General features: G+C 70.2%; 42 protein-coding genes. 24 read left to right on the top strand and 18 right to left on the bottom strand.

Annotated features, from left to right (window positions below; translation table 11 throughout):
- The first annotated feature begins 143 nt into the window (after window positions 1-143).
- Complete coding sequence (locus ACWIGI_RS20045; protein ID WP_454203919.1) at window positions 144-497, top strand: VOC family protein; 354 nt, start codon at window positions 144-146, stop codon at window positions 495-497.
- Between the two features lie 107 nt (window positions 498-604).
- Here the strand turns inward: ACWIGI_RS20045 and ACWIGI_RS20050 are convergent, their stop codons facing one another.
- A complete protein-coding gene (locus ACWIGI_RS20050; protein ID WP_454204152.1) occupies window positions 605-1,705 on the bottom strand; it encodes a hypothetical protein in 1,101 nt (366 codons plus the stop codon).
- Between the two features lie 14 nt (window positions 1,706-1,719).
- Window positions 1,720-2,856, bottom strand: a complete 1,137-nt coding sequence (locus ACWIGI_RS20055; protein ID WP_454203920.1) for a phosphotransferase family protein — start codon at window positions 2,854-2,856, stop codon at window positions 1,720-1,722.
- 320 nt (window positions 2,857-3,176) lie between these two features.
- Here ACWIGI_RS20055 and ACWIGI_RS20060 point away from each other — a divergent pair, with 320 nt between their 5' ends.
- Complete coding sequence (locus ACWIGI_RS20060) at window positions 3,177-4,538, top strand: DoxX family protein (RefSeq protein WP_454203921.1); 1,362 nt, start codon at window positions 3,177-3,179, stop codon at window positions 4,536-4,538.
- Between the two features lie 10 nt (window positions 4,539-4,548).
- Here the strand turns inward: ACWIGI_RS20060 and ACWIGI_RS20065 are convergent, their stop codons facing one another.
- The gene (locus ACWIGI_RS20065) at window positions 4,549-5,544 is read right to left on the bottom strand and encodes a poly(ethylene terephthalate) hydrolase family protein (protein ID WP_454203922.1); all 996 of its coding nucleotides are present in this window, start codon (window positions 5,542-5,544) and stop codon (window positions 4,549-4,551) included.
- 146 nt (window positions 5,545-5,690) lie between these two features.
- Here ACWIGI_RS20065 and cobA point away from each other — a divergent pair, with 146 nt between their 5' ends.
- The 4 genes from cobA to ACWIGI_RS20085 all read left to right on the top strand — a co-directional run bounded on the left by cobA (window position 5,691) and on the right by ACWIGI_RS20085 (window position 10,933).
- Complete coding sequence (cobA, locus tag ACWIGI_RS20070) at window positions 5,691-6,959, top strand: uroporphyrinogen-III C-methyltransferase (RefSeq protein ID WP_454203923.1); 1,269 nt, start codon at window positions 5,691-5,693, stop codon at window positions 6,957-6,959.
- A gap of 192 nt (window positions 6,960-7,151) precedes the next feature.
- Window positions 7,152-8,612, top strand: coding sequence for an MFS transporter (locus tag ACWIGI_RS20075; RefSeq protein WP_454204153.1), 1,461 nt, complete (start codon window positions 7,152-7,154; stop codon window positions 8,610-8,612).
- 117 nt (window positions 8,613-8,729) lie between these two features.
- Complete coding sequence (locus ACWIGI_RS20080) at window positions 8,730-9,362, top strand: HD domain-containing protein (RefSeq protein ID WP_454203924.1); 633 nt, start codon at window positions 8,730-8,732, stop codon at window positions 9,360-9,362.
- A 467-nt stretch (window positions 9,363-9,829) separates the two neighbouring features.
- Window positions 9,830-10,933: a metallophosphoesterase gene (locus ACWIGI_RS20085; protein WP_454204154.1), complete on the top strand. Its 1,104-nt coding sequence runs from the start codon at window positions 9,830-9,832 to the stop codon at window positions 10,931-10,933.
- Window positions 10,934-11,113: 180 nt separating this feature from the next.
- Here the strand turns inward: ACWIGI_RS20085 and ACWIGI_RS20090 are convergent, their stop codons facing one another.
- A complete protein-coding gene (locus ACWIGI_RS20090; RefSeq protein ID WP_454203925.1) occupies window positions 11,114-12,487 on the bottom strand; it encodes an aminotransferase class III-fold pyridoxal phosphate-dependent enzyme in 1,374 nt (457 codons plus the stop codon).
- Window positions 12,488-12,498: 11 nt separating this feature from the next.
- Complete coding sequence (locus tag ACWIGI_RS20095) at window positions 12,499-13,989, bottom strand: CoA-acylating methylmalonate-semialdehyde dehydrogenase (protein ID WP_454203926.1); 1,491 nt, start codon at window positions 13,987-13,989, stop codon at window positions 12,499-12,501.
- 122 nt (window positions 13,990-14,111) lie between these two features.
- Between ACWIGI_RS20095 and ACWIGI_RS20100 the strand changes: the two genes are divergently transcribed.
- Complete coding sequence (locus ACWIGI_RS20100; RefSeq protein ID WP_454203927.1) at window positions 14,112-15,737, top strand: PucR family transcriptional regulator; 1,626 nt, start codon at window positions 14,112-14,114, stop codon at window positions 15,735-15,737.
- 366 nt (window positions 15,738-16,103) lie between these two features.
- Here the strand turns inward: ACWIGI_RS20100 and ACWIGI_RS20105 are convergent, their stop codons facing one another.
- Together ACWIGI_RS20105 and ACWIGI_RS20110 are read right to left on the bottom strand one after the other, a co-directional pair.
- Window positions 16,104-16,718, bottom strand: a complete 615-nt coding sequence (locus ACWIGI_RS20105) for a DUF4126 domain-containing protein (RefSeq protein WP_454203928.1) — start codon at window positions 16,716-16,718, stop codon at window positions 16,104-16,106.
- Window positions 16,719-16,845: 127 nt separating this feature from the next.
- Window positions 16,846-17,688, bottom strand: coding sequence for an SCO6745 family protein (locus ACWIGI_RS20110; RefSeq protein ID WP_454203929.1), 843 nt, complete (start codon window positions 17,686-17,688; stop codon window positions 16,846-16,848).
- Between the two features lie 114 nt (window positions 17,689-17,802).
- Between ACWIGI_RS20110 and ACWIGI_RS20115 the strand changes: the two genes are divergently transcribed.
- On the top strand, window positions 17,803-18,252 hold the full coding sequence (locus tag ACWIGI_RS20115; RefSeq protein ID WP_454203930.1) for a nucleoside deaminase: 450 nt from the start codon (window positions 17,803-17,805) through the stop codon (window positions 18,250-18,252).
- A 107-nt stretch (window positions 18,253-18,359) separates the two neighbouring features.
- Here ACWIGI_RS20115 and ACWIGI_RS20120 read toward each other — a convergent pair whose 3' ends face one another.
- Together ACWIGI_RS20120 and ACWIGI_RS20125 are read right to left on the bottom strand one after the other, a co-directional pair.
- Entirely contained in the window at window positions 18,360-18,719 is a 360-nt protein-coding gene (locus tag ACWIGI_RS20120) for a DUF4189 domain-containing protein (RefSeq protein WP_454203931.1), read from the bottom strand.
- Window positions 18,720-18,929: 210 nt separating this feature from the next.
- Window positions 18,930-19,409 (bottom strand): nuclear transport factor 2 family protein, encoded by a 480-nt coding sequence (locus ACWIGI_RS20125; RefSeq protein WP_454203932.1) that lies wholly within the window; start codon window positions 19,407-19,409, stop codon window positions 18,930-18,932.
- A 94-nt stretch (window positions 19,410-19,503) separates the two neighbouring features.
- On the opposite strand from ACWIGI_RS20125, the gene ACWIGI_RS20130 reads away from it, so the two are divergent.
- From ACWIGI_RS20130 to ACWIGI_RS20140, 3 genes are read left to right on the top strand one after another with little or no spacing between them, the layout of a single operon-like run.
- A complete protein-coding gene (locus ACWIGI_RS20130; protein WP_454203933.1) occupies window positions 19,504-20,262 on the top strand; it encodes a sporulation protein in 759 nt (252 codons plus the stop codon).
- A 60-nt stretch (window positions 20,263-20,322) separates the two neighbouring features.
- Window positions 20,323-21,396, top strand: a complete 1,074-nt coding sequence (locus tag ACWIGI_RS20135; RefSeq protein ID WP_454203934.1) for an NAD(P)H-dependent amine dehydrogenase family protein — start codon at window positions 20,323-20,325, stop codon at window positions 21,394-21,396.
- Entirely contained in the window at window positions 21,393-21,902 is a 510-nt protein-coding gene (locus ACWIGI_RS20140) for a carboxymuconolactone decarboxylase family protein (RefSeq protein WP_354988953.1), read from the top strand. Before ACWIGI_RS20135 ends, ACWIGI_RS20140 begins: the two co-directional genes overlap by 4 nt.
- A gap of 53 nt (window positions 21,903-21,955) precedes the next feature.
- Here the strand turns inward: ACWIGI_RS20140 and ACWIGI_RS20145 are convergent, their stop codons facing one another.
- Both ACWIGI_RS20145 and yaaA read right to left on the bottom strand, forming a co-directional pair.
- Complete coding sequence (locus ACWIGI_RS20145) at window positions 21,956-22,738, bottom strand: alpha/beta fold hydrolase (RefSeq protein ID WP_454203935.1); 783 nt, start codon at window positions 22,736-22,738, stop codon at window positions 21,956-21,958.
- Window positions 22,739-22,927: 189 nt separating this feature from the next.
- Complete coding sequence (gene yaaA, locus ACWIGI_RS20150; protein WP_454203936.1) at window positions 22,928-23,671, bottom strand: peroxide stress protein YaaA; 744 nt, start codon at window positions 23,669-23,671, stop codon at window positions 22,928-22,930.
- Window positions 23,672-23,729: 58 nt separating this feature from the next.
- Between yaaA and ACWIGI_RS20155 the strand changes: the two genes are divergently transcribed.
- A complete protein-coding gene (locus tag ACWIGI_RS20155) occupies window positions 23,730-25,487 on the top strand; it encodes a proline--tRNA ligase (protein WP_454203937.1) in 1,758 nt (585 codons plus the stop codon).
- Window positions 25,488-25,645: 158 nt separating this feature from the next.
- On the opposite strand, the gene ACWIGI_RS20160 is transcribed toward ACWIGI_RS20155, so the two are convergent.
- From ACWIGI_RS20160 to ACWIGI_RS20180, 5 genes are all read right to left on the bottom strand, one after another.
- Window positions 25,646-25,942, bottom strand: coding sequence for a ribbon-helix-helix protein, CopG family (locus tag ACWIGI_RS20160; RefSeq protein WP_454203938.1), 297 nt, complete (start codon window positions 25,940-25,942; stop codon window positions 25,646-25,648).
- Entirely contained in the window at window positions 25,939-26,178 is a 240-nt protein-coding gene (locus ACWIGI_RS20165) for a toxin (RefSeq protein WP_454203939.1), read from the bottom strand. The genes ACWIGI_RS20160 and ACWIGI_RS20165 overlap by 4 nt, the downstream gene beginning before the upstream one ends.
- A 114-nt stretch (window positions 26,179-26,292) precedes the next feature.
- The gene (locus tag ACWIGI_RS20170; RefSeq protein WP_454203940.1) at window positions 26,293-27,699 is read right to left on the bottom strand and encodes a three-helix bundle dimerization domain-containing protein; all 1,407 of its coding nucleotides are present in this window, start codon (window positions 27,697-27,699) and stop codon (window positions 26,293-26,295) included.
- 177 nt (window positions 27,700-27,876) lie between these two features.
- The gene (locus tag ACWIGI_RS20175) at window positions 27,877-28,311 is read right to left on the bottom strand and encodes a ferritin-like domain-containing protein (protein ID WP_454203941.1); all 435 of its coding nucleotides are present in this window, start codon (window positions 28,309-28,311) and stop codon (window positions 27,877-27,879) included.
- A 115-nt stretch (window positions 28,312-28,426) separates the two neighbouring features.
- Window positions 28,427-28,972, bottom strand: a complete 546-nt coding sequence (locus ACWIGI_RS20180) for a hypothetical protein (RefSeq protein ID WP_454203942.1) — start codon at window positions 28,970-28,972, stop codon at window positions 28,427-28,429.
- Between the two features lie 314 nt (window positions 28,973-29,286).
- Here ACWIGI_RS20180 and rimP point away from each other — a divergent pair, with 314 nt between their 5' ends.
- From rimP to ACWIGI_RS20235, 11 genes are all read left to right on the top strand, one after another.
- Window positions 29,287-29,976, top strand: coding sequence for a ribosome maturation factor RimP (gene rimP / locus ACWIGI_RS20185; RefSeq protein ID WP_454203943.1), 690 nt, complete (start codon window positions 29,287-29,289; stop codon window positions 29,974-29,976).
- Window positions 29,973-31,001 (top strand): transcription termination factor NusA, encoded by a 1,029-nt coding sequence (nusA, locus tag ACWIGI_RS20190; RefSeq protein ID WP_454203944.1) that lies wholly within the window; start codon window positions 29,973-29,975, stop codon window positions 30,999-31,001. The genes rimP and nusA overlap by 4 nt, the downstream gene beginning before the upstream one ends.
- Before the next feature lie 123 nt (window positions 31,002-31,124).
- Window positions 31,125-31,439: a YlxR family protein gene (locus tag ACWIGI_RS20195; protein WP_454203945.1), complete on the top strand. Its 315-nt coding sequence runs from the start codon at window positions 31,125-31,127 to the stop codon at window positions 31,437-31,439.
- A gap of 110 nt (window positions 31,440-31,549) precedes the next feature.
- Window positions 31,550-34,618, top strand: coding sequence for a translation initiation factor IF-2 (infB, locus tag ACWIGI_RS20200; RefSeq protein WP_454203946.1), 3,069 nt, complete (start codon window positions 31,550-31,552; stop codon window positions 34,616-34,618).
- A gap of 148 nt (window positions 34,619-34,766) precedes the next feature.
- A complete protein-coding gene (locus ACWIGI_RS20205; RefSeq protein WP_454204155.1) occupies window positions 34,767-35,057 on the top strand; it encodes a DUF503 domain-containing protein in 291 nt (96 codons plus the stop codon).
- A 27-nt stretch (window positions 35,058-35,084) separates the two neighbouring features.
- Window positions 35,085-35,534, top strand: a complete 450-nt coding sequence (gene rbfA, locus ACWIGI_RS20210) for a 30S ribosome-binding factor RbfA (protein WP_454204156.1) — start codon at window positions 35,085-35,087, stop codon at window positions 35,532-35,534.
- Between the two features lie 36 nt (window positions 35,535-35,570).
- Entirely contained in the window at window positions 35,571-36,563 is a 993-nt protein-coding gene (locus tag ACWIGI_RS20215; protein ID WP_454203947.1) for a DHH family phosphoesterase, read from the top strand.
- 736 nt (window positions 36,564-37,299) lie between these two features.
- The gene (car, locus tag ACWIGI_RS20220) at window positions 37,300-40,776 is read left to right on the top strand and encodes a carboxylic acid reductase (protein WP_454203948.1); all 3,477 of its coding nucleotides are present in this window, start codon (window positions 37,300-37,302) and stop codon (window positions 40,774-40,776) included.
- A 180-nt stretch (window positions 40,777-40,956) separates the two neighbouring features.
- Window positions 40,957-41,196, top strand: coding sequence for a hypothetical protein (locus ACWIGI_RS20225; RefSeq protein ID WP_454203949.1), 240 nt, complete (start codon window positions 40,957-40,959; stop codon window positions 41,194-41,196).
- Window positions 41,197-41,271: 75 nt separating this feature from the next.
- Window positions 41,272-41,733 (top strand): hypothetical protein, encoded by a 462-nt coding sequence (locus ACWIGI_RS20230; RefSeq protein WP_454203950.1) that lies wholly within the window; start codon window positions 41,272-41,274, stop codon window positions 41,731-41,733.
- A gap of 627 nt (window positions 41,734-42,360) precedes the next feature.
- The gene (locus tag ACWIGI_RS20235) at window positions 42,361-43,734 is read left to right on the top strand and encodes an MATE family efflux transporter (protein WP_454203951.1); all 1,374 of its coding nucleotides are present in this window, start codon (window positions 42,361-42,363) and stop codon (window positions 43,732-43,734) included.
- A 10-nt stretch (window positions 43,735-43,744) separates the two neighbouring features.
- On the opposite strand, the gene ACWIGI_RS20240 is transcribed toward ACWIGI_RS20235, so the two are convergent.
- A complete protein-coding gene (locus tag ACWIGI_RS20240) occupies window positions 43,745-44,401 on the bottom strand; it encodes a response regulator (protein ID WP_454203952.1) in 657 nt (218 codons plus the stop codon).
- Window positions 44,398-45,747, bottom strand: a complete 1,350-nt coding sequence (locus tag ACWIGI_RS20245) for a sensor histidine kinase (RefSeq protein WP_454203953.1) — start codon at window positions 45,745-45,747, stop codon at window positions 44,398-44,400. The genes ACWIGI_RS20240 and ACWIGI_RS20245 overlap by 4 nt, the downstream gene beginning before the upstream one ends.
- Window positions 45,748-45,880: 133 nt before the next feature.
- On the opposite strand from ACWIGI_RS20245, the gene ACWIGI_RS20250 reads away from it, so the two are divergent.
- Window positions 45,881-47,938 carry an MMPL family transporter gene (locus ACWIGI_RS20250; protein WP_454203954.1) on the top strand — a complete coding sequence of 686 codons (2,058 nt, stop codon included), beginning with the start codon at window positions 45,881-45,883 and terminating at the stop codon, window positions 47,936-47,938.
- Window positions 47,939-48,027 lie beyond the last annotated feature (89 nt).

Below are 48,027 nucleotides of genomic sequence, written 5' to 3' on the forward strand. Positions count from 1 at the left end.
CGCAACCGCAACGGAAAAGGCGGGGCCAACCCCGGGGCCGGGGCGGTATTGCCCCGGCCCTGACCGCGGCGGGACCCCCCCGGGTTGGTTTGCCGCCGTGCCGATCCGGCGCGGGTCCCGCCGCACCGGGCGATACTGACGGGGTGGTGAACCGGTGGGTGGGCGTGACGGTCGACTGTGTGGACGTCGGGCGGGTGGCGGGCTTCTGGAGCGCGCTGCTCGAGCGGGCGCCGGGGCCTTCGGAGGCGGGGTGGGTCTACCTGGGGGAGGCGGGAGACGCGCAGCCGCGGTTGGTCTTTCAGCCGGTGGGGGAACCTGCGCGGGGCAAGGTGCGGTTGCACCTCGACATCGCGGTCGACGACATCGCCGCGGGGATGGCCCAGGTGATCGCGCTGGGCGGCAGCTCGACCGGGGAGCGGCACGAGCATCCGGGCGGGGTCGTCGTGGTGATGGCCGACCCCGAGGGGCACGAGTTCTGCCTGGTCGAACACCGGTGACCACCCGGTGACATGGAGCGGCCGCCGCACCCCGGCAGGTTGGGTATGGGGGTGCGGCGGCCGGGCGAATCACCCTGTGTGGGAGAGCGATTCGCGGTCGGGGTGGATCAGGGGGCCACCGAGCCCCAATCGGCGAAGCCGGTGGGATCGTGGCGGCCCAGGGAGCCGTGCTCGAACAGGCCCCAGCCCTGGTCGCCGTTGCAGCGGGCCCGGCCGACGTGATCGATCACGCCGAAGGGCACGCGGCCGGCGATCGCCGGGTCGGTCAGGTCGTAGCTCTGGCTCTCGGCGAAGCCGCGGCCCTTCCACTGACCGTGCACCCAGTCCGGGTCGCCGCCGTAGCCGCAGCCCACGTGCAGCGCGATATGGGTGCCCGCCTCGACCTCCACCTCGAGCGGCTTGCCGTCCGGGGTGGTGAGTTCCAGGCGCAGGGCGGTCGGGATCCGGGTGCCGGACCTGTACGTCAGATGCACTCGGGGCCAGCCCAATTGCTCGATGCGGCCGTCGTGCCAGATACGAGTCGCGTCGTTGAGCGTGCGGAAGCCGTTGGGCTCCTCCTGCACGATCACGATGATCGAGTAGTCGTCGAAGCGCAGCGGCACGTACAGCCACCAGAAGCCCTCGGACGGCTCGGACGCCACGCGCCCCGCCGGATCGGCGTCACCGACCGGCCGGATACCCCAGGAGCGGTCGCGGGTGCCGACCCAGGCGCCGGGATCGACGGTGAAGTCGGTGCCGTCCACGTGCAGTGTGCCGGACCAGGTTCCGACCTGCGCGAAGCGCTGCGCGTCGATCATCGCCTTGTTCATGCCGGTGATGATGGTGTGCGCTTCCTCCTGCACGACCGGATGCGAACCCTCCCAGGTCATGTCGAAGGACAGGTCCTCGTGCTCGGCCACGACCCGCAGCTTGTGCAGGGGTTCGAGGACCTCGATGCGGTAGCCGCCCACGGCCAGGTCCAGCCCGCGCTGGTCCAGGGCGTCGGAGAAGCGCACCGTGTGCTGGGTGTTCCCGCGCCGCACGGTGGCGAACGCGTCCTTGACCCCCAGGTTCGGGTACACGCCGAACCCGGTGATGAGCATGAGGTCGCCGGTGGTGTCGATGGCGTTGTAGTAGCTGCGGTCGTAGAAGTTCTTGTCGCTGCTCGATACCCGCGCCATCGGCTGTGGCGTCTGGTGGATGGGGTATTCGTCCAGCGGGCCGATCATGGGTCGCATATCTCTCAATCCCAGGCGTAGGTGCCGTCGAGGAGGGCCTCGAGCAGCGGACGGTGCATGACGTAGTCGTCGCGATCGGCGGTGTCGGTGTCCTCGCCGAAATGGATCATGCGCCGCTTGATGCGGCCCATGACGATGCCGTGGCGCAGTGCCGCGTACATGAGGTACCAGTCCAGGTCGCGCACGGCGTGCCCGGTGGCCTCCTCGTACAGCTTCTCGATGTCGCTGCGGCGCAGGAAGTCCGGCAGCCCGGGCTGATCGAACCTGGTCGCGATGTCCTGGAAGAAACGGTGAATCAGGATGGGCCAGGCCACATCCAGTTCGCGCGGGCCGATGGCGGCCATCTCCCAGTCGAGCACGGCCACGGTGTCCGCGCCCTCGTCCTCGGCGAACATGATGTTGCCGGGCCGCGCGTCACCCCAGGTGAGCACGTCGGGCCCGGAATCCTGCGGCCAGTTCTGTTCGAGCCACTCGAAGGTGCGCTCGAGCAGCGGGATGCGGTAGCCGTCGTTCGCCAGCGCCCAGTCGTACCAGCGCTTCTGGGCGTCGAAGTGCCTGCGCAGCGCCGAGCCCTCGCCGTCGAGCATGGGGAAACGCTCTTCGGGCCGGTCGATGCCGTGCACCGTGGCGATGACCTCGACGGTCTTGCGGGTGATCTCGAACCGCTGCTCGGGCGTGGCGTCGAAGACCCAGCCGAAGAACACGTACGGCGGATTGTCCTCGCACACCCGCCCGTTCACCCGTCGCATGACGAAGAAGGTGGACCCCAGCACCGCAGGATCGGTCTCGAGCCAGCACAGCGGCGGCAGCGGCGCGTCGGTGGCCGCGGCGACCCCGGCCATGATGGCGTACTGGGTTTCCAGGTCGTATTTCTCGAAGACCGGGAACGAGCTCTCCTCCGGTGCGAGCCGGGCCACGAACGAGCCGCCCTCGGGCTGTCCGGCCACGGTCCATTCGGCGTCGAACAGCAGGGTGGTGCTGGACATGCCGCCCGCCTGCGGTTTGGTGAGCGAGGTGACGCGCGGCGCTTCGTCGGCGTCGACCTTGGTGGCGAGCCACTGCGCCAGTTGATTCGCGAGTTCGTCGTTGTCGCGATCGGAGACGGTGAGTTCCCATCTCTGATTCGGGTCGTCGGCCGACATGTTCGGTTTCCTCCTGGCGCGCTGAAGCGGGCGTGTCGATGCGGCGCACAGAGGTCGGACAGGACCGGTGTGATCCGGATAACACGGTGCCAAGAAAATGTAACGTGTTCCAGTCTGTTGGGACAGGGATTCGCATGGTAAGTACCGGTGAATGGGATGGTGCTCGATTCGGTCCCGGTGGCGCCGGTAGTGCGAGCACGTACGCCCCCGGGGGTATCGGAGCGACGCCGGGAACCGGGGATCGCTCAGGGTCATCCCGGAGGTGTCCGGCCGCGGTGATTCCTATCGTCGGAACGAGCAGTTCCGAGCGGGAGGACCGGATGAGTACCAGCACGATCGACCCCGAGACCGATCTCGGCCCCGCGCCGGTGGAATCGGCGCGGGCTTGGAATCCGTTGGCCAGGATCGGATTCCGCTTCGTTTTCGCCTACGTCACGCTGTTCTGCCTCGGCTATCCACAGCTGCTGTTCGCCTTCACCGGCCCGCTGGCGCGCTGGCTGCCCGACGACGCCGTGCTCTCGTTCGCGCAGCTGCCGAGTCCGGTCGTGGAGTGGCTGGGCCGCACGGTCTTCGGCGTGGAGGCGAGCCTTAACACCGATTCGGGCAGCGGTGATCAGACCTACCTGTGGGTTCTGGTCTTCGGCCTGTTGCTGCTGGCGGTGCTCGCCACGCTGGTGTGGACGCTGCTGGATCGCCGGCGCACCGACTATCGCCGACTGGCCGGCTGGTTCCTGCTCGCCGTGCGCGTGTTCCTGGCCGGGCAGATGCTGCTGTACGGCTTCGCCAAGATGATCCCGACCCAGATGCCGGAGCCGGCGTTGTCCGCGCTGGTCACCCCACTGGGCGAGCTCTCGCACATGTCGCTGCTGTGGACGCAGGTGGGCGCCTCGCCGGTGTACGAAATCCTGCTCGGCGTGGCCGAGGTGCTCGGTGGCGTCCTGCTGCTGATACCGCGCACCGCGCTGGCCGGGGTGCTGCTGAGCCTGGTGAGCATGGCGCAGGTGTGGGTGCTGAACATGACCTACGACGTGCCCGTCAAGCTGCTGTCGTTCCACCTGCTGCTGCTGTGCCTGGTGCTGCTGGCGCCCGAGGCCCGGCGCCTGACGCTGCTGCTGACCGGGCGGGCCGCGGGCCCGGCGCGGACTCCGCCGGCGGTGCGCGGGCCGCGCGCGACGCGGGCCGTAGTGGTGGCCCAGCTGGTGCTGGCGGTGTGGTTCCTGGTGGGGAACTCGTTCGCGCAGTGGGACGGCTGGCACGAATGGGGCGGGGGGCGTGAGCGTTCCCCGCTCGCCGGGATCTGGGACGTTACCGAGTTCACCCGGGACGGGCAGCCGGTGCCGCCGCTGCTGACCGACGAAACCCGCTGGCGGCGACTGATTCTGGAGGAGGTGCCGTTCGCCCACTATCAGCGGATGGATGACACGCTGGCGATGGTCGCCGTCGACCTCGACCCCGAGGCCCGCCGGCTCACCCTGACCGATCCCGAGGCCGCGGCCGATCCGGCCGCGACCCCGAAACCCCTGGGGGAGTTCACCGTCGAGCGTCCCGCGCCGGACCGGCTCGTGCTCGCCGGTGAATTGTCCGGCAGTCCGGTGACGATGACGCTGACCCTCCTGGATCCCGAGCGATTCCCGCTGCGGGACAGGGGTATTCACTTCGTGCAGGACTTCCCCGCCAACTGACGACCGGACCTCAGTCGGTGATATTGCCGATCTGGTTGGCCCAGTTCGGATTCCGTGTGAAGAACTCCCCGGTCCCGGATACGAAGGCTCGCTGGGCGGCGGTGTCGCCCAGCAGTCTGGCCGCGAGCCACGCGGTCGGATAGCCGAGGTAGCCGTGCACGCCCAGCGCGCACAGCGCAATGGTCCGCGAGCACTGCGGCTTACCTTGCACGTCATTGTGATTCACCTCGGCGAGCGTGCCCCAGACCTTGGGAACGCTCGCCGGAATCGCCTCGTAGTACGCCTGGATCGATTGCAGGCCGATGACCTGCGGCGGCAGCAGTTGCCGGGACGGGGAGATCACCCCGTCCGCCGATCCGTTCACCAGGAAGATCGACCCGTGCCCGGAGCCCGCGATGTCCGGGCACCACGAGCCGGTCGAACACCAGAGTTGAATCGGCAGCTCCAGCGGAACCGCCGTCTTGATTCTGCCGCCGGACAGCGCCATCGCGTTGAGCACTCCCGTCGCGCCCTGGGAATGGCCGACGGCCCCGACCGCGTCCGGATCGACTCTGTTGTACAGCGGGCTCGCCGGATCCTCGGCCTGGCGCAGCAGGTACTCCACCGCGCCCGCGATGTCCTTGCCCGAGCCGGTCTGCTGATTGCGCGCGGCGACGACCACGAAACCCCACGACGCCAGGTGCTCGAGCAGGTGGGCGTACTGATCGGGCGTGGCGTTCGTGCCGTTGCCCCAGGTGACGATCGGGTGCCGGACGCCGCCGGCGCCCAGGTCGGCGGGCCGCCACAGGTCGTAGGACGCGCCGCTGGAGTCGCAGCAGCCGAAGCCGGGTACGGCGGTCACCGCCCACGGCCCGCGCTCGGCGTACCCGGCCTCCACGGTGGCGGCCGCCGGGGCGTCGGCGGTGCCTATCGCCGAACTCGTCGCGGGCAGGAGTAGGACGGTCAGCACCGCGCAAATCCGTAGTGCGGGAACGAGCATCGCGTGCGCTGCGCTGGCGAGTGTCATAGCGGCACAGCATAGGAACGTGCCCGGGCGATCCCGCGCAGGTGGGCGGGACCAGCGCCCGCGCCACGGACCTTTCGGGCGAACCCGGCGCGACAGCCGCGAGGCGATTGTTACCTTCGCGAATACACGCCGTAGGCTCAATCCTTGTGCCGAACACGTCAGCCGCATCGCAGGACCAGCCCGTAGGTGACCCGAACTACCTGGTCGGGCTCGATCTGAACGGTCGCCGCGTCGTAGTCGTCGGTGGTGGCACCGTCGCCCAGCGCCGTCTCGGCCTGCTCATCGCCTCCGGCGCGCAGGTACACGTGATCGCCCGCGAGGCCACCCCGGCCGTGGAGGGCATGGCGACCTCCGAGCAGATCACCCTGGAACTGCGCGACTACGCCGACGGCGATCTCGACGGCGCCTGGTACGTCATGGCCTGCACCGATGAGCCCGAGACCAACGCGGCCGTGGTCGCCGAGGCCACCAGCCGCCGCGTGTTCTGCGTCCGCGCGGACACCGCCCGGCTCGGCACCGCCGTCACCCCCGCCACCGCGCGCTACGACGGCATGAGCCTGGGCGTGCTCGCGGGCGGGCAGCACCGCCGCTCGGCCGCGATCCGCAACGCGCTGCTCGAAGCGCTGCAATCCGGTGTGGTGAGCGATGATTCGGAGCCCGTCGCGCCCGGCGTCGCCCTCATCGGCGGCGGCCCCGGCGATCCGGATCTGATCACCGTGCGCGGCCGCCGCCTGCTCGCGCACGCCAATCTCGTTGTCGCCGACCGGCTCGCCCCGCCCGAGCTGCTCGCCGAACTCGGCCCCGACGTCGAGGTCGTGGACGCGGCCAAGATCCCGTACGGCCGCGCCATGGCGCAGGAGGCCATCAACGCCGCGCTCATCGAGGGCGCCAAGGCCGGCAAGTTCGTGGTCCGGCTCAAGGGCGGCGACCCGTACGTCTTCGGCCGCGGCTACGAGGAACTCGAGGCCTGCGTCGAGGCCGGTGTCCCGGTGACCGTCGTCCCGGGCGTCACCAGCGCGATCTCGGTGCCGGCGCTGGCCGGTATCCCGGTCACCCATCGCGGCGTCACCCACGAGTTCGTCGTGGTCAGCGGCCACGTCGCGCCGGATCACCCGGACTCGCTGGTGGATTGGCCCGCCCTGGCCCGGTTGCGCGGCACCATCGTGCTGCTCATGGCGGTCGAGCGGATCGAGCAGTTCGCCGCCGCCCTGCTCGCCGGCGGGCGCGCGGGCGACACCCCGGTCACCATCATCCAGGAGGGCAGCCTGCGCACCCAGCGCATCGTGCGCGCGGACCTGGCCACGGCCGCGGACACCGTGCGCGCCGAGGCGATCCGCCCGCCGGCGATCATCGTCATCGGGCCGACCGCCGGTTTCATCGCGGGCGCGCCGGACGCGGAGACCGGCGCGGTCTGAGCGGCCGCGTACGCCCGCCATTTCCGGAACCATCGTGCCTATCGCGAGTTCGAGACCCTGCTCTGACCTGGCGATCCGATGCGGCGACGGGCTGTTTCGTCGCCGTCATAACCCATTGTGGAAGAAGTTCGATCCGGTTCGCGGCAGGCCATCCACTACAGTGGGCGCGTGCTCGATAACCCCGCTGCGACGATGCAGTATCCGGTGACCAAGCGGGCGTTCGGGCTCGCGATTCTCGTCTTGAGCGGGTTGCAGCTGATGGTGGTGCTCGACGGCACCGTCATGATTCTCGCGCTGCCCAGGCTTCAGGAGCAGATGGGCCTGTCCAGCGCGGGCAGCGCGTGGACCGTCACCGCGTACGGTCTGCCGTTCGCGGGCCTGATGCTGCTGGGCGGCCGGCTCGGCGATTCCTTCGGCCGCAAGCGCATGCTGATCTACGGCGTCGCGCTGTTCACCCTCGCCTCGGCCCTATGCGGCACCGCGCAGAACGAAGCCTGGCTGATCGCCGCGCGCGCCCTGCAGGGCACCGGCGCGGCCATCGCCGCCCCGACCGCCTTCGCGCTGGTGGCCAGCACCTTCGCGCCCGGCCCGGCGCGCAACCAGGCGGTGGCCATCTTCGGTTCCATGGTCGGCGTCGGCTCGGTCGGCGGCCTGGTGGTCGGCGGCGCGCTCACCGAACTGGATTGGCGCTGGATCTTCTGGATCAACGTGCCGATCGGCATCCTCATCGTGCTCGGCGCGATCAAGGTGCTGCAGGACACCGAACACCACCGGGTCTCGCTCGACGTGCGCGGCGCGGTGCTGGGCACCGTCGCGTGCGCGGCGATCGTCTTCGGCGCGACCGAGGGACCGCAGATGGGCTGGGACAGCCCGATCATTCTCGGCTCGCTGATCGGCGGATTGGCGCTGCTGCTGCTGTTCGTCTTCGCCGAGCGCAACGTGAAGAACCCGCTGCTGCCGTGGTCGCTGTTCGACAGCCGCGATCGCGTGATCTCGTTCATCGCCATCTTCCTGGCCTCGGGCGTGCTGGGCGCGACCACCTTCTTCGTGGCGCAGTTCCTGCAGAACGTGCTCGACTACACCCCGCTCAACGCGGGTCTGGCCAGCATCCCGTTCACCCTCGGCGCGGGCGTCGGCACGGCCGTCGCGTCCAAGGCCGTGCAGTACGTGCAGCCGCGCTGGCTGCTGTTCGGCGCCGCGATGCTGCTGTCGGCCGCCCTGTACTTCGGTTCGACCCTCGACGGTTCGGTGCAGTACTTCCCGACGCTGCTGTTGCTGCTGTCGGTGGTCGGCGCGACCGTCGGCGTGGTCATCGTGATCCTGCCGCTGTGCGTGCTGGTCGGGGTGGACATGGCCAACATCGGCCCACTGTCCGCGGTCGGGCAGATGTTCATGAACATGGGCACGCCGTTCGCGGTCGGCCTGCTGAGCCCGGTCGCGCTCTCGCGCACGCTGTCGCTGGACGGGACCAACGGCAAGGTGACCGACATGAACGAGATGCAGATCGCCGCACTCGGCAGCGGGTACATGCTGGTGCTGCTGGTGTGCGCGCTCGGCACCGCGGTCATGGGCCTGCTCGCGCTGACCCTGCGCTACACCCCCGAGCAGCTCTCGCAGGCGCAGCACGCGCAGGACGAAGCCCAGAAGAACTGAGCCCGGAAGCGCTGGGCCCGAGTGCAAATCGGGCTATTGCCGTGAAGCGGGCGGCGTGGTGAAAAGCACCGCCCGCGAGGGGTGTTGCCGGAGGCGCTGATTCGGCACACTGCCAGGATGGGGAACCTCGACGCAGTATTGCTGGACCGCTGGATCGAGCTGGCCGGGCCGTCGGCGCGCGGGGTGGGGGAGGATCTGGTGCGGCGCTATCGCGAGCCGCACCGCCGGTACCACACCGTGGAGCACCTGGCCGCCATGCTCACCGTCATCGACGACCTGCAGGCCGACGCCGACGATATCGCCGCCGTGCGCTACGCGGCCTTCTTCCACGACGCGATCTACGCCGTGGACCGCCCCGACAACGAGGAGGCCAGCGCGCAGCTGGCCGAGAAGACCCTGCCCGCACTGGGTCTGAACGCGGACACCGTCGCCGAGGTGGCCCGCCTGGTCCGCCTGACCGCGGGCCACACCCCCGACCCGGGCGATCGCAACGGCGCGGTCCTGTGCGACGCCGACCTGGCCATCCTGGCCGCCGAAGCGCCGTCCTACGCCGCCTACACGCGTGCGGTCCGCGCCGAGTACGCCCACGTCCCCGACGATCTGTTCCGCCCCGGCCGCGCCGCGGTCCTGACCGCACTCGTCCAGCAGGACAACCTCTTTCGCACCCCCACCGCCCGCGCCCGCTACGACGCCCCGGCCCGCGCGAACCTGACCGCCGAGATAGCGAGCCTGACCGCCGAGATCGCCTGAGGCTACGGCGCACCCGATGCGCTTGGATCACGCGGATTCGGCACCCGGCCGCCGGGATTCGGTAACCCACCTGTGCCTGTGCGGCCACCGGGTTCGGCACTCGCGCGCGGCAGCATCGTGAGGCGATACCGATCCGCCGGTTGCTGGGCGGCTGTGGCGGCGCGCAAGAACCGATCGCGGTGCGCCGCACCTGATGCTCGCGCACGGTGAGCGAGCGGGCCCGTTGCGCTCAGCGCGAACGCCCGACCGGTCGCGCGGGACGAGGGGTTCCTACGAAACGCGTCGTCGGGGCGGGCATGGCCTGCGGGCGGGGTGTTCCGGGCGCTCCGAACGTGGTTAGCGGGCTCGGCAGGCCCGGGCTACCCGCGGGTATCGTCGAGGGAGTTTGCGGTGGCCGGAGGTCTTTCCGGGCACGGTCCCCTCTCGAGGATGAGCTCCTGGTGATAAAGATTCCGCGCGCGGTATTCATGCTGGTCGTTCCGGCACTGCTGTTCCTGCTCCCGTGGTGGCTGCTGGTGTACACGACGCTGTCGGGGGCGGCGTTCTGGGCGGGGACCGCGGTGTTCCTGCTGGGGTACGTGGCGTTGCCGCTCGCGATGGTGGCCGGGCACGGGCCGCGCGAGTCCGACGCGGCGGCGCTGGTGGGGGACACCATGCTCGGCATCCTGTGGGTGCTGTTCAGCTGGTCGGCCATCGGGGCGGTGGCCCGGGCGGTGCTGATCGTCGCGGGCGTGGACGATCCGGTGCGATCGCGTGTGGTGGCGCTCGGCGTCCTGGCGATCTCGGCGGTGCTGACGGCCTGGGGTATCTACGAGGCCCGGCGGCTGCCGCGGGTGAAGACCGTCGAGGTGACCATCCCCAAGCTCGCGCCCGCGCTGGACGGGCTGCGGGTCGTGGTCGTCACCGACACGCACTACGCCGCCACCGACCGGCTGCGCTGGTCCGAGCGGGTGGTCGAGACGGTCAACGCGCAGCGGCCCGACATCGCCTGCCACGCGGGCGATCTGGCCGACGGTTCGGTCGCCAAGCGGCGCGCGCAGGTGGATCCGCTCGGCAAGGTGGAGGCCGCGCTCGGCCGCTTCTACATCACCGGCAACCACGAGTACTTCGGTGACGCGCCCGGCTGGATCGAGCACATGGCGGGCCTGGGCTGGCAGCCGCTGCGCAACCAGCACGAGACCCTGACCCACAACGGCGCGCGCCTGATCATCGCCGGCATCGACGATCCCACCGGCGTGGCCGTGCCCGGGCACGGCCCCGATCTACCCGCCGCCCTGACCGGCGCGGACCCCGAGCTCCCGGTGATCCTGCTGGCCCATCAGCCCAAGCAGATCACCGACGCGGTGAAAGCCGAAGTCGCGCTCCAGATCTCCGGCCACACCCACGGCGGCCAGATCTGGCCGTTCCGCTACCTGGTCCGCCTGGATCAGCCCGTGGTGGCCGGGCTGAGCCGGCACAGCGAGCACACCCAGCTCTACACCAGCCGCGGCACCGGTTTCTGGGGTCCGCAGCTGCGGGTCTTCGCCCCGAGCGAGATCACCGTCCTGGTCCTGCGGTCGCCCGCGGCCTGACGAGTAGTCCGGGGCGGCAGCCGATTTCGGTCCGTCCCGGCCGGTGTGCTTCCACGTCCGCCGTCGGGTGAACTCGGTCGCGGCCGCCGGGTCGGCACGCGTGGTGGCCGGGACGGGCCCGGCTATGGGTGCCGACCGGAGCCGAATCCTGTTGGACGGACCGATATTCGGCGGCCCCGGCTACCCGGCCGAGTCCGCGTACTCGTCCGCCACCTTCAGCGCCTGATCCAGAATCGCGAGCCCCTCGCGGGTCTCGGCCTCGGAGACCGTGCACGGCGGCACGGCGTGAATCCGGTTGAAGTTGTTGAACAGCAGCAGCCCGGCGGCCTTGGCGGCGGCGACGGTCTCGGTCAGGGCCGGACTGGTCCCGCCGTACGGGGCCAGGGGTTCGCGGGTCTCGCGATCGCGCACCAGTTCCACCGCCCAGAAGACCCCGCGCCCGCGCACCTCGCCGACGCTCGGATGCCGTTCGGCCAGCTCCCGCAGCCCCGGCCCGAGCACGTGTTCGCCTATGTGCGCGGCGTTCTCGACGATCCGCTCCTCGGTCATGGCGTTGATGGTCGCCACCGCCGCGGCCGTGGCGAGGGGATGCCCGGAGTAGGTGAGCCCGCCCGGGTACGGGCGGTCGGCGAAGGTCGCCGCGATGTGCGGCGCGATCGCCACCCCGCCGAGCGGCACGTACCCCGAGTTCACGCCCTTGGCGAAGGTGAGCAGATCGGGCGTCACGTCGAAATGCTGGATGGAGAACCACTTTCCGGTCCGCCCGAACCCCGCCATCACCTCGTCGGCGATGAGCACGATGCCGTGCCGGTCGCACAGCTCGCGCACGCCCGCCAGGTAGCCCGGCGGCGGCACCATGATCCCCGCGGTGCCGGGCACCGGCTCGAGGATGATGGCGGCGATCGTGCCCGGCCCCTCGAACGCGATCGTCTGCTCGAGATGCTCGAGCGCCCGCTGCGACTCCTGTTCCTCGGTGCCGGAATGGAATTGCGTCCGATACAGGAACGGCCCGAAGAAGTGCACGACCCCGGCGTTGCCGTGATCATTCGGCCAGCGGCGCGGGTCCCCGGTCAGATTGACCGCGGTCTCGGTGCCGCCGTGGTACGAGCGATACCGCGCGAGCACCTTGTAGCGCCCGGTGTGCAGGCGCGCCATGCGCACGGCGTGCTCCACCGCGTCCGCCCCGCCGTTGGTGAAGAACACCCGGTCGAGTTCGCCGGGTGTGCGCTCGGCGATGAGCCGCGCGGCCTCCGAGCGCGCGTCGTTGGCGTGCTGCGGCGCGACGGTGCAGAGCTTGGCGGCCTGGGCCTGGATGGCCGCCACCACTTTCGGATGCTGGTGCCCGATGTTGGTGTTCACCAGCTGCGAGGAGAAATCCAGGTACCGGGTGCCCGCGCCGTCCCACACGTACGAGCCCTGGGTGGCGGCCACGACCATGGGCGAGAGCGTGGCCTGGGCCGACCACGAATGGAAGACGTGCGCGCGGTCGAGTTCGTACGCGCGCTCGGCCTCGGCGCGCGCGGTCTCGAGGGTCAATCCGTTGGGCAGGGTCATGACGGGTCCTCTCAACTGTTCTGCGGGAAGCCGAGATTCAGCCCGCCGTGACTGGGATCGAGCCAGCGGGTGGTGACGGCCTTGGTGCGGGTGAAGAAGTGCACGCCGTCCACGCCGTGCGCGTGCGAATCACCGAAGAGCGAGTTCTTCCACCCGCCGAAGCTGTAGTACGCCATGGGAACCGGGATGGGGACGTTGATCCCGACCATGCCGACCTCGACCTCGTTGTGGAAGCGCCGGGCCGCGCCGCCGTCGTTGGTGAACAGGGCGGTGCCGTTGCCGTAGCGGTTGGCGTTGATCAGGGCCAGCGCCTCGTCGTAGGTCTCGACCCGCACGACCGAGAGCACCGGGCCGAAGATCTCGTCGGTGTACACGCTCATCTCGGGGGTGACGTGGTCGAGAATCGTCGGGCCGAGCCAGAATCCGTTCTCGTCACCGTCGGCGCGCACGCCCCGCCCGTCGAGCACGACCGCGGCCCCGTCCGCTTCCCCGGCCGCGATGTAGTCCGCGACCCGGTCGCGGTGCGCCCGCGTGACCAGCGGCCCCATATCCGATTCGGCGGTGCCGTCGCCGGTGCGAATCGTGCGGGCGCGCTCGCTGATTCGCGCCACCAGCGCGTCGGCGATCGGCCCGACCGCGACCAGCGCGCTGATGGCCATGCAGCGCTCGCCCGCCGAGCCGAAGCCGGCGTTCACCGCCGCGTCCGCGGCCAGGTCCAGATCCGCGTCGGGCAGCACCACCATGTGGTTCTTGGCCCCGCCCAGCGCCTGGACGCGTTTTCCGGCGGCGGTGCCGTGGGTGTACACGTATTCGGCGATCGGCGTGGAACCGACGAACGACACCGCCCGGATGGCCGGATGCGCCAGGAGTTCGTCGACCGCGACCTTGTCGCCCTGCACGACGTTGAACACCCCGGGCGGCAGCCCGGCCTCCTCCCACAGCGCCGCCAGCCACAGCGACGCGGAGGGATCCTTCTCACTCGGCTTGAGCACCACGGTGTTTCCGGCGCCGATGGCCAGCGGGAAGAACCACATGGGCACCATGGCCGGGAAATTGAACGGCGAGATGATCGCGACCGGGCCCAGCGGCTGGCGGATCGAGAAGATGTCGACCCGGCTCGACGCGTTCTCGGTGTAGCCGCCCTTGAGCAGGTGCGGTATGCCGCAGGCGAATTCGACGATCTCCAGCCCGCGCGTGACCTCGCCGAGGGCGTCGCCCAGCACCTTGCCGTGCTCGGCGGTGATCAGCGCGGCCAGTTCCTGTTTGCGCGCGTTGAGCAGTTCGCGGAAGCGGAACAGCACCTGGGTGCGCCGGGCGAGGGAGGAATCGCGCCACGCGGGGAAGGCGGCCACGGCGGCGTCCACCACGGTGCGCACGTCGGCGGCGGTGGCGAGCGCGACCTGTCCGGTCACCACGCCGGTCGCGGGATTGGTCACCGGCGCGGTCGCGGTGCCCGAGCCGGGGAAGGGTTTGCCGTCGAGCCAGTGTCCGATGGTCTGCATAGCTCCTCGATTCCGGAGGCGGTCGGGACGGGCCGCGGCCCGGTTTCCACTGTGCGCCCCGGGCGCGGGCGCCGGTCCCGACGATCTGTACGAAATTCCGTTGGCGGTATTACGATTCGTCGGTGCTCCTCACCGTTGCTGACATTCTGGCGATGCCGGTGGTGCGCGCCGGGCAACCCGAGGTCGCGGGCGGCGGGTCGCTGACGCGCCCGGTGCGCTGGGTGCACGTGAGCGAGTTGCCCGACGTGGCGGCTCTGCTGGCGGGCGGGGAGCTGATCCTGACCACGGGCCAGGCGCTGGCGGGCGATGCGGCGGCCACCGTCGGCTATCTGGAGGCGCTCGCGGCCGCCGGGGTCGCGGGCCTGTTCGTCGAATTGGGCACCTCGGTACCGGAATTGCCGCCGTGCGTGGGGGAGACCGCAGATCGGCTGGGCCTGCCGGTGGTGGCGTTGCGCGTGGTGGTGCGGTTCGTGGAGATCACCGAGGCGGTGCACCGCATCATCGTGGCCGAGCAGTACGCTGAACTCGAGTTCGCGCGCACCGTGCACGAGACCTTCACCGCGCTGAGCGTGCGCCGCGCCGCCCTGGCCGAGATCGTCAAGACCGCCGCCGGGATGCTGGACGCCTCGGTGGTGCTCGAGGATCTGACCCACCGGGTACTGGCGTCGACCGCCCGGCACACCGCCACCTCGGCGCTGCTCGAGCGGTGGGAGACGACGTCCCGGCTGCTGCCCGACGGCGACGCGAACGTGGTGCCGGTCGGCCCGCACACGCAGCCCTGGGGCCGGCTCATCGTGCGCGCGCCGGCGGCATCGGACGCGCGGAACGCGATTCCGGCCGCCCGCGCCCGGGTGGTGCTCGAGCGCGCCGCCCAGACCCTGACCTTGCACCGGATGATCGAGCGCGATCGTTTCGGCCTGCACCGCCAGGCTCAGACCGGGCTCATCGACGACATGGTCACCGGCCGCCTCACCGACGAGCGCGACGCGGTCGCCATGGCCGCGACCCTGGGCCTGGCCCGCCGGGCCCGCTACCTACCCCTGGCCCTGGATGTGGCCGGGACCGTCGAGGCCGATCCCGTTGCGCACCAGCGTCGTACGGCCGCGATCATCGATGCCGCGCTGCACGGGGTGGCGCTGTCCAAGGCGACCGCGCTGGCCACCCCCGAACACGGCAATCGCGTGAATCTCGTACTGGCGCTGTCCCGTACGGGCGAGCTGGACGCGCTGCTGACCGCCGTGTGCACCGCCGTGCTCGGCGAGGTCCGGCGGGTGCCCGGGGTGGATCGCGCGGTCATCGGGGTGAGCTCGGCCTCGGAGTCGTTGCTGGACACCGCCCGTGAGCTCGCCCGCGCCGCGCACGTGGCCGAGGTCGCCCTGGCCCTGACCCCCGCCGCGCCCCGCCCGTTCTACCGCAGCGGCGATGTCCGCCTGCGCGGCCTGCTCGCGCTGATCCGCGACGAACCGGGCGTGCAGGGTTTCGCCGAGACCGAACTGGGCGCCCTGCTGCGCCACGACATCCGCCACGCCACCGACCTGACCCGTACCCTGCGGCAATTCCTGGATTTGGCGGGCAACAAGACCGAACTCGCCAAACGCCTGACCATCAGCCGCCCCACCCTCTACGACCGCCTGGCCCGCATCGAACGTCTTCTCGAAGTGGATCTCGACGACGGCGAGACCCGCACGTCCCTCCACACCGCCCTGCTCATCCGCGACCTCACGCTCCCGGACCACCTGCCCCGCTAGGGTTTTCGGCGTTGGCCAGGTGCCTCGGTGCGCCTGCTCGAGTCTTACCTCCGGCGCGCTCGCGAAGACCGCCCGCCCGCGGCCGGCCACGGCCTCGTGCGCGGCCGGTCGCACACAACCGGCCCGGCCGGAACGGATCCCTCGGGTGGAGCGATCCCTGCCGGTGCCGGCCGTGTCGCGTTCAGATCCGGTACGCGCGGTCTCGCGTCGGCACCGAAGCCACGCCGCGTCCGGGCCGATGCCCCGACCTGCTCGACGGCTGTGCGCCGTTCAACTGCGCATGTGCGGGATGATGCGGCGAATCGTCCGGTGGCGTCGAGACAACCGGGTGAATCGCCCGGACGGCCGTGTTGTCCGGGCCGCCGCTCAGGCGATCGGGTCCGCGCCGGCGGCGGTCTCGCGTCGTTGCTTGCGGGTGCGGAGCCAGCGGCGGGCACGCAGGGCCAGCCAGGTCAGGCCGACCAGCAGGATCAGGACGGCGACGAAGGCCAGGACCGGGACCGCCAGGGCCAGCACGGTCAGCACCAGGGAGGTGCCGTCCTCGGCGGTCGAGACCACCGGATTGCCCACGCCGCCGGTGGTTCCGGTGACGAACGGGCGGGCCACCGTGCGCCCGGCGTGGATACTGCCCGCGGTGACGGCGCCGAGGATCGCGGCGACGGCGGGCGGCAGCTGCGCGGACACGCTGGTCTCGGCCGCGAACAGGATCGCCCCCGAGGCCGGCGCCACCAGCGCGCCGAACCCGTGCAGCACCGAGTCCAGGGCAGGGATCTTGTCCCCGATCAGGTCCAGTACGAACACCACGGCGACGCCGATCAGCGCCGGCGTCGAGGACAGCCAGCTGTACGAGTCGCCCAGGTCGATCCAGCCGAATCGGTCGGCGAACCCCACCAGCAGAAGTGGCAGCCAGGCGTTGAGCCCCGCCGCGCCCGAGAGCCCGAACGCGCCGAGCACCGCCCCGACGGCCGCTGTGATCTCCATGCCACGAGTCTGCCGGTTATATCCGACATCGGCCCGTATTCGCCGCGCGGATGTTCGCACGAACACCCCGCGCCCGGTGCTCCCGCGCACGTGACGGCCGGCACGGCACCGCCGCCCGGCCCGTGCCTCAGGCCGGGTCGGCGCCCATCGGGTTGGGGTAGGGGACCGTGCCGCTGTGGGCGATCGCCGTCGCGGCGGGGGTCAGCAGGTCGAGGATCTCGGTGTGCGCGGCGGTGTCGCGGTAGGCGGTCATCGCCAGGGCGTCGGTGCGGGCCTCGATGTGGGTGTGCAGCGCCCGGCCGCCGTCGGTGATCTCGTCGCCGGTGAGCAGGCCGCGGGTCTCCAGCCGCAGCCGGGCCGCCTCCCAATCGGATTCGCTCCAGCCGCGCACATCGCGCCACACGGTCGCGGGCACGCCGGTCGCCGCCGAGAACAGCACGTGCGCCTCGCAGCCGTCGATGCCCTCCGCGAGCAGGCAGGCGACATGGCCGTCGCCGCGATGCTCGCGCAGGGTCGTGACCGCCTGCCACAGCGCGGCGACCGGATCGGGCGGAATCGGCAGATCGCGGTTGGCGCCGAAGAGCGTGCGGCCATCGGCGGGCGCGTCGGCGATCGCGGTGTGCAGGATCGGCAGGGCGCTCCCGGCGACGGTCTCGATATCGGGAACCAGTGTGCGCAGGACACCGGCGGCCGCGACGACCCGGCCGTCCAGGACCGCGTCCCTGGTCGCGAAACTCCAGGCGTCGGGCAGGGCGCGGCGCACCATCGCGGGCGCGAAGTTGAAGAAGGTGGCCTCGACGACCCCCGGCCCGACCGCTCCGATCGGCGCCGAGCGGGTGGCGAAGTACCCCATCCAGTACCCGCGCAGTCCGAGCGCCTTGTTCGCCGCACGGCAGTCCGGCGCGAAGTACGTGATGGCGTGCAGCGGTTCGATTACCCGCCACATCGATCGGGCGAAGTCGTTGTCCATGCCCGCCAGCCTACTGGCTGGATTTAGTAAACTGAAGTCAGACTGGGGGATTCGCCCGCTCGCGCCGACCGCGTGTACCGAGCGCGCCGCCGCTCCGGTGGCACCATGATCGGCATGATCAATCCGAACGATCTGCTGCGCACCGCCTACGAAGAGGCCCAGCTCGGACTGGACGAGGGCGGTATCCCGATCGGCGCCGCGCTGTTCGACAGCACCGGAAAACTGCTGGGGCGCGGGCACAATCGCCGCGTGCAGTCGGACGATCCCAGCCTGCACGCCGAAACCGACGCCTTCCGCAGGGCCGGGCGCCGCCGCGACTACCGCGACACCATCATGGTCACTACGCTCTCGCCCTGCTGGTACTGCAGCGGCCTGGTCCGGCAGTTCGGCATCGGCGCGGTCGTCGTCGGCGAGGCCCGCACCTTCTCCGGCGGCCACGAATGGCTTGCCGCGCACGGGGTTTCCGTCACCGTCCTGGACGACCCGGCCTGCGTGGAGATGATGACCCGCTTCATCGCCGAGCGGCCCGAACTCTGGCACGAGGACATCGGCGTCACGGACTGAGCGGCGCGGCCGGGTCCGGCGCGGAGAACATTCCCGCGCCGCCGGCGCCATCCGGAAACGGTCGACGCCGGCACCGAGCCCGGGTCATCTCATTCGCCGCAGTGGGCTCACTCGTTGCAGACGGCGTCGTGCACCAGCACCGAATCGCTGTACCAGCGCGCGCCGTTCTCCGCCTCTACCCGGGTGGCGCCGTAGCCGCCGGTGTACTTGTTCATGATCTCGGAGTACGCCACCGCGCCGCAGCCGGTGAACGTGGTGACCGTCGAGCAATCGCTGTATCCGCACTTGTCCTCGGCGGCGCGGCTCGCTCCGGCCTCGGTGTCGTAGTTCCACGACCAGCCGAGGTCGCCGTTGCTGGACACCGCGATCGCGCCCCAGTAGGTGTACGCCTGCGCCGGTGCGGCGGGCAGGAGGGTGGCGAGGGCGGCGAAGGAGATGCCGGCGGTGCCCAACAGGATCTTGCGCATGAGATGTCCTAGCTTCGAGGCGAACTGAAGTACTACCGATCAAGACCGTCTGACCGGTACGAACAACTAATCGCGGCCGACGCCGAGAGCGTTTACACGCGACCGAACGTGCGGCCCGGGCCCGCACACGCGAAAGCCCGCGCCTCGACGGTGAATCGAGGCGCGGGCTCGCGGGTGCGGGCGCGCGGCGGCCGGAAGCCGGGCGGGCGGCTAGGACACTTCGGTGGGCGCCCAGCGGTTGGCGGTGATGAGGTAGCCGGGCTGATCCGCGGTCGAGGTGCGGGTCTCGTAGATGCGCTGATACCCGGTGCTGGCGATCACCCAGCGACCGTCCTCGCGCACGTAGGTGTCGTGGTAGTAGGCCGCGCCGCGAATGGTGATCTGGAAGTCGGGCACGATCACCGTGTCCTCCAGACACCAACTGCCCCTTGCGGTTTCGCCGTCCACCTCGAGCTCCGGATGATTGGCGACGTGCACGGTGATGATGTTGCCGCCCAGCGCCGTGCGCATGTAGTCGACCAGCGCGGTGCGGCCGGTGAATTCGAGCGGCTGCCCGCCCGAGGGCGAGCCGTAGGAGCCGATCACGTCGGTGCTCAGCGTCGCGCCGAACTCGTCCCACTCCTTCAAATCCAGCGTGCGCAGATACCGGTACTTGAGCTGGCGGATCTCTTCCAGCGCGGTGTGGTCCATAGCGATTACCTCCCGAGAACTAGTCGGGATGAATTGGAACACAGGGTTGCCGATCCGGGAATCACTCCGGCCGATCACCGGACAGACTGTTCCCATGTTCAAGAAGTTGTTGGCGGCCGCCGGAGTAGGCGGCGCCGAGGTCGAGACCGAACTGCACACCCCCGGCGTTCAGCCCGGCGGCACCGTGCACGGCGTGGTCCGGCTGCGCGGGGGCAGCGTGGCGCAGGACATCTCCCGGGTGGCGCTGGAGTTCGTGACCCGGGTGGAATTCGAGCACACCGAGGAGGAGACCAGCGGCCTGCGCGGCTTCCATCTCACCCCCGTGCACGGCCCGTTCCGCCTGGAACCCCAGGCGCTCTACGACATTCCGTTCGGGCTGTACACCCCGCTGGAAACCCCGATCACCTTCTACAACGGGCGGCATCTGCCCGGCGCGCAGGTCGCGGTGCGCACGATGGTCGAGATCGCGGGCGCGGTCGACGCCGGGGACAGCGATCCGCTCGGCGTGGGCGCGCTGCCCGCCCAGCACCACATCCTGGCCGCCATCGAACAGCTCGGTTTCGGACTGCACTCCGCGGACTGCGAGTGGGGCCGCCTCAGCGGCATCGAGCAGGAGCTGCCGTTCTTTCAGGAGATCGAGTTCTTCGGGTCCCCGCGCTACCCGCATCTGAGGCAGATCGAGGTCACCTTCGTGGCCCGCGCGCACAACCTCGACGTGATCATCGAGGCCGACAAGAAGGGCGGCTGGCTCAGCGAGGGCCGCGACGTCTACAACGTGATGCGCGTCGACTATCACGCGTTGGACCAGGTCAACTGGGCGCAGGTGCTCGATCAGCGTTTCGGTTCGATGTAGTCCGAAACTGAACATCTCGTTCTACCTACTTAGCAACCAAGCGCTTGCTACATTGCGGCCATGATTCCCACCGTGGTCTGGGGCACCGGCAATGTGGGCCGGGCCGCCATTCGTGCAGTCGCGGCCCATCCCGGACTGAAGCTCACCGACGTCCTGGTCAACAACCCCGACAAGGTCGGCCGGGACGCCGGCACCCTGGCCGGTCTCGACACCGAACTGGGTGTCGCCGCGACGAACGACATCGACGCGGTCCTGGCCGCGGGCCCGCGGGCGCTGGTCTACGCCGGCTCCGGCGAGATCCGCCCCGACGACGCCCTCGCCGACATCGCGCGCGCGATCCGCGCCGGTGCGGTCGTGGTGACCCCCTCGCTCTACGCCCTGTACGACCAGCGCAACGCGCCCCCCGAACTGCGCGAGCAGGTGCTGGCCGCGGTCGCCGAGGGCGGCGGCTCGCTGTTCGTCAGCGGCATCGACCCGGGCTGGGGCAACGACGTACTGCCGCTGCTGATCAGCGGACTCGGCCACACCGTCGACGTCATCCGCTGCCAGGAGATCTTCGACTACACCACCTACGACCAGCCCGACTCGGTGCGCTGGCTCGTCGGCATGGGCCAGCCCCTGGAGTACGAGCCGCCCATGCTCGCGCCCGGCATCCCGACCATGGTGTGGGGCGGGCAGATTCGGCTCATCGCGCGCGGCCTCGGCGTCGAGATCGAGGAGGTCCGCGAGGTCGTCGAACGCCGGCCGCTCGAGCAGACCGTCACCACCGAGCTCATGGGCGACTTCGAAGCCGGCGGGCAGGGCGCGGTGCGCTTCGAGGTGCAGGGCATCGTCGACGGCCGCCCGCGGATCGTCATCGAACACGTCACCCGCATCCACGCCACCTGCGCGCCCGACTGGCCCATCCCGCACAGCGGCGCCGGCGCACACCGCGTGATCATCGAAGGCAGCCCGCGCATCGAGGTCACCATCCAGGCCACCGACGAGGGCGGCAACCACTCCGCGGGCGGAAACGCCACGGCCGTAGGCAGATTGGTGGGCGCCATCGAATGGCTCGCCGCCGCCGAACCCGGCCTCTACGACGCGCTGGACATCCCCCTGCGCAACGGCACACTCGGAAGGAATCAGCCGTGATCATCGACATTCCCGAAGGCAAGGATCCCATCGGCTACGTCTGGGGCGAAATGGTCCCCGGCATCGGCGTCGCCGCGGCCGCGTTCTCGCTCGCGGTCTACGAGCACACCACCCTCGGCCTGCCCGAGTTCGAAGCCGCCCGGCTGCGCATCGCGCAGATCAACGGCTGCCTGTTCTGCCTGGACTGGCGCACCGACCGCAACGGCGAGAAGGTCGACGAGTCCTTCGCCGACGAGGTCACCAACTGGCGCACCGCCGAATCCTTCGACGAGCGCACCCGTTTGGCCGCCGAGTACGCCGAGCGCTACGCCCTCGATCACCACGGCCTCGACGACGCCTGGTGGGAGCGCATGTTCGCGCACTACACCCAGGCCGAGGTCACCGAACTGTCCATGTGCCTGGGCTCGTGGCTGGCCTTCGGCCGCCTGAACCACGTGCTCGGCCTGGACGCGGTGTGCGTGCTGCCCAGCCACGCGCAGGCGTCCGCCACCCTGGCCGCGGAGTAGGTTTCGCTCGCGAGGTGTTGTCCGGGACTGCCGGGCAACACCTTTCGCGGCTATCAGGCCGGCAGCGCGTCCAGGAACTCGCGCAGCAGCGAATTCACCTGCGCCGCATGGGTGATGTTCACCCCGTGCGTCGCCCCCGCCACGGTGTGCAGGCGGGCGGGACCGCCGAGCTGGGCCGCCAGCGCGGTCATGTCCGCGTCGCTCTCGGCCTGATCGTGCTCACCGCGCACCAGCAGCGCCGGGCAGCTCAGCCCACCGATCGCCTCGGCCACCGAATCCCGCTCGATCAGGCAGTCCGCCGCCAGGCGCAGCCGCCTGCGATCGCTGTTGCACCACTTGGTGATCCACAGCTGCTGTTCGGCCGGGGTCCCGCCGATCATGGTCTTGGCGATCATGGCGGCCAGCGGATGGAACGGCTCGGATTCCATCCACGCCGTCATGATTCCGCGATAGCGCTCGCGCGCCGCGACATCGTACGGCTCGGCCGAGGTGCCCATCAGCACCAGCGCGCGTACCCGGCTCGGCTGCTGCAGCGCCATCCGCAGGGCGGTGTACCCGCCCTGCGACATGCCACCCGCGACGACCTCGTCGACGCCGAGTTCGTCGAGCACCGCCCAGACGTCCTCGGCCAGATCCCAATAGGTGAACGGATCCCGGTAGTCCTCGGTCAGTCCGTGCCCGCGCGCGTCGACGGCGATCACCCGGTAATCCGGTGCGAGCCCGGCCCCCTGACGCGCGAACATCTCCTCATCGAGAAAGAATCCGTGGCTGAGCACCACGACCGGGCCGTCGGCCTCGGTGTCGGTGTAATGAACTTTCGCTCCGGCAGTACTCACGAACGGCACAGCAATCTCCCATCGCCCACTGTGCGCCACCATAACCGGAAGCGGATTCGGCTGTGGTGCTGTCCGATCGCTTCCGGCCGGTAACAGTGCGCCCGAGCGCGTGGGTCCGGCACGGACGCCGCCGTGCGCGCCCGGTCGGCGGGGCGCCGGAATTCCGGCGCCTACGTACCCCGATCGAGGTTAAGTGAGTACCAGAAGTTCAGTGGGAGAAGCGATTTCGATACGCAGCCCGAACTTCTCCGCCACCCGGGCCAGACCGTTGATGTCGGCCGGTTCCGAGCGGGTCAGCACCAGTGCCCGAGCGAGCAGCCCTTTGTGGTGTTTGTTGAAGTGGCTCACCACCGTTCGGCTCCCGTCGGGCCGTTCGGTGAGCACGGTGGCGGTGACCGCGCCGGGGATGCGGCCCAGATTCTGATAGGTGCCCGAGCGCAGATCCACGGTGAGCTCGCCGTCGGTCTCCGCGCGCAGCGCCTCGGGCAGCACCTGCTTCCACACCGACTGCAGGGTGGGCAGGCCCGGCAGCTTCGATCCGCCCGAAAGCCGGTACGCCGGAATGGGATCGCCCGCGCGCACCACGCCGAACAGCGCCGACCCGATGGCCAGGCGCGCGTCGGCCTTGGCCCGCTGGGTCCGGGTCAGCGACGCCGCGTCGAGGGCGTCGTAGAGCACGCCGGTGTAGCGGTCCAGCGCCGGGCGGGTGGGCGAGGAGCGCAGCGCGGCGTTGCGCGCGATCTCCGCGTCAGCCCCCTTGCCCAGACCCAGTGCCGAGCGCGAGGCGTCGGGATCGGCGGCCAGCCGGCTCAGTTGGGTGACCAGCTTGTCGCGGACCGCCGTGAGCTGCGGCATCGCGAGGGAGTCCAGATTCAGTGGATCGCCCGAGCCACCGTCGGACTTGGTTTCGGAGGGAGGCAGCAGCACCAGCACGAGCCAACACGGTAATGCCTTGTGAGCATCGCGTGTGCAGCGGCTACTCTGTGGATCCGTGATCACCCGTCTCTCGCATCTGTTCCTGCGCACGCTGCGCGATGACCCCGCCGACGCCGAGGTGCCCAGCCACAAGCTGCTGGTCCGCGCCGGATATGTGCGCCGCATCGCGCCGGGCATCTACTCGTGGCTGCCGCTCGGTCTGCGTACGCTGCGCAAGATCGAGAACGTGGTCCGGGAGGAAATGGACGCCATCGGCGCCCAGGAGATCTCGCTGCCGGCGCTGCTGCCGCGCGAACCGTACGAGGCGACCAATCGCTGGACCGAGTACGGCGACGCGCTGTTCCGCCTCAAGGACCGCAAGGGCGCGGACTACCTGCTCGGGCCCACCCACGAGGAACTCTTCGCGCTGACGGTGAAGGGCGAGTACAACTCCTACAAGGATCTGCCCGTCACGCTGTACCAGATCCAGACCAAGTACCGCGACGAGGCGCGTCCCCGCGCGGGCATCCTGCGCGGGCGCGAGTTCGTCATGAAGGACTCGTACTCCTTCGATCTCGACGACGAGGGCCTCAGCGCCAGCTACCAGGCGCATCGCGGCGCGTACCAGAAGATCTTCGATCGCCTGAACGTCTCGTACGTGATCGTGGCCGCCACCTCCGGCGCGATGGGCGGTTCGGCGTCCGAGGAGTTCCTGGCCAACAGCCCCGTCGGCGAGGACACCTACGTCATCAGCCGCGAATCCGGTTACGCCGCCAACGTCGAGGCCGTCGTCACCGCGGTTCCGGCCGAGATCCCCCTCGAGGGTCTGGCCGCGGCCGAGGAGCACGACACCCCGGACACCGCGACCATCGCGAAGCTGGTGGAGTGGGCCAACGCCAACGGCATCGCCGACCAGCTGGGCCGTCCGGTCACCGCCGCGGACACCCTGAAGAACGTCATCGTCAAGCTGCGCTACCCGGACGGCAAGACCGAGATCCTGGGCATCGGCCTGCCCGGCGACCGCGAGGTGGACGAGAAGCGCCTCGAGGCGTCGGTCGAGCCCGCCGAGGTGGAACTGCTCGCCGAGGAGGACTTCAAGGCCAACCCCTTCCTGGTCAAGGGCTACATCGGCCCGAAGGCGCTGCTGGCCAACGGCGTTCGCTACCTGCTCGATCCCCGCGTGGTCTCGGGCACCTCCTGGATCACCGGCGCCGACGAGGCCGGTAAGCACTACGTGAACCTGGTCGCGGGCCGCGACTTCACCGCCGACGGCACCATCGAGGCCGCCGAGGTCCGCGACGGCGATCCCTCGCCGGACGGGAAGGGCGTGCTGGAGTCCGCGCGCGGCATCGAGATCGGCCACATCTTCCAGCTGGGCCGCAAGTACACCGACGCGTTCGACGTCGACGTGCTCGGCGAGAACGGCAAGCCGGTCCGCCTGACCATGGGCTCCTACGGCGTCGGCATCTCCCGGATGATGGCCGTGGTCGCCGAGCAGCAGCACGACGACAAGGGCCTGCGCTGGCCGAAGGAGATCGCCCCCTACGACGTGCACGTGGTCATCGCGAACAAGGACGACGCCGCCCGCGAAGGCGCGGAAAAGGTTGTCACCGAACTGAACGCCGCCGGCCTGGACGTCCTGTTCGACGACCGCAAGGCCTCCCCGGGCGTGAAGTTCAAGGACGCCGAGCTCCTGGGCATGCCCCTGGTGGTGGTGGTCGGCCGCGGCTGGTCCGAAGGCAAGCTCGAGCTCCGCGACCGCTTCACCGGCGAGAGCGAGGAGTTCCCCGCCGAGACCGCCGTGGCCTCGATCATCGCGAAGGTTCGCGGCTGACACCGCTTCCCCGGCAACCCGGCGAGCCGCGCGCCTTACCCGCGCCGCACCCCCGGTGCCACTCGATGAGCGCTCGCGGCGGCGCCGGCCCCGCGCCCCCCGCCCGCGCGCCACCCCCGCCGCGGGGGGGGGCGCCACCCCCCGGGTCTTCAACGGGCTCAGGCCACCTCGAGCCAAGCGCGTAGCGCCTGACGGATGACCTCGCTCGATGACGTGTGGTCCAACTCGGCTCGATGCACGAGCGCGGCCTTGAGGCCGGGATCCAACCGCACGGGCACAACTTCGCCGGCCGCCGATCCGATCGGCGGCCGGCCACCGCGTCGGCGCAGTGCCGCGACGTCATAACCGTCTTCGGCTTCGGCTGCGGCCTCCGCGATCACCGCATCGGTGACCGGAATCCCACCGGACGTGGGGACCGGCTTCTCGAGCTTCCTGGGCATGCGAACCTCCTTCACGGCAACAGTCCTCGATACTTCGCTCGCATCCGCATCGAGTGGATGATCAGCTCGCCGCCGTCGTCCAGCAGCATCACGACGATCTCGAGCAGGTTTCCAGCTCGATCCGGCCCCAGCCGGAGCTCTCGCTCCGGTGGCTCATCCGAGATCGGATAGGCGACGAGATAGTTCGTCGCCGCATGAACGCTGTCCTCATCGGCGATTCCGTGCTTGCGTGCCGACCTGTGAACCTCCATCGGATTCCCCCAATATCGTAATACGAAACTGCTGGCGCGGCCAGTGCCGCTCGGGGGAATTCGGTGTCGGGTTCGTGTTGGACGTCTCGGGGCGTCGGGTCGGTCGGGCCGGGTCTAGTTGTATGCCCTGGCCACCCCGTCCAGCAGGTGTTCGAGGGTGTCGTAGTCGGGCGGGTCGACGACGTCGATCAGGGTGGGGTTCACCGGAACCTTGTGGTCGGCGGCGACTTTCGTGAACAGGGACGGATCGTTGGGGCGGAAGCCGTGGTCGGCGGCCAGGCGCTGGAGGTCCGGATCGGTGGCGAGGAGTTTGCCCAGGCGGTCGCCGCCGTCGTTCAGGGGGATCACGGTGTGCTGGGAGAGCACGGTCGGGGAGGGGTACATCAGCACCATGCCGGGCTTCAGCTGGTTGTTCACCGCGGCCGCCACGTACTGGGATTCGTAGATCCAGACCATCGGGGTCGGGCCCATGCCCGCGGCCAGGTACTCCTTGAACGGGCCGTCGGAGGTGTTCTCGGTGTAGCCCTGACGGGTGAACAGGCGGGAGATGCGGGACAGGGCGTGGGCCTCGGCGGTCGCGCCGCGCACGATGGTGTTGTCGTTGGCCACGTAGGCGGTGACCGACAGGTACATGGCCGCGGAGTTCGAGGTGCGCGGGTCGGTCGTCCCGACCAGGACGTTCTTGCGGACCGGGTAGGTCGTGTTGCCCGCGAGCTGATCCCACTGCACCCCGCGCTCGGCCAGGGCCAGGAACTTCTCCACGTCGAAAACCGGTGCCGCGCCGGGCGTCACGATCCCCGCGGCGGTCAGCAACTCCACGATCGGCGCGAAGGTGGCGATGGCCATGGGCGAGGAGAACGGGGTGTACTTCGCGCTCACCCCGCGCCCGCGCTGGATGCGCTCGGCCGCGGCGGAACTGGAGGGGAAGGCGAAGTCGTAGCCGGCCAGATCCACCGAGGTGGCGATCTGCCGCGAACCGGCGGGATCGACCTCGACGCGGATCCCGTTGCGCGCCAGCACCTCGGCCACCCGCGGATCCTCGAAGAACGCGACCTTCTCCGACCCGACCACGCCGCGCACGGTCGCGAGCGGCGCGGCGGCCGGAGCAACCGGCGCCGGATCCGGCTCGCGCACAGCCGCGAACGCCGCGACGGCGACAACCGTCACCACCGCGCCCGCGCCCAGCAGAACCGAACGCCGCCGCAACACCGAGAGGTCCAAGGTGTCGAATAGATGACTACGCGTTGAATTCGAATTGTCCGCCAATGGAATTGCCGTGGACGATTCCGTATCCGCCTGTTCCGGTTCGACTTTCGCGTCGTCCGGTTCCAGTTCCCGGCGTGCCATGCGCTCCACCAGAATCGGTACGAATTCCCGCACCGCATGCCCATCGAACCGTCGTCGCACCGTACCGACCACGGCCTCGACCTGCTCCGCCGTATGCACCTCGACATAGCGTTCCACCAGGCGATTCGTCACCGCGTGCAGTGCTTTTTCTTCCCGGGCCGCATCGACCGCCACAATCTCTCCTCGACTCCCACCGGAAATTGATTGCGCGGCAGGAAAATACATCGGACCGCGCCGGAGCGACCTTACTCGCAATTCGCGATGCTTTCAGGATCGGTGTGCGGGAAAAGGCTCGGCCCGCACACCGATTCGGGTGTGCGGGCCGGGAATTGCGTGCGTTCGGGGCTTATCTCAGGGCTGTCCCGGGAACGCCACCGTCGCCGGATTCACACCCAGGATCGACTGCCAGGTGGCCAGCCGCAGCGCGCTCTCGGTGAGCGCTTCCACCGCGGTGCGCCGCACCTCGGGCGTCGTCGCCGCCTCGACCGCGGCCCGCCACGCCGTCGCGGTGTCGGTCTCCACCACGACCGCGAGCTTGGCCGCGGGGATCGGGTCGTCCACCGGCACCGGGCTGGGATACGCGGCCGCGGGCGCCGGTACCGCGGCGTCCAGCCCCTTCAGTGCGTCGATGGTCGCGTCCCGGCGGGCCCGATGCGCGGCGGTGTACTCCGCCACGAGTCGTTCCCGATCCGGATTCGCGTAGGCCGCGATCACCCCGTACGCGAACACCGCCGCGTACTCCGCGCTCAGCGCGTCCGCCAGCGCCTTCGAATCCGCCCCGCTCATACCGTGTTCCTCCCCGCCCGAATGATGTGCCGTGGTCCGGTGCGCGCCCGCGCGCTCCCGCTGTGTTCCGTCCGCTCGTGTGCGGCGCTCGTGCCGAGCCGCCCGCAGGCATGGCTCACGCGAGCAGCACCCCGGCGTGTGTGGCGCACGCGGCGCTGATCGAGGCCAGCAGCCCGGCCCGATACCCCGACAACTGCACCGCCAGCTCACCGCTCGAGCGCTGCGCCCCCGTGAGCGCGGCCTGCACCTGCGCGACCGACGGCGGCGTCGCGGGCGCGGCGGCCGAGATGGGCGCGCTGCGCTGACTCGGCACCGTGCCGTCGCCGTAAACGCCCACCACGCGGTCGATTTCGGCCCGCAGCGCGTCGGCGTGCGCGGTGCGCTGGCTGGCGATGACCTGCAGCACCCCCGCGCGATCGGGTGCGACGGCGATGGCGGCGGTCGCCGCGGCCGCGTCCTTGCGCGCCGACTCCTCCTGCGCCAGAAGCGGATCCGGCAGCGCGGGCGCTTCCTCGCGGGTGCACGCGGTCCCGGCCCCGAGCGCGGTCACGACCAGCACGCCGCCGCCGGCCAGGCGCAGGGCGGCCCGGCGATCGAGGGTGGTCGCCGCCCGGCGGTCCAGCGGAGATACGGGTAGGGGCGCGCGTGTGACACCGGCCATAGGGCCGCTCTGACTGCTGGGCACGGGTACATGGTGCCAGTCGTTCCGGCGTGCTCACCGCACCCGGGCCGTCCGATAGGCTGTGATCTCGATCGATATGTCCCCGGCACGGGCGCGTCGCCGCCGCTGTCGCACCCGCGACACGGACACGCCGCGATGCCGGTAGCGCGAACCATGCCGAAGTCGCCACGATCGGCTGGTCCTTTACACTCTTTCCGCGCGTTACGCTAGACCTTCGGTGCGGATATTCAGCGTTTCCGCTCCACTGCCAGACACAACTCAAACCGTCACAACTGAACCAGGAGCCGCCCCACATGCCGATGCCGTCCGAGGAAAGGGTGAGCCAGCTAGTTGCTGAGCTCGTCGAACGCCGAGGATTCGACCTCGAAGGCGTTGCGATTTCGGCTGCCGGTACCGCGCACGCCAAGGTGAAGGTGACGGTGGATCGCGACGAAGCCGCGCCCCTGGACGCCGTCGCCGTGCTCAGTTCGGAGATCTCCGAAGCCCTGGACGCCGCCGGTGATTTCGGCGAGACCCCCTACCTGCTGGAGGTCACCACCCCCGGCGTCGAACGACCCCTCACCGAGCTACGGCACTGGCAGCGCGCTCGCGGCCGCAAGGTCAAACTCACCCTGCGCGCCGGTGTGCAATCCCCGGAGGAGAAGGGCAAGGCCCGCTTCGAGGCCCGCGTCGGCGCGGCCTCCGAGACCGAGGTGGCCCTGGTCCTGGGCGGCAAGCGCAAACCGCACCGGGTGAGCGTCCCGCTGGCCGACATCGAATTCGCCGTCGTCCAGGTGGAGTTCGCGCCACCCGGCGCGGCCGAACTGGAACTGGCCGGCGGCGTCGCCCCCGGCCGTCCGCAACCGGGCGCGCAGGCGCACGACCTATCCGGCGACGGTGACGACGCCGAAGACCCGGACGACGCCGAACCCGGCGACGGCTCCGAAGACGAACAAGACGTAGAAGCTGCATCCGATTCACCGACCGAAGGGATCGTGGAATGAACATCGAAATCGAAGCCCTGCGCGCGATAGTCGCCGACAAGGGGATCTCGATGGAGACAGTGATCTCCGCGATCGAGTCCGCGCTGCTGACCGCCTACCGGCACACCGACGGCCATCAGGCCAGCGCCCGCATCGACATCAACCAGAAGACCGGTGTCGTGCGCGTGATGGCCCGCGAGGTCGACGCCGACGGCAACCTCATCTCCGAATGGGACGACACCCCAGAGGGTTTCGGCCGCATCGCCGCGACCACCGCGCGCCAGGTCGTGCTGCAGCGCCTGCGTGACGCCGAGAACGAGAAGTCCTTCGGCGACTTCGCTACGCACGAGGGCGACATCGTCGGCGGTGTCGTGCAGCGCGACGCGCGCATGAACGCGCGCGGCACCATCGTGGTCCGCATCGGCAGCGAGGCGCACGGCGCCGAGGGCGTCATCCCGCCGGCCGAGCAGGTGCCGGGGGAGACCTACGAGCACGGCGACCGCATCAAGTGTTACGTGGTCGGCGTCTCGCGCGGCCCGCGCGGCCCGCAGATCACCCTCTCGCGCACGCATCCGAATCTGGTGCGCCGCCTGTTCGCCCTCGAGGTCCCCGAGATCGCCGACGGCTCGGTGGAGATCACCGCCGTGGCCCGCGAGGCCGGGCATCGCTCCAAGATCGCCGTGCGCTCGACCGTGCAGGGCGTCAACGCCAAGGGCGCGTGCATCGGCCCGATGGGTCAGCGCGTGCGCAACGTCATGAGCGAACTGGCCGGCGAGAAGATCGACATCATCGACTACGCCGAGGATCCGGCGACCTTCGTGGGGAATGCGCTGTCCCCCTCGAAAGTTGTCTCCGTCACCATCGTCGACCCCGACGCGCGTGCGGCCCGGGTCGTGGTGCCCGATTTCCAGCTCTCGCTGGCGATCGGCAAGGAGGGGCAGAACGCCCGCCTCGCGGCCCGGCTCACGGGCTGGCGAATCGACATTCGCAGTGATGCGGCCCCGGATGTGGCCGGCTCGGTGCGCTCGGAGGCGCAGCGATCTTGATCGCGGCGGGGCGCCGATCTTGGTCCCGGTCCGGCTCCCGGCCGGACCGGATCGGAAAAAGAAACAGACCCCACGGATGACATGTTGGTAACTTCCCACGGGGACGGATGCGGAGATCGGGACATGACAGCGGTAGAGTGGACGCAGGCTCAGCGCGAGTCTTCGATTTCCTCCTCGTCCGCACCCGTGCGGACCTGCGTCGGATGTCGCAAACGCGCACTGGCCGCCGATCTGCTGCGAGTCGTGGCAACCGAAACCACGGTTGTTCCCGATCCTCGGCGTAGACTGCCCGGGAGGGGTGCCTGGTTGCACCCCCTTTCGGCTTGTCTGAACAACGCAGTTCGGCGCCGAGCATTCGGCAGAGCACTACGAGTGTCCGGACATCTGGATATCTCAGCCCTGGAGCATTACGTAGAGAACAGGCACGAGCACTCATGAGCACACCGTGAAGCACCAACGATGATCGACCATCGGAAATAATCTGAGGTCGTGCGGGCCCGCCCTTTGCCAAAAGGGTTGCCGCGCTCGACCTCTCAGTGAGGAGAGCAGTGGCAGGCAAGGCCCGCGTGCACGAGTTGGCCAAAGAACTCGGTGTCACGAGCAAGGAACTACTCGCGAAGCTCAAGGAGCAGGGCGAGTTCGTGAAGTCCGCGTCGTCGACGGTGGAGGCCCCCGTCGCACGTCGCCTGCGTGAGTCGCTCGCACCCAAGAGCGCCCCCGCGAACGGCGCCGCCAAGTCGGCCGCCAAGCCCGGCGACGCCCCGCGTCCGTCCGGCCCCAAGCCCGGCGCCACCTCCGGACCCCGTCCCGGCGCCCCCCGTCCGTCCGCACCGGCTCCGGCAGCCCCCGCGCCCGCTCCGGCGGCGCCGAAGGCTCCCGCCGCCGAGCAGGCCGCACCCGCGGCCGCCGCACCGGCTCCGGCCGTGCGCCCGGGCCCGGCCGTCAAGCCGGGTCCCGCCCCCAAGCCCCCCGTGGCTGAAACCGCTTCTCCGGCAGCGGCTTCCGCTGCTCCGGCGCCCGCGCCGCAGCAGCAGCGGCCGACCCCGGGCGCCCCGCGTCCGGCTGCCCCCGCTCCCGCCCCGCGTCCGGCCCAGCAGGCCGGTGGCGCCGCGCCGACCCCGGGCGCTCCGCGTCCGGCCGGCCCGAAGCCCGGTCCCAAGCCGCCGCGCGTGGGCAACAACCCGTTCTCCTCGGCGCCCGAGCGCCCGGCGCCGCGTCCGGCCCCCGGCCAGAACGCCCCGCGTCCGGGTCAGGGTGGTCCGCGCCCGACCCCGGGTCAGGGCGGTCCCCGTCCGGCTCCCGGCCAGGGTGGCCCGCGTCCCGGTGGCGCGCAGGGCGGTCGTCCGGCTCCCGGTCAGGGCGGTCCCCGTCCGGCTCCGGGTCAGGGCGGTCCCCGCCCCGGCGGCCCGCGTCCGAGCCCCGGCTCGATGCCCCCGCGCCCGAACCCGGGTGCCATGCCCTCGCGTGCCGCGCGTCCCGCGCCCGGCGGCGGTCGTCCCGGTGGTCCGGGTCAGGGTGGTCCGCGTCCCGGTGGCGCCGGTCGTCCGGCCGGTGCCGGTGGTCCGTACCGCGGTGGCCAGGGCGGTGCCCCGGGTACCGGTGGCGCTCCCGGCGCCGGTGGTGCGGCGGCGGGTGGTTTCCGCGGTCGTCCCGGTGGCGGTGGTGGCGGCGGTCGTCCCGGTTCCGGTGGCGGTCGCGGCGGTGCCGCGGGTGCCTTCGGTCGTCCCGGTGGCGCGCCCCGCAAGGGCCGTAAGTCGAAGCGGGCGAAGCGCGCCGAGTACGAGAACATGCAGGCCCCCGTGGCCAACGTGCGGCTGCCGCGCGGCAACGGCGAGATCATCCGTCTCGCCCGCGGCGCGTCGCTGTCCGACTTCGCCGACAAGATCGGCGCCAACCCGGCCTCGCTGGTGCAGGCGCTGTTCAACCTCGGCGAGATGGTCACCGCGACCCAGTCCGTGAACGAGGAGACCCTCGAGCTCCTCGGCGGCGAGATGAACTACGTCGTGCACGTGGTCTCGCCCGAGGACGAGGACCGCGAGTTGCTCGCCAACTTCGACCTCACCTACGGCGAGGACGAGGGCGACGAGGACGACCTGCAGATCCGTCCGCCGGTCGTGACCGTCATGGGCCACGTCGACCACGGTAAGACCCGACTGCTGGACACCATCCGCAAGGCGAACGTCCGCGAGGGCGAAGCCGGCGGCATCACCCAGCACATCGGCGCCTACCAGGTGCTCACGCACGTGAACGCCGAAGACCGCCTCATCACCTTCATCGATACCCCCGGTCACGAGGCGTTCACCGCCATGCGTGCCCGTGGTGCGAAGGCCACCGACATCGCGATCCTCGTGGTCGCGGCCGACGACGGCGTCATGCCGCAGACGGTGGAGGCCATCAACCACGCGCAGGCCGCGGACGTGCCGATCGTGGTGGCGGTCAACAAGATCGATAAGGAAGGCGCGAATCCGCAGAAGATTCGCCAGCAGCTGACCGAATACGGTCTGGTAGCCGAGGAATACGGTGGCGAGACCATGTTCGTCGACATCTCGGCCAAGCAGGGCACGAACATCGATTCGCTGCTCGAGGCTGTCGTTCTGACCGCCGACGCTTCGCTGGATCTGCGGGCGAACCCGGACATGGACGCGCAGGGTGTGGCCATCGAAGCCCACCTCGACCGTGGCCGTGGTCCCGTGGCGACCGTGCTCATCCAGCGCGGCACCCTGCGGGTCGGCGACTCGATCGTGGCGGGTGACGCCTACGGTCGCGTCCGCCGCATGGTCGACGAGCACGGCGACGACGTCGAGGCGGCCATGCCGTCGCGGCCCGTCCAGGTCATCGGTTTCACCTCGGTTCCGGGTGCGGGCGACAACTTGCTCGTGGTCGAGGAAGACCGCATCGCCCGGCAGATCGCGGACCGCCGCAACGCTCGCAAGCGCAACGCCCTGGCCGCGCGCAGCCGCAAGCGGATCTCCCTGGAAGATCTGGATGCCGCCCTGAAGGAGACTTCGGAGCTGAACCTGATCCTCAAGGGCGACAACTCCGGTACCGTCGAGGCCCTCGAAGAGGCGCTGCTCGGTATCGATGTCGGCGACGAGGTGCGTCTGCGTGTCATCGACCGCGGTGTCGGTGGCGTCACCGAGACCAACGTCAACCTGGCGTCGGCCTCGAACGCGATCATCATCGGGTTCAACGTGCGTGCCGAGGGCAAGGCGACCGAGCTGGCGAACCGCGAAGGCGTGGACATTCGCTACTACTCGATCATCTACCAGGCGATCGACGAGATCGAGAAGGCCCTCAAGGGTCTGCTCAAGCCGATCTACGAAGAGGTCGAGCTGGGTCGGGCGGAGATCCGCCAGATCTTCCGCTCCTCCAAGTTCGGCAACATCGCCGGTTGCTGGGTCACCTCGGGCTCGGTCAAGCGCAACGCCAAGGCGCGCCTGCTGCGTGACAACATCGTGATCGCCGAGACCGTCACCATCGCCTCGCTGCGTCGTGAGAAGGATGACGCCACCGAGGTTCGTGAAGGCTACGAATGCGGTATGACGTTGACCTACAACGACATTCGCGAGGGTGACATCATCGAGGCCTACGAGCTGCGCGAGAAGCCGCGCGACTGACAGGTATCGACACAGCACACCTGCCGGGTCCGGAGCGATCCGGACCCGGCAGGGCTGTGACCCCCACATACCGGCACGTTCTGCGCACGCCATCCGGGCGCGCCGGTTTTTCGAGAGACAAGTGCGTGCGCATCACATGAACAACGACTTGTTCGTAGGGGCGCTCGAGTTCGACATCCTGCTCGGCGATGTGCATTCGCTGAAGCAGAAGCGCTCCGTCATCCGCCCGGTCCTGGCCGAACTGCAGAAGTTCGGCGTGAGTGCCGTAGAAGGCGGAGATCACGATCTACACCGGCGTTCACTGCTGGGCGTGGCGATGGTCAGTGCGGGAATGGACCATCTCAGCCAGGTGCTGGACAGGTGTGAACGGCATGTCGCGGGACGGCCGGAGTTACAGTTGCTGGCGGTACGCCGCCGCGTCTTCGGACCCGAAGACTGAACCAATCCCTGTGAGGAGGGCATGACCATGGTGGATCAGGCCAGGGCACGCCGACTCGCCAAGCGGATCTCCACGATCGTGGCCACGGCCATCGAATACGAGATCAAGGATCCGCGGCTGCGTTTCGTCACCATCACCGACACCAAGATGACCGGTGATCTGCGAGAAGCCACGATTTACTACACGGTGATGGGGGAAACCCTGGACGCCGAACCCGATTACACCGAGGCCGCGGCCGGGCTGGAGAAGGCCAAGGGCATTCTCCGTTCCAAGGTCGGTGCGGCGACCGGGGTGAAGTTCACCCCGATCCTCGGTTTCAAGCTCGACACCGTGCCGACCGCCGCCAAGGAGATGGAGGAGCTGCTGGCCCGCGCCCGCGCCGCCGACGCTCGGGTGGCCCAGGTCGCGGTGAACGCGAATTACGCCGGTGACGTCGACCCGTACAAGGTCGCCGACGACGCCGACGACGAAGACTGACCTGCGCTCGCGCGCAGTGGGAGGAGACCGCCGGTGATGGAACCGGTCGATCTGTCCGCGGCGGTGTCGATTCTCGACACCGCCGTTTCGGTCACGGTGCTGTGTCACGTCCAGCCCGATGCCGACACCATCGGTAGCGGCCTGGCCCTGGCGCAGGTGCTGCGCCGGCGTGGCGTGCCCGTGCAGGTTTCGTTCGCCGAGCCCGCCGAACTACCGGTGTCCATGCGCTCGATGCCCGGGACCGACCTGCTCGTCCCGGCCGACAAGGTCGCGCGCGAGGTCGACGTGCTGGTCGCGGTGGACTGCGGCAGCGCGGGGCGGCTCGGGTCGCTCCGGGACCGGCTGGACGGTGCGCGCGTCTCGCTGGTGCTCGATCATCATCGATCCAATACCCGGTTCGGCTCGGTCAACGTCATCGACGAGGCCGCCGAGTCGACGGCGGGACTGGTCGCCCGGGTCCTGGACGCGTGGGGCGAACCGATCGATCGCGATGTGGCGCACTGCCTCTACGCCGGTCTGGTCACCGACACCGGCTCGTTCAAATGGGCTCGTCCCGGTTCGCACGCGCTGGCCGAACGGTTGCTCGCCACCGGTATCGACGGCCCCGGCATCACCCGCATCCTGATGGACACCCACCCGTTCGCGTGGCTGCCCATGCTGTCGCGGGTGCTGGCGACCGCCCAGCTGGATCGCGAGGCCGCCCACGGCGCGGGCCTGGTCTACGTCTTCGTCCGCCGGGCCGACACCGGCGGCGTGCGCTCGGAAGAGGTCGAGAGCGTGGTCGACCTGGTCCGCACCACATCCGAGGCCCAGGTGGCGGCGGTCTTCAAGGAGGCCAGGAGTTCCGCCGAGCACTGGACGGTATCCCTGCGCTCCCACGAGGGCCCCGACGGTTCCCCCGGCGTGGACGTCTCGAGGGTCGCCACCGTCCTCGGCGGCGGCGGACACCGGTATGCCGCAGGCTATTCCGCGACCGGCACGCCCGAAGAGCTGGTGGACCGCCTGCGCACCGAGCTGGCCCGCGACTGACCGGCGCCACCGCGTGTGGCCGGCCCTGCGCGCGCCGGAATGTCGAGCCGCTGCAACGCATTAGCTGGTTCCGGGGGATTGATAGCCGGGAACGAAGGTGCCCGCGGCACGGCCGTACTGAGCTCGGTCGGCACGGAACCCTTGAGCTCGAACACCTTTGGTACCGGTACGCGGGTGTGGGAGCAACGCCACGTCGTTCGAGTGCGGGAAGGGCCGGGCCGGGTGCGCTCTGCGGTGGATTCACGCCCCGCACCACTGGTCCCGCGATGTCGGCGAGTGTCGAGCGGCCCAGGGTGATCGGTGCGGAACCGCTGCGGTCGAACAACTTTGGTGCGGGTATCCGCCGGGTTCCAGCAGCGGACCGGCCTGGATGACACGGCGAGGAACCTGGCTGGTGTCGTAGTGGATCAAGGCTGCACTGGATCCGGGGTGATGATGCGGAACCTCTGCACCTTTGGGCGACGGTGTGCCCGCAGGCTCTCCACTGTGTTCTGGACGTTGCGGCCACGGGCCGGATAGAGGGCCGTCGGCGGTGGACTCGGGTCGGGTTGGGGGACGGCGGCCGGGGCGTCGGCGGGTTCTGGCGGCGGGGGTGGTTTGGCGCGTGGTGTCCTTGACAGGGTGGGGGCGGGCGGCCACCGTGAGTGGTGTTACGCGTTGCTAAGTTAATGGGGCGAGGCGGTGGATCTTCGGCCGGTTGCCGGGGTCCCGTGGGCCCGGGCCAGGGAGGTCTGTCATGGAGCTGGACGTCAAGAAGGCTCGGCGTGAACGGCGGATCGCGGACGCCTTGCACGATCCGCAGGTGCGGGCGACCTTGGGGGAGCCGGGGATCGTGGCTCGGCTGCGGGAACCGGGGCTCGAGCTCGGGGCGATCGTGGACACGGTGCTGAGCGGATACGCGGACCGGATCGCGCTCGGGGAGCGGGCCTTTGACACGGGGGCCGACGGGGCGCGGGCATTACTGCCGGAATTCCGGACCATCACCTACGGGGAACTCGGGGCGCGTGTGCGGGCCCTCGCGGCGGCGTGGGATCGGTCGGGATCGGTCGGGACGGGTGACTTCGTGTGCACGCTGGGCTTTTCCAGCGCGGACTACGTGACGATCGACCTGGCGTGTGTCCGGCTCGGGGCGGTGGCCGTGCCCCTGCAGGCCGGTGCGCCTGCGGCACAGTGGATGTCGATCCTGGACGAGACGCGGCCGCGGGTGCTGGCCGTCAGCGTGGACGCGCTGGACGCGGCGGTGACGGCCGTGGCGGCAGGGGTAGCGCCGGGGCGGCTGCTGGTGTTCGATCAGGCGCCGGGCGACCGAACACACCGTACCGCTGTCGATTCCGCGCGCAAACGGCTCGCGGACGCGGGCATCGACATCGCGGTGGACCTCCTCGGTGAGGTCGTCGAGCACGGCCGGGGCCTGCCCGATGCCCCGGCTCCCGACTTCGGGGACGAGGATCCGCTGTCGCTGCTGATCTACACCTCGGGCAGCACCGGAACGCCCAAGGGCGCCATGTACACCCGGCGACTGGTGGCGGCGTTCTGGGCGGCGTACGAGCTGCGGGTGCCCGCGATCACGCTCAACTACATGCCGCTGTCGCACGTGGCGGGCAGGCTCACCCTGTACGGGACGCTCGCGCGCGGCGGCGCCGCGTATTTCACCGCGCGCCCGGACATGTCGAGCCTGTTCGAGGACTACGCGCTGGTGCGGCCCACCGAGCTGGTGTTCGTGCCGCGCGTGTGCGAGATGGTGCATCAGCGGCGGCTCGACGCGATCGAACGGCGGGTACTGGCCGGCGCCGATCGGGCGGACGCGGTCGAAGCGGTGGAAGCCGAACTGCGCGAACAGGTTTTCGGCGGCCGCTACCTCACCGCGCTGAGCGCGAGCGCGCCCCTGTCGGCCGAGTTGAAGGCCGTGCTCGAATCCGCGCTCGAGGTGCAGGTGCACGACGGGTACGGCTCGACCGAGGCCGGCGGCGGGGTGCTCATGGACAACCGCATCAGGCGCCCACCGGTGCTGGACTACAAGCTCGCCGACGTGCCCGAACTGGGCTACTTCGGCACCGACACCCCGCATCCGCGCGGCGAGCTGCTCATCAAGACAACGACGATGTTCCCCGGGTACTACCGGCGGCCCGAGATCACGGCGCAGATGTTCGACGACGAGGGGTTCTACCGAACCGGCGACGTGGTGGCCGAGCTGGAACCCGATCACCTGGTGTACGTCGATCGGCGCAACAACGTGCTGAAACTGTCCCAGGGCGAGTTCGTGACGGTGGCGACCGTGGAAGCCGCGCTGGGCGCGAGCGAGCTGATCCGCCAGATCTTCGTGTACGGCAACGGCGAACGCTCCTACCTGCTGGCGGTGATCGTGCCGACCCCGGCCGCCGCCGCGCTCGACCCGGCGGAACTGCGTGCGGCGCTGGCGGATTCACTGCGCCGCTGCGCCGCCCGCGCGGAGCTGGAACCCTACGAGATCCCGCGTGAGTTCCTGGTCGAGACCGAGCCGTTCACCCAGGAGAACGGCCTGCTGTCCGGCATCGGGAAACTGTTGCGGCCCAAGCTGACCGATCTGTACGGCGCCCGGCTCGAAGAGCTGTACGCCGACCTGGCACGGCGGCGCGACGACGAGCTGCTCGCGCTACGCCGCACGGTCACCGACCGGCCCGTGCCCAAGACGGTCCGGCGGGCCGCCGCGGTCGTACTCGGGTGCGCCGCCGACGAGCTTCGGCCGGACGCGCGTTTCACCGATCTCGGCGGTGATTCGCTGTCCGCGCTGTCGTATTCGTCGCTGCTGGGCGAGCTGTTCGGCGTCGAGGTTCCGGTGTCGCTGATCGTCGGACCCACCGCCGATCTCGACGCGATCGCCCGGTTCATCACCGCCGCAAGGGATTCGGGTGATCTCCGCCCCACCGTCGCGACCGTGCACGGCCCGGACGGCACCATCCGCGCCGCCGATCTCACCCTCGGCACCTTCATCGACGCGGACACCGTGCGCGCCGCGCCAACGTGTCCGGCGGTCCCGCCGGGTCCCGCTCGCACGGTGCTGCTGACCGGAGCCAACGGCTACCTGGGCCGCTTCCTGCTGCTGGAATGGCTGGAGCGACTGCGGGATTCGGCGGGCACGCTGATCTGCGTGGTGCGCGGCACGGACGACGCGGCGGCCCGGGCGCGCCTGGACGCGGTGTTCACCGACGGCGACCCCGGGCTCGCCGCGACTTATAGGGAACTGTCGGCGGGTCGGCTGCGCGTGCTCGCGGGTGACGTCGGCGCACCGAATCTCGGCCTGTCCGACGCGGACTGGCGCGAACTGGCCGCCGAGGTGGACCTCATCGTGCACTCCGCCGCGCTGGTCAATCACGTCCTGCCCTACGACCAGCTCTTCGGCCCGAACGTGCTGGGCACGGCCGAGATCGTCCGGCTCGCCCTCACCACGCGGCTGACCCCGGTCACCTATCTCTCCACCGTCGCCGTCGGCGCGGGCGTCGATCCCGCGCGCTTCACCGAGGACGCCGACATCCGCGAGATCAGCGCCGTGCGGGCGCTGGACGACGGCTACGCCAACGGCTACGGCAACAGCAAATGGGCGGGCGAGGTCCTGCTGCGCGCAGCGCACGACCTGTGCGGGCTGCCCGTGGCGGTCTTCCGCTCGGACATGATCCTGGCCCACTCCACGTATCCCGGTCAGCTGAACCTGCCCGACATGTTCACCCGCCTGCTGCTGAGCATCCTGGCCACCGGCATCGCCCCGAAGTCCTTCTACCGCACCGATACCGGGGGCGTCCGTCCCCACTACGCCGGTCTCCCGGCGGACTTCACCGCGGCGGCCGTCACGGCCCTGGGCCCCCGCCCGGAATCCGGCTTCGCCACCTACGACGTCCTGAACCCCCACGACGACGGCATCGCCCTGGACGAGTTCGTGACCTGGCTGATCGAGTCCGGCGAGCGCGTCGAGCGAATCGACGACTACCGCGAGTGGCTGACCCGCTTCGAGGCGGCCCTGCGCGCCCTCCCCGATCGTCTGCGCCGCCATTCGGTGCTGCCCCTCCTGCACGCCTACCGCCATCAGGCCCCACCCGTCGACCTGACCGGCACCGCCGTCCGCTTCCGCACCGCGGTCCGCGCCGCCCACCTGACCCCCGACGCCGACATCCCGCACCTGACCCCCGCGTTGATCGTCAAGTACGCCGCCGACCTGCGCGCCGTGGGCCTGCTGGAGTAGCCCCGAATGAGCTGAACCGCCCGAAGTGATCGCCGCCCAGCCGCTATGCCGGTCCCGAGCCTGCCGAGCCGCAATTCGGGGCGACCCGCCGTGCGTTAGCTGGACGGATGCTAGCGTGAGTTGCGTCTAGAACTCTTCGAAGCTCACAGCCACGGATCTCTGACTCGAAGGAGCAACGACATGCTCGCAGGATTCTGCCGCGCGGCGGCGGTCGCCGCCATGGCGGTCCCGCTCGTCGCCCTCGCGACACCCACCGCTTTCGCCGACCAGCCCGAAACGTCCGCGGCGGACCAATCCGCCGGTTCGAGGACGGACCTGCCGCTGCGCACCAATGCGGACGCCCCCTACATCTGGATCAACATCTGCGTCCACATCCCGACCCCGGGATCCGCCACCCTGGACTGGTGCTGGGGCTTCTGAGACACGAATCGTGCTCGGCCTCTGACGAATTCGACCCCGGAACCCCCACATCGACGTTGGCGAAAGGAGCATGGCATGAGGTACCCCGTACGCGTCGCCATCGGCGCCGCGCTCGCCACGGGCACACTGCTCTCGGGCGGAGTGGGTCACGCCCAGCCCGAGGACCAGCCCGCCCCCCAGTGCACCGTGCCCGACCAGGCGACCGGCAAGTTCCTGATTCTCCGCGGCACCGCGCCGTCGGTGCCGATGGTGCCGGGCGGCGACTACTCCATGGTGGTGGCCCGTTTCCCGACCCCTGACACGATGCAGTACATGGTGGTCGGCACCGGGATGTGGCACGACGGCACCTACAGCTACACGGTGCCCGAGCCCGGCCACGCGGTCATCGACGCCACCCAGGCGAATGCCGGCCAGCCGATCGCCTATTCGCTGTCGCTGCGGTGCACCGACAACATGTCGGGCAACTTCACGGTCGGCGACTCGGAGCCTGTCCCGGGCCGCGAAGCGACCTACCTGTTCCAGAACATGCGGCCCTGATGCTCACCGCCGGCGGCGGCGCGGCCGCCGTCGGCGCTCGAGTTGGCGTCCCGAGCCGGGTCGTCGGGCAGTTCGACGGTTGTGAGACGGAGCCGGGTTCCGGGCTCGAGCGGCCTGAATGTTCCGGACCTATGAGCCCTGATTCGCGTCGTCGGTGGCTCGAAGTGGTCGGCGCTGGACTCTGAAGCCCGTGAGCAGCACCGGATCCACACCCGCTGCGACGGCGGCCGCGCCGATGCGTTTCAACTCGACCGGGGAGCAGCGGATGCGCTCATGGTGCTCCGTCCCTGTCCCGGACCGATCGACCACGCGATCACACAGGCGGAAATGGCCGCCGGGATGCTGATCGGTTGCAGTGCCGGGGCTTTCGGGTCGGTCTGTGCGTGTCGGTCACGGCTGGTGCGTGATGGTGGCTTCGCGCAGCGGCCCTCCGCGCGACGTGGTTCCATAGTCGGAACGAGGACGTGACGGAATCACGTACTTGTTCGTGGTGGCGGACGTGGCGGTGCGATGGAAGCGGGGACGCGACGGCTTCTCGGCGTGGGCGGGCGGTGCGGGGCGGACGCGTGGGGGTGCGAAATTTACGGAGGGCGCGGGGACGCCGAGCGGGTGTGCGATGGTGGGGTCATGCGGGAGGACGAGGGCGGTCGATCGGTGGCGGAGCGGGGGGAGGAGGCCGCCCACGCGGGGCCCCGGCGGATCCTCGGGATCGCGGTGCCCACGCTGGGGGTGCTGGTCGCCGAGCCGATCTACCTGCTGTTCGACATGGCGGTGGTGGGGCGGCTGGGGGCGCTGGCGCTGGCGGGGCTGGCGGTGGGGGGATTGATTCTGGCGCAGGTCAGTTCGCAGTTGACGTTTCTGAGTTACGGGACGACCGCGCGGGCGGCGCGGCGGCACGGGGCGGGGGACGAGCGCGGGGCGATGGGGGAGGGGGTGCAGGCCAGTTGGATCGCGGTGGGGGTCGGGCTCGCCATCGTGGTCGTGCTGCAGGGTTTCGCGGGCCCGGTTACGCGGGCCATCTCGGGCGGGGGCGACATCGCGGGGGAGGCGCTGCCGTGGTTGCGGATCGCGCTGTTCGGGGTGCCGCTGATCCTGCTGTCCATGGCCGGCAACGGGTGGATGCGCGGGGTGCAGGAGACCCGGCGGCCACTGCTGTACGTGGTTGCGGGACTGGGCCTTTCCGGGGTGCTGTGCCCGGTGCTGGTGCACGGGCTGCTGGGCGCGCCGCGGCTGGAACTGGCGGGGTCGGCGGTGGCCAACGTGATCGGCCAGACGGTCACCGCGCTGCTGTTCGTGGCGGCGCTGGTGCGCACCCGGGTGCCCCTGGCCCCGCACATCGAGATCATGAAGGCGCAACTGGTGCTCGGCCGCGACCTCATCGCGCGCAGCCTGGCCTTCCAGGCGTGCTTCATCTCCGCCGCCGCCGTGGCCGCCCGGTTCGGGGCGGCATCGGTCGCCGCCCACCAGCTGGTGCTCCAGCTCTGGAACTTCCTGGCCCTGACCCTGGATTCGCTCGCCATCGCCGCCCAGACCCTGGTCGGCGCGGCGCTAGGCGCCGGGAACGTCCGGGGCGCACAGGGTTTGGCGCGCCGGATCACCGCCTGGTCGACCGCGTTCGCGGCCGTCCTCGCCCTGATCTTCGCCGCCGGCTACTCGGTCATCCCGCGCCTGTTCACCGACGACCCCTCGGTCCTGGAGCGCACCCACGTGGCCTGGTGGTTCTTCGTCGGCATCATTCCCCTCGCGGGCGTGGTCTTCGCCCTCGACGGCGTCCTCCTGGGCGCGGGCGACGCCGCGTTCCTGCGCAACGCCACCCTCGGCGCGGCGCTGCTCGGCTTCCTCCCGCCCATCTGGCTGTCCCTCGCCAACGATTGGGGCATAGCCGGAATCTGGTCCGGCCTGGTCATTTTCATGCTCCTACGCCTGGCCGCGGTCTCCTGGCGTGCCCTCTCCGGCCGCTGGGCCCGCGCGGGCGCGGAGGTTCCCCGCACCCTGGCCTGACACGCCGGTATCACGACGCCGGGGTGACCAGCCCCGCCTCGTAGGCCGCTATCACCAGCTGAACGCGGTCGCGGGCAAGGAGTTTGGCCAGGATCCGGCTCACGTGGGTCTTGACAGTCAGGGGGCTCAGGAACAGGCGTTCGGCGATCTCGGCGTTGGTGTGGCCGCGCGCGATCAGGACCAGCACGTCCAGCTCGCGGTCGGTGAGCGCCGAAACGGACGGGCGCGGCGCGGGATCGGGGACCGCGCGCACGCGGGCGATGACGGTCGCGGTCGCGCTCGGCGACAGCAGCGCCTCCCCGGCCGCGACGGTGCGAATGGCGTCGAGCAACGCGGCGGGTTTCGTGTCCTTGATCAGGAACCCGCTCGCCCCGGCGCGCAGCGCGGCCAGCACGTTGTCGTCGGTGTCGTACGTGGTCAGCACCAGCACCCGGACCCCGGCCAGATTCTCGTCCGCCGCGATCTGCGCGGTGGCGGCGATACCGTCCAGATCCGGCATCCGAATATCCATGACCACCACATCGGCGCGTTCGGTCCGGGTGAGCCGCACGGCTTCCCGCCCGGTCCCGGCTTCCCCGACGACCTCCATATCGGGAGCGGAGGCGATGAGCAGCGCGAACGCGCCCCGCACCAGCGCCTGATCATCGGCGAGCACTACCCGGATCATGCTTCGGCCCTCGGTGTCGCGGACCGTATCTGTGGTCCGGCAGTTGACGCGGGTGCCTGGGCGCTCGATTCCATCCAGGATTCACTCGATTCCCTGCTCGGCGTAGTGGATTCGATCCGGGTCCTGTCCGATTCCGGCCGGAGCGCGCCGCACTCGGCCACGCCCTCGCGGTGCGCCGCCGGGACCGGCCCCGCACAGGGCAGGACCGCGGTCACCTCGAACCCGTCGCCGGTATCGGCCGCCGACACCGTCCCGCCGATGGCCTCGGCGCGCTCACACATGCCCAGGATGCCGAATCCGTGTGCGGTGCCGTGCATTCCACTGCCCCGTGTGCCCGCGCCATTGTCCCGCACCCGGATGACCAGGCCGTCTACCCGATAGTCGAGCCGCACCGTCGCCAGTGTCGCGTCCGCGTGCTTGGCCACATTGGTCAATGCCTCCTGCACGATTCGGTATCCAACCATTTCCACCGTCGGCGGCAGCTCCCGGGACCGCCCGTCGATCACGAATTCCACGGTGACACCGGCGGCTTCGGCCGGTTCGGCCAGCACCCTCACCCGGGCGAGCGCCGGTAGCGGTTCCCGCGACGAGCCGGGTGCGTCGGCGCCCCCGGCCGGGCTGCGCAGCACGCCGACGGTGGCCAGGAGTTCGGCGCGCGCGTCCGTGCAGGCATCGGAGATCGTTTCCAGGGCTTTGCCCACGGTGCCGGAATCGGTCTCGCTCGCCGCGAGCAGATGCCCGGCCACCCCCGCCTGCACCTGGATCACCGTAATGGTGTGTGCGAGCAGGTCGTGCAGGTCGCGCGCGATGCGCAGGCGTTCTTCGGTGACCTGCCGGCGCGCCTCCTCGTCGCGGGATCGTTCGGCGCGATCGGCGCGATCGAGTACCTCGGCGATATAGGCCCGCTGCAACCGGACCGCCTCACCCGCCACACAGGCCAGCACGATCCAGCCGAACGCCCCGAACGCCGCCAGCGCGGAATTCTCGCCCTCGCTGCGGGACAGCATGATTCCGGCAACCGCCATTCCCGCAACGGTGGCGGTGACGATAGCCGTGCGCCGCCGGTTGCCGTGGCGCGCCACCGTGTACAACGCGAGCGCGCTCGAGGGAAATACCGCTTCGTGCGGGAATTCGAGGTAGTGATAGGGCAGCGCCACCGCGAAGTGGGTGATCAATACCGGCAGTGGAAAGCGCCTGTGGCCCAGCAGCGGGAGGGTCATCAGCACGACCAGTACCGCACCCCCGGCGGTGAACGGCCGGTCCTGGGGAATCAAATCCGCCGCCACCAATTGACCGATCAGGATCAGCCCCACGATCCCGGCATCGGCCAACCATCGTCGGTTCATTCTCGCCATTGTGCGGCAGTTCCGCGCCGCCCACGTACTCCGCGCGGAGTACTTCGCATGGCCCTCCACGGGCGGACGTTTTCCGATCGCCGCCCCGGCAGGCTGCCTTCATGTCCGATACGAGGAGACAGCCATGAGAATGAAAGCCAGAGCCCTGCTGCTCATCGGCCTCTGGATCGCCGTGCTCGCCGCGCTGGTCCCGCTGGCCGGTTCGCTCGATGATGTGAAGTCCGACAAGGAGACCGAGTACCTGCCGGGTTCGGCGCAGTCGACCCTGGCCGCCGAACTGGAGCAAACCTTGCCCGGCGGCACCGAATCCGTATTCCTGGTCGTATACGAGCGGGCGGCGGGGGTGACCGATCTCGATCGCGCGACCGCCGCGACCCAGTACGCGGCCCTGCGCGCCGAGTACGGCGGCGCGGGCGGCCCGGATCAACCCCTGGTCTCCACGGACGGCAAGGCCATCATGTTCCCGGTGCTGGTGGGCGCGGCGCACGGCGAATCAGCCACGTACATCGCCGATTTCCGCGCGATGGTCGCCGAGCGGCCGGACGGACTCTCCGTCCAGGTCACAGGCCCCGGTGCGCTGGGCGCCGACTTCGAGGGCGCGTTCGAGGGCATCGATGAGCGGCTGCTGCTGGTCACCGTGCTGGTGGTGACGGTCATCCTGCTGCTGACCTATCGGAGTCCGCTGCTGTGGCTGGTGCCGTTGATCTCGGTGGCCGGTGCGAATGTGCTATCCATGGCGGTCGTGTACGGCCTGGCGAAGGGCTTGAACGTCACCGTCAATGATCAGAGCGCCTCGATTCTGACCATTCTGGTGTTCGGTGTCGGCACCGACTACGCGCTTCTCATCGTCGCCAGGTATCGCGAAGAGCTGCAACGCTATCCGGATGTCGTGACGGCGATGCTCGCGGCATTGCGGCATTCGGTGCCCGCCATCGCCGCCTCCGCTGCGACCGTCAGCCTGGGATTGCTGTGCCTGATGGCGGCCGATATGAACAATTCCGCGGGTATGGGTCCGGTGTGCGCGGCCGGAATCGTGTGCACCCTGCTGGTCATGGTCACGCTGTTCCCCGCCCTACTGGTGCTGTGCGGCCGGTGGATCTTCTGGCCGCGCGTGCCGCGGGTCCGCACGACCCCGGTCGCGCGGACGACGGTGTGGGACCGGATCGGGGCGTTCATCGCGCGCCGTCCGGCGGCGTCGGTGGCGGCATCGCTGGTGGTGCTTTTCGTGCTCGGTCTCGGCCTGCTGGGCAACACCTCGAGTCTGTCGCGCGCGGATCAATTCGTGAACACTCCCGAATCGGTGCACGGGCAGAGCACGCTCGCCGCACATTTCCCCGAACGTGCGGGCACTCCGCTACTGGTGATGACCCCCAACGCCTTCCGCGACAGCGTGCTCGGCGCCGTGACCGCCGATGCCGGCATCGCGTCGGCCGAGGCGGGCCGGTCCGGGCCGGACTTCGCCGAGATCACCGCTATTCCCCGCGACAGCGCCGATTCGCCCGCCGAGTACGCGACGATCGAACGGTTGCGCACGCACCTGGCCGCGGTGGCGCCGGGCACGGTGGTCGGCGGACCGAGCGCGGCGAACCTGGATACCGCGCAGGCCTCGGTTCGCGATCGGTGGGTGGTGATTCCGCTGGTGCTGCTGGTGGTCACCGCCGTGCTGGGTTTGCTGCTGCGTTCGATCGCCGCACCCATCGGACTGTTGCTCACCGTGGTGGTCTCGTTCGGGTCGGCGCTGGGCGCGAGTGTGCTGGCGTTCGAGTACCTGTTCGGATTCGGGGGCCTGGATTCGGGTTTGGTGCTGCTGGCCTTCCTGTTCCTGGTGACGCTCGGGGTGGACTACAACATCTTCCTGGTCAGCCGGGCGCGCGAGGAAGCGCGGCGTTTCGGCACCCGAGCCGGGATGCTGCGCAGTCTCTCGGCGACCGGCGGCGTGATCACCTCGGCGGGGATCGTGCTGGCGGCCACCGCCGCGGTGCTGATCGGTCTGCCGCTGGTGTCGCTGGCGCAACTGGGATTCGCGGTCGCCTTCGGCGTCCTGCTCGACGCCCTGCTGGTGCGGTCGGTCCTGGTGCCCGCGCTCACGATGCTGGCCGGTGACCGCGTGTGGTGGCCGTCCCGCCTGCCCCGCCCGAGCGCCGAATCCGAGCCCGCCGCAAGAGAGTCCGTGCGGATCTGATCGGCCCGAGCGAGCCGTGGGGGCGCCCCCCCACGCGGGGGGGGCCGCGCGGTGCAGCGGGCGCGGGCGCCCGGGGCGGGGGAGGGGGA

The sequence above is a fragment of the Nocardia sp. NPDC055321 genome (genome assembly GCF_053645575.1).

Coding starts and splice junctions, on each gene's coding strand:
- ACWIGI_RS20050 (WP_454204152.1), bottom strand. CDS start 1,705: ATGATCGGCCCGCTGGACGAATACCCCATCCACCAGACGCCACAGCCG.
- ACWIGI_RS20055 (WP_454203920.1), bottom strand. CDS start 2,856: ATGTCGGCCGACGACCCGAATCAGAGATGGGAACTCACCGTCTCCGAT.
- ACWIGI_RS20060 (WP_454203921.1), top strand. CDS start 3,177: ATGAGTACCAGCACGATCGACCCCGAGACCGATCTCGGCCCCGCGCCG.
- ACWIGI_RS20065 (WP_454203922.1), bottom strand. CDS start 5,544: ATGACACTCGCCAGCGCAGCGCACGCGATGCTCGTTCCCGCACTACGG.
- ACWIGI_RS20075 (WP_454204153.1), top strand. CDS start 7,152: ATGCAGTATCCGGTGACCAAGCGGGCGTTCGGGCTCGCGATTCTCGTC.
- ACWIGI_RS20080 (WP_454203924.1), top strand. CDS start 8,730: ATGGGGAACCTCGACGCAGTATTGCTGGACCGCTGGATCGAGCTGGCC.
- ACWIGI_RS20085 (WP_454204154.1), top strand. CDS start 9,830: ATGCTGGTCGTTCCGGCACTGCTGTTCCTGCTCCCGTGGTGGCTGCTG.
- ACWIGI_RS20090 (WP_454203925.1), bottom strand. CDS start 12,487: ATGACCCTGCCCAACGGATTGACCCTCGAGACCGCGCGCGCCGAGGCC.
- ACWIGI_RS20095 (WP_454203926.1), bottom strand. CDS start 13,989: ATGCAGACCATCGGACACTGGCTCGACGGCAAACCCTTCCCCGGCTCG.
- ACWIGI_RS20105 (WP_454203928.1), bottom strand. CDS start 16,718: ATGGAGATCACAGCGGCCGTCGGGGCGGTGCTCGGCGCGTTCGGGCTC.
- ACWIGI_RS20110 (WP_454203929.1), bottom strand. CDS start 17,688: ATGGACAACGACTTCGCCCGATCGATGTGGCGGGTAATCGAACCGCTG.
- ACWIGI_RS20115 (WP_454203930.1), top strand. CDS start 17,803: ATGATCAATCCGAACGATCTGCTGCGCACCGCCTACGAAGAGGCCCAG.
- ACWIGI_RS20120 (WP_454203931.1), bottom strand. CDS start 18,719: ATGCGCAAGATCCTGTTGGGCACCGCCGGCATCTCCTTCGCCGCCCTC.
- ACWIGI_RS20125 (WP_454203932.1), bottom strand. CDS start 19,409: ATGGACCACACCGCGCTGGAAGAGATCCGCCAGCTCAAGTACCGGTAT.
- ACWIGI_RS20130 (WP_454203933.1), top strand. CDS start 19,504: ATGTTCAAGAAGTTGTTGGCGGCCGCCGGAGTAGGCGGCGCCGAGGTC.
- ACWIGI_RS20135 (WP_454203934.1), top strand. CDS start 20,323: ATGATTCCCACCGTGGTCTGGGGCACCGGCAATGTGGGCCGGGCCGCC.
- ACWIGI_RS20165 (WP_454203939.1), bottom strand. CDS start 26,178: ATGGAGGTTCACAGGTCGGCACGCAAGCACGGAATCGCCGATGAGGAC.
- ACWIGI_RS20175 (WP_454203941.1), bottom strand. CDS start 28,311: ATGAGCGGGGCGGATTCGAAGGCGCTGGCGGACGCGCTGAGCGCGGAG.
- ACWIGI_RS20180 (WP_454203942.1), bottom strand. CDS start 28,972: ATGGCCGGTGTCACACGCGCGCCCCTACCCGTATCTCCGCTGGACCGC.
- rimP (WP_454203943.1), top strand. CDS start 29,287: ATGCCGATGCCGTCCGAGGAAAGGGTGAGCCAGCTAGTTGCTGAGCTC.
- nusA (WP_454203944.1), top strand. CDS start 29,973: ATGAACATCGAAATCGAAGCCCTGCGCGCGATAGTCGCCGACAAGGGG.
- ACWIGI_RS20195 (WP_454203945.1), top strand. CDS start 31,125: ATGACAGCGGTAGAGTGGACGCAGGCTCAGCGCGAGTCTTCGATTTCC.
- rbfA (WP_454204156.1), top strand. CDS start 35,085: ATGGTGGATCAGGCCAGGGCACGCCGACTCGCCAAGCGGATCTCCACG.
- ACWIGI_RS20215 (WP_454203947.1), top strand. CDS start 35,571: ATGGAACCGGTCGATCTGTCCGCGGCGGTGTCGATTCTCGACACCGCC.
- car (WP_454203948.1), top strand. CDS start 37,300: ATGGAGCTGGACGTCAAGAAGGCTCGGCGTGAACGGCGGATCGCGGAC.
- ACWIGI_RS20225 (WP_454203949.1), top strand. CDS start 40,957: ATGCTCGCAGGATTCTGCCGCGCGGCGGCGGTCGCCGCCATGGCGGTC.
- ACWIGI_RS20230 (WP_454203950.1), top strand. CDS start 41,272: ATGAGGTACCCCGTACGCGTCGCCATCGGCGCCGCGCTCGCCACGGGC.
- ACWIGI_RS20235 (WP_454203951.1), top strand. CDS start 42,361: ATGCGGGAGGACGAGGGCGGTCGATCGGTGGCGGAGCGGGGGGAGGAG.
- ACWIGI_RS20240 (WP_454203952.1), bottom strand. CDS start 44,401: ATGATCCGGGTAGTGCTCGCCGATGATCAGGCGCTGGTGCGGGGCGCG.
- ACWIGI_RS20245 (WP_454203953.1), bottom strand. CDS start 45,747: ATGAACCGACGATGGTTGGCCGATGCCGGGATCGTGGGGCTGATCCTG.
- ACWIGI_RS20250 (WP_454203954.1), top strand. CDS start 45,881: ATGAGAATGAAAGCCAGAGCCCTGCTGCTCATCGGCCTCTGGATCGCC.